A 47,105-nucleotide genomic window follows, 5' to 3' on the forward strand; every position below is an offset into this window, starting at 1 on the left:
CGCTGGCTGACGGCCGAGGGGCTGACGTGCAGGGACTGCGCCGCCGCCTCGAAGCTGCCCTCGCGGACCACCGTGGCGAACGTCCGGAGCTGAGTGGTGTCCAGCATGATGAAGCTGAGCTTAACCATCATCAGAATCCTTAGCTGGGCTGCACCCACTGCGGCCTCGTAGCCTCGGCTGGTGCCCGACATCCTCAGCAGCTCCGTGGCCGGTTCCGCCGTCGCCGGCTTCACCCTCGCCATCGCGCTGATCGCCGCCATCGGCGCGCAGAACGCCTTCGTCCTGCGGCAGGGCCTGCGCCGCGAGCACGTCCTGCCGGTGGTCGCCGTCTGCGCCGGCTCCGACGCGCTGCTCATCACGGTCGGCATCGCCGGCATGCACGGCGCGACGGCGGAGTACCCCACCGCCCTCACCGCCGTCCGCTGGTTCGGCGCCGCGTTCCTGCTCGGGTACGCCGTGCTGGCCGCCCGCCGCGCGCTGCGCCCCGGCGCGCTCTCCCCCGCCGACCGGCCACCGGCCCGGCTCGGCGCGACGCTGCTGGCGTGCCTCGCCTTCACCTACCTCAACCCGCACGTGTACCTGGACACCGTCCTCCTGCTCGGCGGGGTGGCCCGCCAGCATCCGCACCACTGGGTCTTCGGCGCGGGCGCCGCGCTGGCCAGCGTGGTCTGGTTCAGCGCCCTGGGCTTCGCCGCCCACCGGCTCGCGCCCGTCCTGGCCCGCCCGGCGGCCTGGCGGCTCGTCGACGGCGCGGTGGCCATCGTGATGGTCGCGGTCGCGGCGGCCCTGCTGCTCGGCTGAGCGCGCCCGGTTCCCGGCGTGATCGGGGTGTTTTCGGCTACCACCGGGGGCGCGGATCCCGGCGGGCGGGAATGATGGCGGCGTGCGGTTCCTTCACGGCGCGGCTCCCGCGCACGACCTGACCTACAACGACGTCTTCATGGCGCCCGCCCGTTCCGAGGTGGGCTCGCGGCTCGACGTCGACCTGGCCACCACCGACGGTACGGGCACCACCATCCCGCTGGTCGTGTCGAACATGACGGCGGTCTCCGGCCGCCGGATGGCCGAGACGGTCGCCCGGCGCGGCGCGATCGCCGTGATCCCGCAGGACATCCCCATCGAGGTGGTCGCGAACGTCGTCGCCTGGGTCAAGCAGCGGCACCTCGTGCACGACACGGCGATCACGCTGGGCCCGACCGACACCGTCGGCGACGCGATCCACCTGCTGCCGAAGCGGTCGCACGGCGCCGTCGTGGTCATCGACGACGAGAGCCGGCCGGTGGGCGTGGTGACCGAGGCCGACACCCTCAGCGTGGACCGCTTCGCGCAGCTCCGGCACGTGATGTCCACCGAGCTGCACACCGTGCCGGCGGACGCGGATCCGCGTACCGGCTTCGACCGGCTCTCGGCGGGCCGGCGCCGGCTCGCCCCGGTGGTCGACGCCGAGGGGCGCCTGGTCGGGGTCCTGACCCGGCAGGGCGCGCTGCGGGCGACCCTCTACCGGCCGGCGGTCGACGACCGGGGCCGGCTGCGCATCGCCGCCGCCGTGGGCATCAACGGCGACGTGACCGGCAAGGCGGCGGCGCTGCTGGAGGCGGGGGTGGACACGCTGGTCGTGGACACCGCACACGGTCACCAGGAACGGATGATCGCCGCCCTGCGGGCGGTCCGCGCGCTGGACCCGGCGGTCCCGGTCGCGGCGGGCAACGTGGTGACCGCCGAGGGCGTACGCGACCTGGTGCAGGCGGGCGCGGACATCGTCAAGGTCGGCGTCGGCCCGGGCGCGATGTGCACGACCCGGATGATGACCGGGGTGGGCCGGCCGCAGTTCTCCGCCGTGCTCGACTGCGCCGCGGCGGCCCGTCAGCTCGGCCGGCACGTCTGGGCCGACGGCGGCGTACGGCACCCGCGCGACGTGGCGCTGGCGCTGGCCGCCGGCGCGTCGAACGTCATGATCGGCTCCTGGTTCGCCGGCACGTACGAGTCCCCCGGCGACCTCTACACCGATGCCGACGGCCGCCGTTACAAGGAGAGTTTCGGCATGGCCTCCGCGCGGGCGGTCAGCGCGCGCACGGCCGACGACAGCGCGTACGACCGGGCCCGCAAGGCGGTCTTCGAGGAGGGCATCTCCTCCGCCAGGATGTACCTGGACCCGACCCGCCCGGGCGTGGAGGACCTGATCGACGAGATCATCGCGGGGGTGCGCAGCGCCTTCACCTACGCGGGCGCCCGCGACCTCGCCGAGTTCCACGAGCGGGCCCTGGTCGGCGTGCAGAGCACGGCCGGCTACACCGAGGGGATGCCGCTGCCCACCAGCTGGTGACCCGGCCACCGGGCCCTGTTCCGCACGCCGTCACGGCTTCGGCGCCGGAGGTCGTCGGGACTTCGGGAAGAGGCGGTGGATCACGTCGCGGGCCGCCGCCCGGGGGTCGTCGCCGACCTGGGGCGGCAGCGCGCCCGAGAGCCAGAGCGTGGCGAAGCCGTGCACGATCGACCAGGCCGCGAGCGCGTCGCCCTGCGGATCCTTCGCCGTCGGGCGTGTGTCGGACAGCGCGGCGACGCCCGAGTGCAACGCGTCGCCGGATCGTCGGCGGGCCGCCAGCAACTCCGGGTCGTCGGCGCGGTAGAGGTCCGGACGGAACATGACCTCGAAGTGCGCGCGGTGCCGCACCGCGAAGTCGACGTATGCGACGCCCCTGTCGAGCAGGTCGCCGCCGGCGTCGTGCAACGCCTTGGCCAGCAGGTGGAAGCCCTCGGTGGCGAGGGCGGTGAGCAGCCCGGACTTGTCGCCGAAGTGGTGCGCCGGGGCGGCGTGCGAGACGCCCGCCCGGCGGGCCAGGTCGCGCAGGCTCAGTGCCGCCGGGCCCGACTCCTCGATGGCCCGGACGGCCGCCGCGAGCAGGGTGCGACGCAGGTCCCCGTGATGGTAACCACGCGTTCCGGTCATGCCGCGATCTTATCTTGTCATTGACAAGTTCGCACCCGTCGGGGCAATCTTGCCGGCGACAAGTTTCCTTCTCCGGAGGTGTGCAGATGGCATCGCTGATCGCCCTCGTGGCCGGCACCACGCTCGCCCGGCTGGCCGGCGCGGCCGGCGTGAGCGCCCTCGACGGCTGGCATCCCGCGCTGCGGGTGGGACTGGCGCTGATGTTCGTGGTGACCGGCGTGGCGCACTTCGCCCCCAGTCACCGGGCAGACATGATCATGATGGTGCCGCCCGGCCTGCCCCGGGCCGACCTACTGGTCACCCTCACCGGGGTGCTGGAGCTGGTGGGCGCGGTCGGGCTGCTGGTGCCGGCGACCGCCCGCTGGGCCGCGGCCGGACTGGCCCTGCTGATGCTGGCCATGTTCCCGGCGAACGTCTCGGCGGCCCAGCGCGGCCTGACCCTGGCCGGCCGCCCGGTGACCCCCCTCGGCCGGCGGACGGCAGCGCAGATCCTCTTCGTCGCCGTGGCCGTCGGCATTTCGTTTGGCCCCTGACCTTCAGGACGCTAATCTATCGACCATGGAATTGATGACGCTACGGGACGTGCCGATAGCGCGACTGCTCGTGGTCGCCGGGCACGTCACCGGGCAGCGGTGGAACCGCTACCTCGCCGAGACACACGGCCTCACCCAGGCCGGGATGGTCACCCTGATGACCCTCGCCGAGCACGGCGAACTGCCGCACCGCACGGTCGCCGAGCACTGCTTCGTCCGGCCGGCCACGCTGACCGGCATCGTCGACACCCTCGCCCGCGACGGACTCGTCGAGCGGCAACGCGACACGACCGACCGGCGCAGCGTCAAGATCGCGATCACCGCGGCCGGCCGGGCCCGGGTCGAGGCGCTGACCGCCCTGATCCGTTCCGGCGCCCCGCTCACCTCCGTCGACGCCGACCCGGCGAAGGCGGCGGTGATCCGCGAGTTCCTCCTCGAGGTCATCGCCAGCGGCGACCACGGCGCCCCGGAAGGGATCCCGGCATGCTGACCCGACTGCTGCGTACGCACCTCCGCCCCTACCACCGGCCGCTGGCCGCCGTGGTGCTGCTCCAGTTCGTCGGCACCATCGCGTCGCTCTACCTGCCCAGCCTCAACGCCGACATCATCGACCTCGGCGTGGCCCGTGGCGACACCGGCTACATCCTGCGTACGGGCGGCTGGATGCTCGCGGTCAGCGTGGTCCAGATCGTCTGCTCGGTGGCGGCCGTCTACCTCGGCGCGCGCACGGCGATGGCCTTCGGCCGCGACGTCCGGTCGTCGATCTTCAGCCACGTCAACCGCTTCTCCGCCCGCGAGGTCGCCCGCTTCGGCGCGCCCTCCCTGATCACCCGCAACACCAACGACGTGCAGCAGGTGCAGATGCTCGTGCTGATGAGCTGCACCATGCTCGTCTCCGTGCCCATCATGAGCGTCGGTGGCGTGGTGATGGCGCTGCGCGAGGACGTCGGGCTCTCCTGGCTGATGCTGATCAGCGTGCCCGTACTGGCCGTCGCGCTGTGGCTGATCATCCGGCGGATGGTGCCGGGCTTCCGGCTCATGCAGACCCGCATCGACACCGTCAACCGCGTACTGCGCGAGCAGATCACCGGCATCCGGGTGGTACGGGCGTTCGTCCGGGAACCGTACGAGACGGATCGCTTCGCCACGGCGAACGCGGACCTCACCGCGACCGCCCTGCGCATCGGCCGCCTGATGGCGCTGATCTTCCCGGTGGTGATGCTGGTGCTCAACGTCTCCAGCGTCGCGGTGCTCTGGTTCGGCGCCGAGCGGGTGGACGCCGGGGCGATCCAGGTCGGCTCCCTCACCGCCTTCCTCCAGTACCTGATGCAGATCCTGATGGCCGTCATGATGGCCACCTTCATGCTGATGATGGTCCCGCGGGCGGCGGTCTGCGCCGAACGGATCGTCGAGGTGCTCGACACCGACTCCTCCGTGGTGCCCGCCGCCCGACCCGTGACCGAGGTGACGACCCACGGCGAGCTGGAACTGCGCGACGTCGGGTTCCAGTACCCCGGCGCCGCCGAGCCGGTGCTGCGCAACGTGTCGTTCCGGGTGACCCCGGGCACGACGACGGCGGTCATCGGCAGCACCGGCGCGGGAAAGACCACCCTGCTGTCGCTCGTGCCCCGACTGGTCGACGCGACCGCGGGCACGCTGCTGGTCGACGGCGTCGACGTACGGGAGCTGGCGCCGGACGAGCTGTGGCGCCGCATCGGGCTGGTGCCGCAACGGCCGTACCTGTTCAGCGGGACCGTGGCGAGCAACCTGCGCTACGGCAACCCGGAGGCGACCGACGCGGAGCTCTGGGAGGCGCTGGAGATCGCCCAGGCCCGGGACTTCGTCGAGGCGATGCCCGAGGGGCTGGCGGCGCCGATCGCACAGGGCGGCACGAACGTCTCCGGCGGGCAACGGCAACGGCTGGCCATCGCGCGGGCCCTGGTCCGGCGGCCGGAGATCTACCTCTTCGACGACTCGTTCTCCGCGCTCGACCTCGGCACGGACGCGCGGCTGCGGGCGGCGCTGCGCCCCGTCACCGCCGACGCCGCCGTGGTGATCGTGGCGCAGCGGGTCTCCACCATCGTCGGCGCCGACCAGATCGTCGTACTGGAGAACGGCGGCGTGGTGGGGATCGGCCGACACGACGAACTGCTACGCACCTGCCCGACGTACGCCGAGATCGTGGCGTCCCAGAACACGAGCGAGGTCGTCGCGTGAGCTCCGTACCACAGCAGAAGGCGGCCGACGCGCGGACGCCGAAGCGGCTGCCGCCCGGCGGGCAGCGCGGCGGTCCGCACGGCGGCATCGGGATGCCCGCCGAGCGGTCGATGAACTTCGGACCCTCGGCCCGGCGACTGCTGGGCCGGCTGCGCCCGCAGCGCGTCCAGCTCGTCGCGGTGATCGCGCTGGCGGTGGTCAGTGTCGGGCTCAGCGTGCTCGGGCCGAAGGTGCTCGGCTGGGCCACCGACCTGATCTTCACGGGGGTGATCGGCCGGCAGCTGCCGGCGGGCACCACCGCCGACCAGGCGGTGGCCGCCGCGCGGGCGGCCGGTAACGACAACTTCGCCGACATGCTCGCCCGGATGGACGTGGTGCCCGGCGTGGGCATCGACTTCGCCGCGCTGGCGCGGGTGCTGCTGCTGGCGCTCGGGCTCTACCTGGCGGCCAGCCTGCTGATGTGGTGGCAGGGCTGGCTACTCAACGGGGTGGTGCAGCGCACCGTGCTGCGGCTGCGCGCCGACGTGGAGGACAAGCTCAACCGGCTGCCTCTGCCCTACTTCGACCGGCAGCCCCGCGGCGAGCTGCTCAGCCGGGTCACCAACGACATCGACAACATCTCGACCAGCCTCCAGCAGACGCTGAGCCAGCTGCTCACCTCGCTGCTCACCGTGATCGGCGTGCTGGCCATGATGTTCTGGATCTCGCCGCTGCTGGCCCTGGTGGCGCTCGTCGCGGTGCCGGTCTCGGTGATCGTCACCGGCGTCATCGCCAAGCGGTCGCAGCAGCAGTTCATCGCCCAGTGGGCGCACACCGGCGAGCTGAACGGCCAGATCGAGGAGGCGTTCACCGGCCACGAGCTGGTCAAGGTCTTCGGCCGGCAGCGCGAGGTGGAGGCCGCCTTCACCGCGAAGAACGAGGAGCTGTTCCGGGCGAGCTTCGGCGCCCAGTTCATCTCCGGGATCATCATGCCGGCGATGATGTTCGTCGGGAACCTCAGCTACGTGGCGATCGCCGTCGTCGGCGGCCTGCGGGTGGCATCCGGCTCGATGAGCCTCGGCGACGTGCAGGCGTTCATCCAGTACTCCCGGCAGTTCACCCAGCCGCTCACCCAGGTCGCCTCGATGGCGAACCTGCTCCAGTCCGGGGTCGCCTCCGCCGAGCGGGTCTTCGCCGTGCTCGACGCCGAGGAGCAGAGCCCCGACCCGGCCCAGCCGGCGCGCGTACGCGACCCGCACGGCCGGGTCGAGTTCTCCCACGTCTCCTTCCGGTACGCCCCGGACAAGCCGCTGATCGAGGACCTCTCCCTGGTGGCCGAGCCCGGTCACACGGTGGCGATCGTCGGGCCGACCGGGGCCGGCAAGACCACCCTGGTCAACCTGATCATGCGCTTCTACGAGCTGGACGCCGGCCGGATCACGCTCGACGGGGTGGACGTCACCACGATGCGCCGCGACGACCTGCGCGGCCGGATCGGCATGGTGCTCCAGGAGACCTGGCTCTTCGGGGGCACCATCCGCGACAACATCGCGTACGGCCGGCCCGGGGCAAGCGAGGAGGAGATCGTGGCCGCGGCCCGGGCGACGTTCGTGGACCGGTTCGTGCGCAGCCTGCCCGACGGCTACGACACGGTGATCGACGAGGAGGGCAGCAACGTCAGCGCCGGCGAGAAGCAGCTCATCACGATCGCCCGCGCCTTCCTCGCCGAGCCGTCGCTGCTGATCCTGGACGAGGCGACCAGCTCGGTGGACACCCGTACCGAGGTGCTGCTCCAGCGCGCGATGGCGGCGCTGCGGTCGGACCGGACGAGCTTCGTCATCGCGCACCGGCTCTCCACGATCCGCGACGCCGACCTGATCCTGATGATGGAGGACGGCCGGATCGTGGAGCAGGGCACGCACGACGAGCTGCTCGCCGCGCAGGGCGCGTACCACCGGCTGTACCGGTCGCAGTTCACCGCCGCCCTCCAGCCCGACGCCGACCCCCGGCCCGACCCCGAGCCCGTGCCGCTCGAGGGGTCCACACGGTGACCGGGGGGCCGCCGGTGGCACCGGGCGGGCGGCCGGCATCGGGGCCGGGCGGGAGCTCAGTGCGCCGGCAGCAGGGTCGGGGAGCGGTCGGCCACCACCGCGCCGATCAGCCGGAGGGCGTCAGCGGTGGGCATCGGGTCCAGGGCGCGACCGCCGCGCAACCGCAGCGCGACCGCGCCCCCGGCCGCCTCACGGGGGCCGATGACGGCGGCGTACGGGACCCGGGCACGGGCCGCGTCGCGGATGCGGGAGCCCAGCGAGCCGGCCCCGTCGACCTCGACGCGCAGCCCCGCCGCCAGCGCGTCACGGGCGAGCCGGGCCGCCGCGGCGGTCTGGCCCTCCCCGACGGGCAGCACGACCAGCTGCACCGGGGCGTACCAGGCGGGGAAGGCGCCCTCGTGGACCTCGATCAGGTACGCGAAGAGCCGCTCCATGCTGCCCACGAGGCTGCGGTGCACCATCACGGGTCGACGCCGCGCCCCGGACGCGTCGGTGTACGACAGGTCGAACCGCTCCGGCTTGTCGAAGTCGAGCTGGACGGTGGAGAGGGTGAACTCCCGCCCCGCCGCGTCACGCACCTGGATGTCGATCTTGGGACCGTAGAACGCGGCCTCCCCCGGCGCCTCGGTGAACTCCACCCCGTCGAGCGCGGCGCGCAGCAGCTCCTCGGCCCGCGCCCAGCCGGCCTCGTCACCGACGTACCTCTCACCCGGCCCGCGCAGCGACAGCCGGAACCCCGCCGGCCGTACGCCGAGCGCCGCGTGCGCCTCGCGGATCAGCCGGAGGATCCCGGCGACCTCCTCGCCCACCTGCTCCAGGGCGCAGAAGTTGTGCGCGTCGTTGAGCGAGATGGCCCGCACCCGGGACAGGCCGCCGAGCACCCCCGAGCGCTCGGCCCGGTACATGCCGCCCAGCTCGGCGATCCGCAGCGGCAGCTCCCGGTAGGAGCGACCCCGGGCCCGGAACACCAGCGCGTGGTGCGGGCAGAGCGCCGGGCGCAGCACGAACTCGTCGTCGGCGCCCAGGGCCATGGGCGGGAACATGTCGTCGGCGAAGTAGCCGAGATGGCCGGAAAGTTCGAAGAGTTCCCGCTTGCCCAGCGGCGGGGTGACGACGTGCCGGTAGCCGGCCCGGCGTTCCAGCTCGCGGACGTACTCCTCGACGGCGTGCCGGGCGGCGGCGCCCGCCGGCAACCAGAGCGGCAGCCCGGCGCCGGCCAGCGGATCGGAGTCGAACAGCTCCAGCTCCCGGCCGAGCCTGCGGTGGTCGATCATGTGGCGCTCCTTGATCGGGTACGCCCCGCGGGCGACCCGGTCACCGGACGCCGGAAGGCCCCGGGGCGGATCGCCCCGGGGCCTCGTCGACGGTCAGGTCAGTGCGGCACGCCGGGGTCTCCCGGCGTCGTGGTGGACATCGCACTGCGCATACGGCGACGGTACGCCCCCGCCTGGGGCGACCGCAGCGGGTTTTTCCGGTCGGTCCGGCACCCGGACGGCGTTGGCTCGGTTCGGCGCGGGGACGGGCCGCCGGCACGGGACCTGCCGGCGGCCCGCGGCGGCCGGACCGTCAGGAACGGGGGACCCGACGGTCGTGGGGCCGCGCGCCGACAACGGTACGCCGGGCCGCTGCGATCCGCCGACCCTCGCAGTAGGCGCGTCCGTCACCTTCGGCGGGGTCCGCTCGTTGTGTCCGGTGGCCCTGCCGTGTCCGTGGTCACCACGAGCCAGGGCCGTGCCCTGTGACGTCGCACGGCCCGTCAGGCTCGATATCCAGATTCGGCCCCGTCCGGCGAGGTGGCAGTCGTGCCCGAACTACTCACTGAGATCGCGTCGCCGGCCTGGGCGTACCTCGTACTGCTCGCACTGCTGGTCGCGGACGCCTTCGTCCCCGTGATCCCCACCCAGGTCGTGATGATCACCGGTGGGGCCCTCACCGTGTACGGCGGGCTGAACCTGCCGGCGACCATCGCCGTGGGGGCGCTCGGCGTCTTCGTCGGGGACCTGGCCTGCTACCTGCTCGGGCGGAGCGCACCGGACCGCCGGGCACCACGGGACGTCGTGCGGGGCCGGGCCCGACGGGTCGTCAGCCGGGTCACCCAGGGGCTGCGCCGGCCCGGGCCACTCGTGATCCTGCTCTGCCGCTTCGTGCCGGGTGGCCGGATGGCGGCCTGCTTCTCGGCCGGCCGCAGCCGGTACCCGTACCGGCTGTTCCTGCTCTACGAGGGACTGGCGGCGCTCGGCTGGGCCACGTACGGGGGGCTGGTCGGGCACCTCGGCGGGACGGCGCTCACCGAGTCGGCGTGGCGGCTGGCGCTGATCGCCGGGGTGGCGGCGGCCGGCTTCGCGGCGGCGGGCTGGGCCATGACCCTCATCGGCGCCCGGCGGGCCACCGCGGTTCCGGTCGTCGTGACGGCGGGGACGGACGCGCCCGCGGCGGAGTGACCGGTCGCGCCAGCGCCGCCCCGTGCGCTGACCAGGAACGTTCACCGGATCTGTCGGCAGCGCCAGAGGTGGCTACGGACGCCATGTCAGGGGTCAGCGGTTCGGGTGCACCACCAGCCTTCCAACAGCAGGTGTAGGTACCGTTCGGTGAGGTCGGTGGGTTCAGGTGCCTGTTTGGCCGCCCAGGCCATCGCGTTGACCGTCACAAGCAGTTCATCTGCGTTCAGGTCGGACCGGACGTGACCTGACCGCTGGGCACGGTCCAGCAGATCGGCCGCAGCCGTACGGAGCCCCTCGCATGAGGCGTGTAGGCGTGAGTCCGGGTCGTGGAGAGCGCTCATGACCGAGGCGGGCAGTCCGTCGTAGCGGGTCGAGCTGTGGGCCAACTGCCGCAGCCAGGTGATCAGTGCGTCGCGGGGATCAGTGGACAGAAGAAGCTCCGCCGCCTCGGCGCGCAGTGTGTCGAAGCCGTGGCCAAGCAGTGCCTCCAGCAGCGCTTCCCGATTGGGAAAGTGCCGGTACAACGTCCCGATCCCGACGCCGGCGCGTCGAGCGACCTCCCGCAGCGAGGCGTCGGTGCCCTGCTCGGCGAAGGTGGCCCGGGCAGCGGTCAGCAACTGTTCGTAGTTGCGGCGGGCGTCGCTGCGTGTCGAGCCTTCGGTCCGTTCGACCTTCGCGTTCCCCATCCAGGCACCTCCCGACACCGATATTGCTAACCGGAGCGGCGCTCCGTATTATCGGAGCAGCGCTCCGGTCTCCTTTGGAGAGCTTACCTTCCGTGCCCGTCCATAGCTGTCGAGAGGCGCCCCGATGCCCAAGGAACTAGACGAATGGCACGCCCGTTCAGGCGGCTACGTGCAGCGTCCCAACTTCGAGTCGTACGCCGCGAAGTACGCCGACTACTTCGTCATGCAACGCCGTGACGGGATCATCGAACTGCGGATGCACACCGGTGGCGGACCCGCTCAGTTCAGCTTCGCCATGCACAACGCCTGGGGCCAGGCATGGCAGGAGATCGGCAACGATCCCCACAACGAGGTCCTGATCCTCACCGGCACCGGCGACCTGTGGCTCACCACCGAGACCGCTCCCGACGAGGCCGCGAGGACGCTCATGCAGCAGCCACGCCCTAAAGACTTCGCCTACGAGCACACCTACTACGACGCAACCAAACTGCTGGAGAACCTCGTCTTCGGCATCGACATCCCCACCATCGCGGCGATCAACGGCCCAAGCATCGCCCACACCGAGTTCGCGCTGCTCTGCGATATCACCCTGGCCGCCGAGACCACGACCATCATCGACCCGCACCTGCCGACCGGGGTCGCACCCGGCGACGGCCAGCAACTGACCCTGCAGGAACTCATCGGCACCAAGCGGGCCGCCTATCACCTCTACACCGGCAAACCGATCACGGCGCGGCAGGCGCTTGAACTCGGCCTGGTCAACGAGGTGCTGCCCGCCGACCAGCTTCTTCCACGCGCCTGGGACATCGCTCAAACCATCATGAAGAGCCCGAGGACCGCGCGCCGGCTCACCCACGCCATCGTGCAGCGGCCCTGGAAGCGCCGGCTCGTCCACGACCTCGGCTTCGGCATCGCCCACGAGATGTTCGGCATCTCCGCCGACCGGCTTCGCGGATAGCCGATGATCGGCGGCGCCGCGCCGAGGACGAGCCGTGGTACGGGCAGCGTGTCACCAACCCGGTGAACGTACGTGGCCAGCGCACTAGGGGTGGTCCCGGGGACAGATTTCGGTGGGCGGCCCGGATCCGCCTCGGGTTCCTTCCGGGCCAGGCTGAGCCATGCGCGGAACCCGGAACAGTGGACTGCTGGCCCTCGGCGGGATCGCCCTGGCAGCGCTGCTCGCCGTGATCGGCCATGTCGCGGTGAACGAGGACCTGGACCCGTGGACGCTGACCATCAGCGACTTCGCCGTCTCGGACCGGGGCGGCGTCATCGACGTCGCCATGATCGTGCTCGCGGCGGCCACCGCCGTGCTCCTGCCCGCCCTGTGGCGTACCCACGCCCCGCCCGCCACCCGGGCGGGGCGGACGGCCGAGGCGTTGCTGGTCGCCTGGAGCGGCGGGCTGCTGCTGGCCGCAGTCGTACCGACGAACGAGCCCGGCCTGCCCATGGACACCGCCGCGTACGTCCACCGGTACGCCTCGGTGGTCGCCTTCCTGGCGCTGCCCGGCGCCGGCTGGCTGCTCGCCCGACGCCTGCCGGACGCCGCAGCCCGCCGGGTACGCGCCCTCGTCACCGCCAGCCTGGTCCTGGCGGCGGCGATGATCTGGTCCGCCTACCCCGGCGACCGGCTGCTGCTCGGCCTGGTCGAACGGCTGCTCATCCTCACCGAGGTCGCCGTGCTCGTCGTCGTCGCGGTCGCCCTGCTTCGGCGGGTCACTCCAGTTCGTGCAGCATGAGCTGGCGGGCGGCCTCCGTGATGGAGCCGGAGAGGCTCGGGTAGATCGTGATCGTCTGGGCCAGCTCGTTGACCGTGAGGTTGTTCTCCACCGCCATGGTGATCGGCAGGATCAGCTCGCTCGCCTTCGGCGCCACCACCACGCCGCCGATCACCTGACCGCTGGCCGGGCGGCAGAAGAGCTTGACGAAGCCGTCGGCCAGGTCGTCCATCTTGGCGCGGGCGTTGCCGTCCAACGGCAGCATCACCTGCCGGGCCGGCACCTTGCCCGCGTCGACCTCGTCCTGCGAGACGCCCACCGTGGCCAGCTCCGGATCGGTGAACACGTTCGCCGCGACGGTACGCAGCCGCAGCGGCCGGACCGCCTCGCCGAGCGCGTGCCACATCGCGATCCGCCCCTGCATGGCGGCCACGCTGGCCAGCGGCAGCACACCCGTGCAGTCGCCGGCGGCGTAGATGCCCGGCACGTTGGTCCGCGAGACCCGGTCGACGGTGACGTAGCCGCCCTGGGCCAGCGCCACGCCGTACTCGGCCAGGCCCAGGTCGGCGGTGTTGGGGATGGAGCCGACCGCGATCAGCGCGTGGGAGCCGGCCACCAGGCGGCCGTCGGAGAGCTCGACCTCCACCCCGTCGGCGGTACGCCGGACCGCGTCCGCCCGGGAGTTGTTCAGGATGCTCATGCCCCGGTTGCGGAAGACCCGCTCGATCGCCATCGCCGCGTCGGCGTCCTCGTGCGGCATCACCCGGTCGCGGCTGGAGACCAGGGTCACCCGCACACCCATCGCCAGGTAGGCGCTGGCGAACTCCGCGCCGGTGACGCCGGAGCCGACCACGATCAGGTGCTCGGGCAGCTCCGGCAGGTCGTACACCTGGCGCCAGGTCAGGATGCGCTCGCCGTCCGGTACGGCGGTGGGCAGCTGGCGCGGGGTGGCGCCGGTGGCGATCAGCACGGTCGACGCGGCGATCGACTGCTTCTCGCCGCCGTCGGTCGGGGTGACGAGCACCCGGTGGGTGTGGCCGAGGGTGTCCTCGCCGAGGCGGGCGGTGCCCGACACGAAGGTCACCCCGGCCTTGAGCAGCTTGGCGTGGATGTCGGCGGACTGGGCGAGCGCGAGGCGCTTGACCCGCTCGTGCACCGCGCTGGCGTCGACGGTGACGGCCTCCAGCCCGTCGGAGTGCACCCCGAACTCCTCGGTGTCCCGGTAGCCGGTGACCACCTCGGAGCTGGCGATGAAGGTCTTCGACGGTACGCAGTCGGACAGCACGCAGGCCCCGCCGGCGCCCTCGGCCTCCACGACGGTGACGTCAGCGTCCAGCTGAGCGGCGACCAGGGCCGCCTCGTAACCGGCCGGTCCACCACCGATGATCACGATCCGGCTCACAGGGCCATCCTTTCGTTCGCGACTGCGGGGCTCCGCTCCGCTGCGCTCCTCGCGCTCACCTTGCCCGCCCTTCGTCAGTGCTCACAGTGACTTTCTTCTCCCGAACGCGTCCGACACGCACTGTCGTATTCTCCCCCACCCGGCGGGCGGGCTATCGTCATCGCCGTGCGTCATCACGCCGCCTACGGCTCAAACCTCGACCCCGCCCGCATGCGCGCCTACTGTCCGCATTCGCCGATGGTGGGTACCGGCTGGCTGGAAGGCTGGCGACTCACCTTCGCGGGCGAGGACGTGATCGGCTGGGAGGGTGCGGTCAGCACGGTCGTCGAGTCTCCCGGCGACCGGGTCTTCGTGGCGATCTACGACATCCACCCCTACGACGCCGCCCAGCTCGACGAGATCGAGGGGGTCACCGCCGGCACGTACCGCAAGCTGCACGTACGCGTCTCCACCCTCGACGGCGACGTGACCGCGTGGATCTACGTCTTCGACGGCTACGAGGGCGGGCTGCCGACGGCGTGGTACCTCTCGGAGATCGCGAACGCCGCCGAGAAGGCGGGCGCCCCGGACGACTACGTCACCGAGCTGCGGTCCCGCCCCACCGGCACCGCGTCGGCCTAGCCCACCTCGTCGGCCCAGCGCGTCTCCCACGCCGCCCAGTCTGCTCCGGGGCGGGCCGGCGGTTCCAGGCGGCCCCGGCCGGCGTCGTCAATCACACACCGGCGGCCGGTACGACCAGCTCGTACATGTCGGCCCAGCGCGTCTCGCGCAGCCCCACCGACCGGTAGAGCGACAGCGGGGCGGTCGGGTTGGCCAGGTCGACCCCGAGGCCGGCGGACTCCCGGCCCTTCTCCGCGTACCGGGCGAACGCGTGGTTCAGCAGTGCCGCGCCCACCCCGCGACGCCGGTGACCGGGCAGCACGGCGAGGTTCCTGACCCATCCCTCGTTCCGGTCGAGCGCCTGGTCGGACGACCGGAGTACGCCGGCGGGCCGCCCGTCCACCTCGGCGACGAACCACTCGTCCCAGGCCGTGTCGGGCCTGATGAGGGCCCGCCACCGGTCGTAGTCCGACGGCTCGTAGTCCAGGGTGTCGCGGAAGGCGGTGTCGTAGATCCGGTAGAAGTCGCGCAGCTCCGACTCGTCGCCGGGGCGCAGCGGGCGGACCGTCACCCCGGGCGGCGCTGGCGGCGGCTCGCCGGGCACCCCCGCCAGCGACCGGCGCATCAGCTGATAGCGCTTGACGAAGTCGAACCCCGCGTCGGTCAACTCGGCCGCCCAGCGGCGCTCGGGCTCGCAGGCGGGGCACCGCACGGTCAGGGCCGGCAGGCCGCGTTCGGCGGCCCGCCCGGCCACCCGCTCCAACTGCCGGGCCAGCAGCGGCGCCCGCACCGACACGCCCCGCTCCGGGTCGACGAACACGTCGACGGACTCCCGCCCGATCCCGGTCTCGTTGTGCAGGATCGCCCACGCCACCAGCGCGCCGTCCGGGTCGAGCACCACCCAGGAGTCCCGCTCCGGGTCGACGTTCGGCGCGGTCAGCGCCTCCCGCACGTCGTCGGCGTCGAAGTCCGGGTAGCCGATGGCGAAGGTGTCGGCGGCGTGCACCACCGCGAGGATCGCCGGCACGTCGTCCAGGGTGGGGCGGCGGGCGTGCCAGCCGGCGGGGAGAGTCACGGGGGCGATCCTGACAGGCGGGCCGCCGCGCCGCCGCCCATTTTCCGGCCGCCGCGCCGGCCTCAGCCCGCTTCGACCACGTGGACCCGGGTCGCGGCGAGCAGCTCCACCAGCTCAGCGCCGTCCGCCGGCCCGAGAGCCGCGAAGGCCGGCGACGCCAACCGGTTGGTCACCGCCTCGGCCCAGAGCCGCCTGCGTACCAACGGCCCGACCGGTGGGTACGGCGGCGGCCAGCCGCAGGCGACCGCACCCGCCTCCCCATCGGGGCCGGCGAGCACGGCCTCCAGCGGGGTCATCCCGCTGGCCCGGACCGCGAGCAGGTGCGCCCCGGCGAAGTGCTCCCGGAGCAGGCGCAGGCCGACGGCCGCCCGGGCGCCGGCCGTGCGGACCGGCACCGGCAGGGCGCGCCAGGCGGCGAAGAGCGGCATGCCGCTGGCATCCGCGGCGTCGACCGCGCGGCCGAGCAGAGCGGCGAGGCGGCTCACCCCGGTGAGGGAGTCGAGCCGCTCCTCGCCCCACCGGCAGCACTCGGCCAGGGTGGCGGCGGCCACCTCGACAGGCGGGACGACCCGGCGGGCCGCGTCCCAACCGTCGGCGACCGCTTCGGGGGCCAGGAAGCCGAGAGCGGCGGCGACCGTCTCCGCACGGACGTCCCCGAGGGCCCCGGCCCGCCCGGTGACGTAGAACGCCCAGCCGGAGATGCCGAGCAGCCGCGCCCGGCGCAGGGTGGTGGGGCAGCGGGTGAAGACGTCGCCAAGTTCCAGCACGACCGGCTTGCTGGCCGCGGCGACCTGTTCCGGCGTCATCCGTCCGCTCCCCGGTCGACCCGTCCGTCCACAGGGGTCAGTCTGCCGCGTCGCCGTCCTACCCGGCATCCCCCTCTTCGGCGTCGAGCGCCTCCATCGCGGCCTCGACCTCGCCCGCGCGGCGGCGCGCGGCCGTCACCGTCCGTTCCGCCCCGCGCCGCGCCAGCCTCGCCCGGCTGAGGTCCTGCTCGGCGACGGCCCGGCGCCGCTCCAGCTCGGCCAGTTCCGCCTCGACCGCGTCCAGGGCGGCGACGCCGTCGCGCTCGGCCGCCGTCGCGTCGGCCAGCTCCACGTCGGCCCGTTCCTGTTCGGTACGCGCCTTCGTCAGCTCCTTCTCCAGCGCCCGCCGTCGGCGCGCCCGCTCCGCCCGGGCGGCCCGCTCCGCCTGCTCGGCGCGGAACGCAGCCTGGTCGGCCCCGCGCCGCTGCTTCCCGGCCGGCTCGGGCCGGGGCGCCGGCTCCGGCTCCTCCCCACCCGTCACCAGCCGCAGTTGGGGGCGGGGCACCTCCCCGAAGCCGGCGTAGGTGGCGGCCTTCAGCAGCCGGCCGGAGCGGACCTGCTCGGCGACGTCGGTGTCGGCGAGCGCGGCGTTGAGGGTGGCCTCCACCTCGGCCAGCGGCAGCTTCCCGGCCGGTGGGGCGCCCTCGGCCCCGGCCGCCAGCTTGCGCACCTCGGCGACGAGCGCGCCGACCACCGCCCGCCGCTGGGTGGAGAGTTCCCGCAGCCGGGGCCCGCGCAGCTCGCGTTGGGCGGTACGCAACGCCTCGGCGAGCTGGGCCAGGTCGGCGACCAGCTCGGGGCGGCGGACGGCGAGCAGGTTGACCAGCCAGGCGGCCACGGTGGGCCGGCGCAGCCGGGCGATCTCCCGGGCGCCCTTCGGGTCGCCCGCGCGGCGGGCCTCGGCGGCGGCCTCGTCGCGGATCGCGACGAACCGGTCCGGCGAGGTGGTGTAGAGCTGGTGCAGCAGCTCTCGGGACGGGCCGGGCATCGCCGTCAGGCGTCGATCCGGGTGCCCGATTCGAGCCGGCGGTAGTCGACGTCGGACAGGCGCGTGAAGTTGCTGTTCAGCACGTTGAGCCCGTTGTCGTTGAGCAGCCCGTCGTGCAGCGCGTACGCCCGGCGGGGCGCGACCGCCCGGAGGAAGTCCAGCGACTCGGAGAACTTCGTCCACGGGGCGTGTATCGGCAGGAAGAGCGTGTCGACCTGGACGTCCTCGGGGACGAACAGGCTGTCCCCGGGGTGGTAGACGGTGTCGTTCAGCAGGTACGCCAGGTTGTCCACCACCGGGATGTCGGGGTGGATCACGGCGTGTCGGCCGCCGTGGGCGCGTACCGGCACGCCAGCGGCCGTGAACGACTGTCCGGGTCGGACGGGTTCGAGCGCCTCGGCGGCGTCGCCCAGTACGCCGGTCAGCGAGGCCGGGCCGTGGATGACGAACCGGCGCCGGTCGAGCTGCCGGGTGACCGCCTCGACGTCGAGATGGTCGGGGTGCTCGTGGGTGATCAGCACCGCGTCCGCGGCGTCGAGCGCCGCCGCCTCGCTGAACACGCCCGGGTCGATGACCAGCACTCCCCCGTCGTGTTCCACCCGCAGGCAGGAGTGGGCGTACTTGGTGAGCTGCATCGTGACTCCAAGATTATCGAATCGTGACGTCCTGAGCGCAGTCTGCCGGAACCGACGTGGTGCCGCGTCGCGTCTGAGGTATCGCCCCGCACGGGGGCCAAGGACTATGGAGGCGGGATGGACGGACGGCAACGGCGACGTCGGGGCGTACGGCTGACGGCCGCCGCGGTGGTGGCTCTTCTCGCGCTGGCCGGCTGCGGCAGCGGCGCGCGGGACAACGCCGACAGCAGGCCGGCGGCAGCCCCGGTGGATCGGGACCAGGCCGCGGGCGGCGCGGCGGAGCAGGCCGGTGGCGCGGCGGACCAGGACGGCGGCAAGGCCGAGCGGGGCAGCGGCGCCGGCGCGCCGGACCTGCGGGTCGACCAGCGCTCCATCATCTACAAGGGCACCATGCGCGTGCAGGTGGACGATGTGGACGCCGCGGCCCGCAGCGCGATCGCCGCGGTCACGGCGGCCGGCGGTTTCGTCGGTGGCGACCAGCGGCGCAGCGTCGACGCGGACGCGCGGGCCGAGCTGGAGCTGCGGGTGCCGGCGGCGAAGTTCCACGGCGTCGTCGACGAGTTGGCGAAGCTGGGCCGGCAGCAGCGGCGGGAGATCAGCACGGAGGACGTCACCGAGCAGATGGTCGACCTGGACGCGCGGATCACCAGCCAGCGCGCCCGGGTGGAGAGCGCCCGCAAGCTGCTGGCCCGGGCCGACTCGATCGGCGACCTGGTGTCGCTGGAGAACGAGCTGGCCCGCCGGGAGGCGGACCTCGCCTCGCTGGAGGCGAAGAAGGAGCGGCTGGCGGACCTGACGAGCCTGTCGACGATCACCGTGTCGCTGGTCGGCCCGGACGCGAGCACCGCCGACGAGGAGACCGAGGTCGGTTTCCTGGTGGGGCTCAAGGGCGGGTGGAAGGTCTTCCTGACCTCCATGACCATCCTGCTGACGGTGCTGGGCGCGGTGTTGCCGTGGCTGCTGGCGATCGGCGTACCGCTGACGGTGCTGCTGGTGGCGCTGCGCCGGCGGCGGCGTACGGCTCCGCCGCCGACGCCGCCGGCGGGACCGGCCGGACCGCTACCGGCTAACGCGCCGCCGCCAGTGCCCGCAGCGCGGTCTGGACCATGAGCCGTACGCCGACCGGGATGGCGCGTTCGTCCACGTCGAACGAGGCCCGGTGCAGGTCCACGTTCGGGCCGGAACGGCCGACGCCCAGCCGGGCGAGCGCGCCCGGGACGTACTCCAGGTACCAGGAGAAGTCCTCGCCGCCCATGCTCTGCGGGGTCTCGGCGACGCCCTCCGGCCCGAGCGTGGCGGTGGTGGCGCCGGTCAGGACCTGGATGGCCCGGGAGTCGTTGCACACCGGCGGGCGGCCCCGCAGGTATTCCAGGTCGACGGTGGCCCCGGTCGGGGCGATGACGTCGCGGACGACCTGACCCACGATCTTGGGGGCCAGCTCCCAGGTGTCGCGGTCCATCACCCGCAGGGTGCCGGAGGCGGACGCCTCGGAGGGGATGACGTTGTAACGGGTGCCGGCCGAGGCGTGGCCGAAGACCAGCAGCAGCCCGCTGTTGGCCGGCACCCGGCGGCTGACCAGCGCCGGCACCTCGGTGATCAGGCGGCCCAGCGCGTCGACCAGGTCGACGGTCAGGTGCGGCCGGGCGGTGTGCCCGCCGGGACCGGTGAGCCGGACGGTGACGTTGTCGGCGGCGGCGGTGATCGGGCCGACCCGCAGGCCGATCTGCCCGACCGGCAGGTTGGGGTCGCAGTGCAGCGCGAAGATCTGCACGACGTCGTCCAGGCCGCCGGCCTCGATGACCTCCAGCGAGCCGCAGGGCAGGATCTCCTCGGCGGGCTGGAAGATCAGCCGGACCCGGCCGGGCAGCTCGCCCTGGTCGGCGAGCTGGGCCAGCAGCATGCCGACGCCGAGCATGACGGTGGTGTGCACGTCGTGGCCGCAGGCGTGGCAGACGCCGTCCACGGTGGAGCGGTACGGCACGTCCTTCGAGTCGGTCAGCGGCAGGGCGTCGATGTCGGCGCGCAGCGCGACCACCGGGCCGTCGGGGCGGCCGTCGATGTCGCAGATGACCCCGTTGCCCTTGGGCAGCAGCCGCGGCCGCAGCCCGGCCAGGGTGAGTTCCCGGGCGATCAGGGCGGCCGTCTCGAACTCCTCGCCGGAGAGTTCCGGGTGCGAGTGGAGATGGCGACGGGTGGCGATCAGCCCGGGCACGCGGAGGGCGAGCAGGTGGTCCAGCTCGAACGGCAGGGGCTGGGACCCGGCCGGCGCCTCCGGCCAGGACGACAGCAGCTGGTTGCCGGTGGGCAGCGTCAACGCACTCGTCACGTCGAATTCTCGTTCGCTAGAGATGGATGGATCATCAGGAACAGCAGACAGCCTAGACCTCCGACGGTGACGCTGCGCAACCTCGTTCCGGTAGCGGTCGGACCGCGCAGAGTCACGTATGCCCTGCTCGGAGCGCTCGCAGATCTGCGGGACAGCAGGTAGATCACGGTCGAATGCCGTCATCCGCTCCCCACCTCCTACAACGCGTAACCGGCCCGGCGCTCGAAAATCGACGTCGACCCCGAGGGCTCGTTGTTCCGAATTGTCGCATTAGTCGGTCCGGTGAACTGCCACTCCGACAATTACCCGACCCGCACCGGACCGCAGGACCCCGAGACGGTCACACACCCCGTTGCGGACCAACCGCACACCGTGTGCGTCCAGGTCCACCCGGTCGGGTTACCCCCGGGCCCGACCGGCACACCCCATCACCGCCGGGTCGCGCCGCCCACACCCGCGCCGAGCCCTCCGGCGACGTCGCCGGGATCCGCTCCGCGCTGCCGTCCGTGACCAGCAGGCCGGTCGCCCCCGGCTCGTGGCCTGTTGCCGCTCCTGGTCGTACCCGCAGGCGCCGTCACCCGCACCGACGTCGCCCCGCTCGGCGAGGGCCGCACCGCCGACCGCAGCAGCGCCTCCTCCGACTGTAGCGCCCCACCCGCACGGCCGCGACCAGCGAAAACGCGCCATGGGCCGGCCGTTACCGCACATGGACCGTCCGGTTACGGCGCAGGGGTGAAGAGCCGTCGGACCGACGGTCGCAGCGGAGCGCACACGGGTGCCGCAGACCCTCGCGACGGCGGACGGCGACGGCCGCCCGGCCCCGGCACGGCGGGGCTCGGACGGCCGTCGGCGAGCGCGGTCAGAACCGGTCGGACGGGCGGTACAGCCCCCACACCTGGCGCAGGGTGCCGCAGACCTCGCCCACCGTGGCGCGGGCGCGCAGCGCCTCCTTCATCGGGTAGAGCACGTTCTCGCTGCCCTCGGCGGCGGCCCGCAGCGCGGCCAGCCCCCGCTCGACCGCCCCGGCGTCGCGCTCCGCACGCAGCCGGGCCAGCCGCTCGGCCTGCGCCGCCTCGATCGTCGGATCGACCCGCAGCGGCTCGTACGGCTCCTCCTCGTCGACGGTGAACCGGTTGAGGCCCACCACCACCCGCTCGCCGGAGTCGATCTCCTGCGCGATCCGGTAGGCGGACTGCTCGATCTCCCGCTTCTGGAAGCCCGCCTCGATGGCGTCGACCGCCGAACCGTGGTCGAAGACGCGGTCCATCAGCTCGTTCGCCGCCGCCTCAATCTCGGCGGTCATCGCCTCCACCACGTACGAGCCGGCGAACGGGTCCACGGTGGCGGTCAGGTCCGTCTCGTACGCCAGCACCTGCTGGGTACGCAGCGCCAGCCGGGCCGCCTTCTCGGTGGGCAGCGCGATCGCCTCGTCGAAGCTGTTGGTGTGCAGCGACTGGGTGCCGCCGAGCACCGCGCCGAGGCCCTGCACCGCCACCCGGACCAGGTTGACCTCCGGCTGCTGGGCGGTGAGCTGCACGCCCGCGGTCTGGGTGTGGAAGCGCAGCATCATCGACTTCGGGTCCTTGGCGCCGAAGTCGTCGCGCATCAGGCGGGCCCAGATCCGGCGGGCGGCCCGGAACTTGGCCACCTCCTCCAGCAGGGTGGTCCTGGCCACGAAGAAGAACGACAGCCGGGGCGCGAAGTCGTCCACGGCCAGCCCGGCCGCCAGCGCGGCGCGGACGTACTCGACGCCGTTGGCGAGCGTGAACGCGATCTCCTGCGCGGGCGACGCGCCGGCCTCGGCCATGTGGTAGCCGGAAATGGAGATCGTGTTCCACTTCGGCACCTCCTTGCGGCAGTAGCCGAAGGTGTCTGCGACCAGCCGCAGCGAGGGCTTCGGCGGGAAGATGTACGTCCCGCGGGCGATGTACTCCTTGAGGATGTCGTTCTGGATCGTGCCGTTGAGTGCCGAGCCGGCGACGCCGTTCTCCTCGGCGACGAGCTGGTAGAGCAGGAGCAGCACCGAGCCCGGCGCGTTGATGGTCATCGAGGTCGAGACCTTGTCGAGCGGGATGCCGTCGAACAGCAGCCGCATGTCGTCGATCGAGTCGATGGCCACCCCGACCTTGCCCACCTCGCCGTGCGCGATCGGGTCGTCGGAGTCGTAGCCCATCTGCGTCGGCAGGTCGAAGGCCACGGAGAGGCCCATCGTCCCGGCCCGCAACAACTGGTGGTAACGCGCGTTGGACTCGGTGGCGGTGCCGAAGCCCGCGTACTGGCGCATCGTCCAGGGGCGGGAGGTGTACATCGTCGGGTAGACCCCGCGCGTGTACGGGAACTCGCCCGGGCCGCCGAGCCGGGAGTCCAGTTCCTCCGGGAGGTCCGCCGCCGTGTAGACGCCCTTGATCGGAAAACCGGACTCGCTTGACCGCGGTTCGCTCATTAGCGGATGGTAGGACGCGCGACGGCGTCGGCGGGTGAGGGATACCGCACACCGGCCGGCGGGCATCGACGAGAGGTGAACGTTCGGGTACGTACTGTCCAGTTCGGTAAACGTCCGCCGCGTCGGGTTTCGCATCGGGCGTCGGAACCAGCAAGATAGGGGGGTTGTGTCCCAGCCCCCCTCGATTTCCCCCGGTGGCTTTTCTGTGACTCAGATCCCGACGTGGAGCGGCGGACCAGTGAGTCCCCCCAACGGACGCGCGACCCCCGGCACGACCATCGGCGACCGCTACTCGCTGCGTTCGGCGGTGGGCAACGGCGGTATGGGCACGGTCTGGCGTGCCACGGACACACTCCTGCGGCGGGACGTGGCCGTCAAGGAGGTCGTCCTGCCCCCGGGGCTCGCCCCGAGCGACCGTGACGCGATGTACGAGCGCACCCTGCGCGAGGCCCGCGCCGCGGCGGCGATCCAGCACCCGGCCGTCGTCCAGGTCTACGACGTGGTCACCGAGGCCGGCCGGCCGTGGATCGTGATGGAGCTGCTCGACGCCCGCAGCCTCGCCGACATGGTGATCGAGGACGGTCCGGTCGCGCAGCGGGTGGTCGCCAAGATCGGCATCGCCCTGCTCGGCGCGCTGGAGGTGGCGCACGCGATCGGCGTGCTGCACCGCGACGTCAAGCCGGCCAACGTGCTGATCTGCGGCGACGGGCGCTGCGTGCTGACCGACTTCGGCGTGGCCCGGATGCCCACCGACGTGCAGCTCACCACCCCCGGGATGGTGCTCGGCTCGCCGCACTTCATCTCTCCCGAGCGGGCGATGGGCCAGGAGTTCGGCCCGCCGAGCGACCTCTTCTCGCTGGGCGTCACGCTCTACACGGCGGTGGAGGGGCGGCCCCCGTTCGACAAGGGTGACCCGATCGAGACCATGCACGCCGTGGTCGAGGACCCGCCCGCCCCGCCGCAGCGCAGCGGGCCGCTGGCCCGGGTGCTGATGGGTCTGTTGGAGAAGGACCCGGCCCGCCGCCTCGACGTGCACACCGCCCGGGCCATGCTCCGCGAGCTGCTCGCCGGCCCGCTGACCAGCAACGCCGCCGCGGTGAACTCGGTGACCGACCCCTACTCCGTGGTGCCGGTGCAGCGGCCCGTACCGACCCCGCCGGCCGCGCAGCCGGAGCAGCCGAAGCCGAGTGGGCAGATCGGCGGTCGGGCCATGCTCAATCCGGGTGAGTCGCTCACCGACCGGCTGGCGGCGCTGCGCCGCGGCGAGCGCCCCGCGCAGGCCGCCCTTCCCGCCAGCCCCGCCGCGATGGACGACACCAGCGCCGACGCCCTGGCCGGGCCGCTGCACACCCCCACCGGCGCGATGCCGGCACCGAGCGGTGCCACGCCGGCCGGCCGCACCTACGGCGGCGCCGAGGCGACCCAGCGGATGGCGTCCGGCGGCTCGGACGCCACCCAGCAGCTGCGGACCAACGCCGCCGGCCTGGTCGGCTTCAGCGGCCCGCCGGAGGCGACCCAGCGCATGGGGGCGGGCACGCCCACCTTCGGCGCACCGCCGCCCGAGGCCACCCAGCGGATGGGCGCCGGAACGCCCGTCTTCGGCGCACCGCCGCCCGAGGCGACCCAGCAACTCGGCGGCACCTACGGCGGCGGCCAGTGGTCGGTGCCGGGCACCGGGCAGCCGTGGGCGACCCCGGCCACCGCGCCCGCCACGAGCGGCTCGGGTGGCGGGTTCGCCGGCCGCGTGGGCGCCGCCGGCAACCAGCTCGTCGGCACGGTCAAGGGCTGGCCGCGCAAGGTGCAGCTCGCCGCCGCCGGTGGCCTCGCCGCGCTGCTGCTGATCGGGGCGGTCGTCCTGTTCACCGGCGGCGACGACCCGGCGCCGACCGTCCCGCAGGCCGCCCCGACCTCGCAGGCCCCGGCCCCCGGCGTGCCCGAGATGAAGGAGCACACCGGCAAGGGCATACGCGTCATGGTGCCGCAGGGCTGGGAGGTCAAGAGCGCCGGCAACTGGGTGGACTACGTCGACCCGGCGGACGACGGCCGCAAGGTCCGGATCCTGGTGGAGGACTTCCGCACCACCTCGATCCGCTGGGCGGAGGTCGCCGAGGACGGCCTGAAGACCCGCTCCAAATCCTGCGTCAAGCCCTACGCCCAGATCGCCATGAACGAGGTGGAATGGGTCGGCAAGCCGGCGGCCGAGTTCGAGTACACCTGCGGGGAGGGCGAGGCCAAGCGGCACGGCGTGTGGCGCGGCGTGGTCCACGAGGGCAAGGTCTACTCGTTCTACCTCACCTCGACGGACACGAAGTTCGCCGAGAGCAAGCCGATCTTCGACGAGATGGTGAAGTCGTTCCAGCTCACCGACGCCGGCTGAGCCCGGGGGAAGCGCGGTGGTGATCCGCCGGCGTGCTATCAAGAGACATGCCGGCGGAAACCACTGACATCGATGACATTAGCGAGCGGGCGCGGCGCTGGCTCGCCGACGATCCCGACCCGACCAGCCGGGAGGAGTTGCGGGCGGTGCTCGACCGCCTGCCGGCGAGCGCCTCGGAGCTGGCCGACCGGTTCGCCGGTCCGCTGACCTTCGGCACCGCCGGGTTGCGCGGTCCGCTGCGCGCCGGTCCGAACGGGATGAACCTCGCGGTGGTCACCCAGGCCGCCGCCGGCCTGGTCGGCTGGCTCGCCACCCAGGGCGGCTCCGGTCCGCTGGTGATCGGGTACGACGCCCGGCACGGTTCCCGCCAGTTCGCCGAGCGCACCGCCCAGGTCGCCACCGGTGCGGGACGCCCGGCGCTGCTGCTGCCCCGTCCGCTGCCCACCCCCGTGCTCGCCTACGCGGTACGCCACCTCGGGGCGGTCGCCGGGGTGATGGTTACCGCCAGCCACAACCCGCCGCAGGACAACGGCTACAAGGTCTACCTCGGCGCGGAACTGGGCGGGGCGCTCGGCGCGGGCGCCCAGATCGTGCCGCCGGCCGACGCCGGCATCGAGGCCGCGATCCGGTCGGTCGGGCCGCTCGCCGAGGTGCCGCTCGGGCCGGCCGGGCAGGTGCTCGGCGACGACCTGGTGGCCTCCTACGTGGAGCGGGCCACCGCCGTCATCGACCCGGACGGCTCACGCGACCTGTCGGTGGCGTACACGCCGCTGCACGGGGTGGGCGCGGCGGTGCTCACCGCGGCGTTCGCCCGCGCGGGCTTCCCCGTGCCCGGTGTGGTGCCCGAGCAGGCCGAGCCGGACCCGGAGTTCCCGACCGTCTCCTTCCCCAACCCGGAGGAGCCGGGGGCGGTGGACCGGCTGGTCGCGCTGGCCGAGGCGACCGGTGCGGACATCGCCATCGCCAACGACCCGGACGCGGACCGCTGCGCGGTGGCCGTCCGGGACAGCGGTCCGGCGGCGAGCACGGGCGGTGAGGTCGCCGGTCCGACCGCGCCGGACGCGAACCCGCCCGGCTGGCGGATGCTGCGCGGCGACGAGGTGGGGGTGCTGCTGGCCGACCACCTCATGCGGCGCGGCGTGACCGGCCTCTACGCCACCACGATCGTGTCGTCGTCCCTGCTGCGGGCGATGTGTGCCGCCCGGGGCCTGCCGTACGACGAGACGCTGACCGGGTTCAAGTGGATCGTGCGGGCCGGCGGCGGGACCGAGCCGCTGGTGTTCGGCTACGAGGAGGCGCTCGGCTACTGCGTCGCCCCCGGGCACGTACGCGACAAGGACGGCATCACCGCCGCGCTGACCGTCGCCGAACTGGCCGCCGGGCTCAAGGCGCAGGGGCGAACCCTGACCGACCGGCTCGACGAGTTGGCCGCCGAGTTCGGCGTGCACCACACGGACCAGCTCTCGGTGCGGGTGGACGACCTGCGGCTGATCGCCGACGCGATGGCCCGGATCCGGGCCGCCACCCCGACCACACTGCTCGGGCAGCCGGTCACCGAGGCGCAGGACCTGCTCCCCGAGGCGGACGTGGTGATCCTGCGTACCGGAGCCGCCCGGGTGGTGATCCGCCCCTCGGGCACCGAGCCGAAGCTCAAGGCGTACCTGGAGGTGGTGGAGCCGGTGGCGGACGGCGACGTCACCGCGGCCCGCACCCGCGCCACGGACGCGGTGGCGGCCCTCCGCAAGGAGATCGCCACGGCCCTGAACCTCTGACCCACCCTGCCCACCCCCACGCCCGGTGCGGCAAGGCCCGGTGATCAAGAAGTTTGCGTCAGGAGACGCGCCTCTCCAGGACGCAAACTTCTTGATCGACAAGGGCCGGCGACGGGGACCGGCGACGGGGGTGGGGGTTGGGGGGTCCGGTTGGGGTGGTTAGCGGCGGGGGCCCAGGGCGGCGTCCACGGCGCGGCCCAGGGCGGCCACGACGAGGCCGACCGAGGGGCGGACCACCGAGTCGTCCAGGCTGACGGTGCCGGAGAAGCCGGCGCCGCCGGCGATCTCCTCCAGCCGCTGCCGCGCCTCCAGGGCCGCGTCGCCGCTCAGGCCGAGCGCCGGCTCCATCCGCAGGACCGCGACCAGGGTGGCCAGGGCCGCCGTCCGCTCGTCGGGCAGCTCACCGCTGGCCAGCGCCTCGGCGAGCCGGCGCCGGGTGTCCGCCTCGACGGCGGGGTCGAGGGTCGGGTAGCGGTGCACGTGGATGAAGCCCAGCTCGGTCTCGTCGACGTCGCGCACCACGCCCTGGGCGCACAGGTCGCCGAGGATCTTGTCGCGCAGGCCGTGCCGCAGCCGCTGCACCCAGGACGAGGGGCTGTGCGGCGTGTCGGCGGCCATGCGGGTGAGGACCCCGTCGACGAGCGGCTCGCCGGTGGGCGTCGGGTCGACCACCGCCAGGGACCCCTCGGAGTACGCGATCCGCCCGGCCAGGGCCAGTTCGATCAGCACCGCGGCGGCCATCCCCAGGTCGAGGCTGATCCGCGGCATGGTCGCCTTGCCGGTCTCGTCGTCGTACGCGAGGAGAAGCAGCTCTTCGGCGAGCGCAACACCAGTCATGGCCGGAGACGGTAGCGGCTGCGCGCATCCCGCGCACGGACTCGCGCACGGATTCCCACGCAGCCGCGCGGCGGATGTCAGAAGCGGGGCATCCCACCGAACTGGCGGTCGCCGGCGTCACCGAGCCCGGGCACGATGAACATCCGGTCGTTGAGGCCCTCGTCGATCGAGGCGGTGACCAGGCGCAGCGGCAGGCCGGAGCGCGTCAGGCGCTCGATGCCGACAGGCGCGGCGAGCACGCAGAGCACGGTGATGTCGGTGCAGCCCCGGTCGGCCAGCAGTCGGCAGCAGTGCTCCAGCGAGCCGCCGGTGGCGAGCATCGGGTCGAGCACCAGCACCGGCAGGCCGCTCAGGTCGCGCGGCAGCGACTCCATGTAGGCGCGCGGCTCGTACGTCTCCTCGTCGCGGGCCAGGCCGACGAAGCCCATCGACGACTCCGGCAGCAGGCCGAGCGCGGCGTCGGCCATGCCCAACCCGGCCCGCAGCACCGGCACGAGCAGCGGCGGATTGGCCAGCCGGGTGCCCTCGGTGCCGGTGACCGGGGTCTGCACCGGGTACTTCTCGACGGGGAACGAGCGCGCGGCCTCGTACACCAGCATGGTGGTGAGTTCGTGCAGCGCCGCCCGGAACGAGGAGGAGTCGGTGCGCGCGTCCCGCATGGCGGTCAGCCGCGACTGGGCGAGCGGATGGTCAATGACGTGTACGTCCACGATCGCTCAACCTACCGGTCCAGCCCCGCCGGCACCGCGCGTGCGCCCGGGCGAGCGACGTCGCTCACCACCGCGTCGACGACGACGCCGTGACCAAGATCACTGTCCGCCCGGGTGCGTAGACTCCGGGGCATGACGGCGACAGCGACGTCGGCCCGGTCGGAGCTCTCCGAGTTGGGACGATCCGAGACCGCTCTGCGGACCTTCCTGCACGGCCTGCCCGGCGTGGACCAGGTCGGCGCGGAGCAGCGGGCGGCACAGCTCGGCACCCGCTCCATCAAGACCACCGCCAAGGCCCAGGCCATCGACCTGGCGATCCGGATGGTGGACCTGACCACCCTCGAAGGGGCGGACACCCCGGGCAAGGTGCGGGCCCTCGCGGCCAAGGCGCTGCGCCCCGACCCGGCCGACCCGACCTGCCCGCACGTCGGCGCGGTCTGCGTCTACCCGTCGATGGTGCCGCACGTGGCCGAGGTGCTCGCCGGCTCAGGTGTGCATCTGGCCAGCGTGGCGACCGCCTTCCCGTCGGGCCAGGCCCCGCTGGAGGTCAAGCTCGCCGACACCCGGGCCGCCGTGGCGGCCGGCGCCGACGAGATCGACATGGTGATCAACCGGGGCGCGTTCCTGGCCGGGCGCTACTCCGAGGTCTACGACGAGATCGTGGCCACCAAGGAGGCCTGCGGGGACGCCCACCTGAAGGTCATCCTGGAGACCGGCGAGCTGGCCACGTACGACAACGTGCGGCGCGCCTCCTGGCTGGCGATGCTGGCCGGCGGCGACTTCATCAAGACCTCCACCGGCAAGGTCCCGGTCGCGGCCACGCCGCCGGTGACGCTGGTGATGCTGGAGGCCGTCCGCGACTTCCGGGCCGCCACCGGCCGGCAGGTCGGCGTGAAGCCGGCCGGCGGCATCAAGACCACCAAGGACGCCATCAAGTACCTGGTGATGGTGAACGAGACCGTCGGCGCGGACTGGCTCGACCCGGACTGGTTCCGGTTCGGCGCCTCCAGCCTGCTGAACGACCTGCTCATGCAGCGCACCAAGCTGACGACCGGCACCTACTCCGGTCCCGACTACTTCACCCTGGACTGAGAGCCGATGTTCGAATACGCACCCGCCCCCGAGTCCCGCTCGGTGGTGGACCTCAAGGCCTCCTACGGGCTCTTCGTCGACGGTGAGTTCGTCGACCCCGGCGACGGCGGCACGTTCAAGACCGTCAACCCGGCCTCCGAGGAGGTGCTCGCCGAGGTCGCCGAGGCCGGCGCCCAGGACGTGGACCGCGCCGTCCGCGCCGCCCGCCAGGCGTACGAGAAGGTCTGGGGCCCGATGCCGGGCCGGGACCGGGCGAAGTACCTGTTCCGGATCGCCCGGATCATCCAGGAGCGCTCGCGCGAGCTGGCCGTGCTGGAGTCGCTCGACAACGGCAAGCCGATCAAGGAGTCCCGCGACGTCGACCTGCCCCTGGTCGCCGCGCACTTCTTCTACTACGCGGGCTGGGCCGACAAGCTCCCGCACGCGGGCTTCGGCGCGGACCCGAAGCCGCTGGGCGTGGCCGCGCAGGTCATCCCGTGGAACTTCCCGCTGCTGATGCTGGCCTGGAAGATCGCCCCCGCCCTTGCGGCGGGCAACACGGTGGTGCTGAAGCCGGCCGAGACGACCCCGCTGACCGCGCTGCTCTTCGCCGAGATCTGCCAGCAGGCCGACCTGCCCGCCGGCGTGGTCAACATCGTCACGGGCGCCGGCGACACCGGTCGCGCGCTGGTCGAGCACCCGGGCGTGGACAAGGTGGCCTTCACGGGTTCGACCGAGGTGGGCCGGGCCATCGCCCGCGCCGTGGCCGGCACCCGCAAGAAGCTCACCCTGGAGCTGGGCGGCAAGGCGGCCAACATCGTCTTCGACGACGCCCCGGTCGACCAGGCGGTCGAGGGCATCGTCAACGGCATCTTCTTCAACCAGGGGCACGTCTGCTGCGCCGGCTCCCGGCTGCTGATCCAGGAGAACGTCGCCGACCGGGTGCTGGAGTCGCTGAAGCGGCGGATGGCCCAGCTGCGCGTGGGCGACCCGCTGGACAAGAACACCGACATCGGGGCGATCAACTCCGCCGCGCAGCTCGCGCGCATCCGGGAGCTGTCCGACGCCGGGTCCGCCGAGGGCGCCGAGCGCTGGTCGCCGCCGTGCGAGCTGCCGGAGCGCGGCTTCTGGTTCGCGCCGACGATCTTCACCGGGGTCACCCAGGCGCACCGGATCGCCCGCGAGGAGATCTTCGGCCCGGTGCTGTCCGTCCTGACGTTCCGCACCCCGGCCGAGGCCGTCGAGAAGGCCAACAACACGCCGTACGGGCTGTCGGCCGGGATCTGGACGGACAAGGGCTCCCGGATCCTGTGGATGGCCGACCGGCTGCGCGCCGGCGTGGTCTGGGCCAACACGTTCAACAAGTTCGACCCCACCTCGCCGTTCGGCGGCTACAAGGAGTCGGGCTACGGTCGCGAGGGCGGCCGGCACGGGCTGGAGGCGTACCTCAATGTCTGAGCGGGTCGCGGTACGCAAGACGTACAAGCTCTTCATCGGCGGGAAGTTCCCGCGCAGCGAGTCGGGACGGTCGTATCTCGTGCAGGACGCCAACGTTTCCCTCGCCTCCCGCAAGGACGCGCGGGACGCCGTGGTCGCCGCCCGCGCCGCCGTGAAGGGCTGGGCCGGGGCGACCGCGTACAACCGGGGTCAGATCCTCTACCGGGTCGCCGAGATGCTGGAGGGCCGGCGCGAGCAGTTCGTCGCCCTCGGCGTGCCCGGCGACGAGGTCGACGCGGCCGTGGACCGCTGGGTCTGGTACGCCGGCTGGTCCGACAAGCTCCCCCAGGTGTACGGCGGCGCCAACCCCGTCGCCGGGCCCTACTTCAACCTGTCGGCGCCCGAGCCGACCGGCGTGGTGGCCGTGGTGGCCCCCGAGTCTCCGGCGCTGCTCGGCCTGGTCAGTGTGATCGCCCCGGCGATCGTCACCGGCAACACCGTGGTGGTGGCGACCTCGCCGACGCAGCCCCTGGCGGCGGTGACCCTGGCGGAGGTGCTCGCCACCTCCGACCTGCCCGGCGGCGTGGTCAACCTGCTCACCGGCCGGATCACCGAGACCGTGCCGGCGTTGGCCGCCCACATGGACGTCAACGCCATCGACCTGACCGGCGTGACCGACGCCGAACTGGCGGTGGAGCTGGAGGTCAAGGCGGCGCAGAACCTCAAGCGGGTGCTCCGGCCGGCGCCGGCCGACCACGACTGGTCCGCCGACCCGGGCATCACCCGGATGACCACGCTGCTGGAGACGAAGACGGTCTGGCACCCCAAGGGGGTGTGAGACCGTCGGTCCTGGGGCTTCCGGGCAGCCCCGCCCGACCGGGACGACCAACTCATCAGGAGTAGGGCATGGGCCTCATCCACATCGAACTGTTCGCCACCCTGGACCTCGTCGGGCAAGCGCCCGGCGGCCCCGACGAGGACCCGGCGGGGTTCCCGTTCGGCGGCTGGCAGGCGCCCCTGCTGGACGAGGTCGGCGGGGCGCAGGTCGCCGCCGCGTACGAGGGCACGGACGCCCTCCTGCTCGGCCGGCGGACGTACGACATCTTCGCCGCCCACTGGCCGCACCAGGAGGGTGGCCAGGACGACGGGATCGCCAGGCTCTTCAACAGCGTCCCGAAGTACGTGGCCTCCCGCGGCCGGCCCGACCTCTCGTGGGCCGGGTCCAGCCAGCTCGGCCCGGATCTGGCCGCCGCGGTGCGCGAGGTCCGTGACCGGCACGAGCACGTGAAGGTCGTCGGGAGCCTCAACCTGGTGCAGACCCTCCTGCGCGAGAAGCTCTTCGACCGGCTCGACCTCTGGGTGCACCCGATCGTGCTCGGCGTCGGGAAGAAGGTGTTCGACGGTGGGGCGGTGCCCACCAACGTCACCCTCCTCGAACCGCCGGTGGCCAGCCCGAGGGGCACCGTCTACCTGCGCTACGGGCTCGCCGACGGCACACCCGGGACGGGGGACATGAGCGCACCCGAGCGCGGTGCCGGACGCTGACACGTGAGGTTTCTACTACGGGGGGTAGGATTGCGGCGTGACTCGGCTCGGTGATCTTGAACGTGCGGTGATGGACGTCTTGTGGGACACGGTCCCCGGCGCGGCGGGCGGGATCACCGTACGCGAGGTGGCCGACGCGCTGGACGGGCGCGAGCTGGCGTACACGACGGTGATGACCGTCCTGGACCGGCTCGCCGGCAAGGGCATGGTGCAGCGCGAGCGGGAGGGGCGGGCCTGGCGCTACCGGGCCGCCGCCAGCCGTGAGGCGTACATCGCCCAGCTCATGCTCGACGCCCTCGACCTCGGCGGCAGCCGGGACGCCGCCCTGGTGCGCTTCGCGCGCTCGGTGACCGGCACCGAGGCCGAGGTGCTGCGCGCCGCCCTCGGGGCCGAGGCCGGGGAGATCGGGCACGACGGGGACGCGCTGACCGGCCGGATCGAGGCGCCGACGGTCGACGGGGCCGGCCGACCGCCCCGGGCCGACAGGGCAGCGGACCGGTAGGGCCACGGTCGTGGCGTACGCCCTGCACTTCGCCGCGTCGATGCTCGCCTGCTGGCTGACCGCGCAGGTGCTGATCCGCTCCACCTGGACGTGGCGCAGCCCCCGGGTCGCGATCATCTGCTGGCAGGCGGTCGGGCTGGCCCTCGGGCTCTCCGCGATGGGCGTGCCGATGGCGTTGGGCCTGGAGGCCTACGACCGCTCGACCGGCAGCGCGCTGGTCGCTCTCGCCACCGACCTGAGCCACGGCACCCTGCCCGTCGGGGTGGGCGCGCCGCACCTGGCCGCCGTCGGGGTGGGCTTCGGCATCGGCGGGGTCCTGCTGGCCACGACCGTCCGCAGCGTCTACGGCACCGTACGCGCCCAGCGCCGGCACCGGGACCTGCTCGCCCTGGTCGCCCGCCGGGACCCGACGGTGCCCGGCGCGCTGGTGCTCGACCACCCGAGCGCCGCGGCGTACTGCCTGCCGGGGATGCGGCCCCGGGTCGTGGTCAGCGCGGGCACCCTCGACCTGCTGGACAGCGCCGAGTTGGCGGCCGTGCTCGCCCACGAGCGGGCGCACGCCCAGGAACGGCACGACCTGGTGCTGCTGCCGTTCACCGCGCTCAGCCAGGCGCTGCCCTGGTTCGCCTGGGTCCGCGAGGCGCACGACCGGGTCGCCCTGCTGGTCGAGATGCGGGCCGACGACAAGGCCCGGGAGGCGCACGCCGACGCCCCGCTGGCCGGCGCGCTGCGCCGGTTCGCCGAGGCGGGCAGCCGGGCCACCCCGGCGGGCACCCTCGGGCTGGGCGACCGGCACCTCGACGTACGGGTGCAGCGCCTCATGGTCGCCGACCGGCCGCCCCGGCTGCTCGGCGGCGCCGCGCTGGCCGTGGCGACCTCCGTGGTCGCCCTGCCGATCTCCCTCTTCCTGAGCTGACCCGGGCGGCCCGCCCTTCCCGGTAGGCTGCCCCTCCGCGCGGGACGCGGCCCGCCCTCTCCGGTCCCGGAGTTACCGCCGCATGGAGCACGTCGGGCCATGCTGGGGGCGAGTGGCGACGCTGGCGGCGACCGGCGACGCCCGGCGCGCCGCTCGTCGGCGATTCGCCCGCCATCCCTCCCCCACGACTACTACGAGCCGTCGTAGGATCAACTACGACCGTCCATAGTAGTGACGCGTAGGCAATCTACATGTAGGCTCCCTACGACTTGTGCGCCAACCGTACGGAGAGCCGGCCATGGACACCCTGCTCCTCGCCCGCCTGCAGTTCGCCACCACCACCTCGATCCACTTCCTCTTCGTGGTGGTGACCCTGGGCCTGGTGACCCTGCTGGTCGGCCTCCAGACCGCCTGGGTAATCACCAACAAACCGGTCTACGAGCGGCTGACCCGTTTCTGGGGCCAGCTCTACGTGATCAACTACGTACTCGGCATCGCCACCGGGATCGTCATGGAGTTCCAGTTCGGGCTGAACTGGAGCGGGCTGTCGCGCTACGTCGGCAACGTCTTCGGCGCGCCCCTGGCCATCGAGACGCTGGTCGCCTTCTTCCTGGAGTCGACGTTCCTCGGCATGTGGATCTTCGGCTGGCACCGGCTGCGCCGGGGCGTACACCTCGCCCTGATCTGGGGTGTCGCGATCACCGCGTACGCCTCGGCGTTCTGGATCATGGTGGCGAACGCCTGGTTGCAGAACCCGGTCGGCCACGAGGTACGCGACGGCGTCGCCCACCTCACCGACTTCCCCGCGCTGCTGGACAACCCCACCTTCCGCATGGCGTTCGGGCACGTCGTCACGGCGGCGCTGCTGGTCGGCGGGATGCTGATGGCAGCGGTCAGCGCGTGGCACCTGCACCGGCGCACCCCCGACCACGCGCTGCACCGCAAGGGGTTGCGGATCGGCCTGATCACCTCGGCGGTGGCGATCTTCTTCGTACAGGGCTTCGGCTTCGCCCAGTTCTTCGCGATCGAGGACGTGCAGCCCACCAAGTTCAGCGACGACGGCGGCGACGCCCCGCTGATCGCGGAATGGACCGCCCGGTTCGGCCCCGGTGACTACACGCCGCCGGTCCTCGCCGACGTCGGCCTCGGTTTCATGATCCTGATCGGGTTCACGCTCGCCCTGCTCTGGCTGCTGCTCCCGCTGTTGTGGCGGGACTGGATCATCCGGCTGCGCGTACCGCTGCGGATCCTCCAGTTCACCCTGCCGCTGCCGTTCGTCGCGGTCATCCTCGGCTGGATCGCCCGCGAGGTCGGCCGGCAGCCCTGGGCCGTGTACGGGCTGCTGCCCGTGGAGCAGGCGGTGTCGCCGGTCAACCCCTGGCTGATGCTCACCTCGCTGATCGGCTTCAGCCTGCTGCTCGGCGCCCTCGCCGTCACCAACTGGGTGCTGCTGGCCCGGCACGCCGCCCGGGGCGCGGACGACCCGGCCCTAGGCCGGCAACCGGACCAGCCGCCGGCCGACCCCCACCCCGAGCCCGCCTTCGCCTGAGGAGCCGACCGTGGAACTCGCCTGGTACGCCCTGCTCGGGCTCTTCTTCGCCGTCTACCTGGTGCTCGGCGGCTACGACTACGGCGTCGGCCTGCTACTCGCCCGGGACACCGACCCCGCCCGCCGGCGCGCCGCGCTCAACGCCGTCGGCCCGTTCTTCCTGGGCAACGAGGTCTGGCTGGTGGCCGCCGTCGGCATCCTGTTCGGCGCCTTCCCCGTGCTGGAGGGGGAACTGCTCGCCGGCTTCTACCCGGCGGTGCTCGGCGCGTCGACCGGGGTCGTCCTGGTGACCGCCGGCGTGCAGCTGCGCAGCCGCCCCGCCGGGCAGCGCGCCCGCGCCCGGTGGGACCGGATCGTGGTCGTCGGCAGCGTGCTCGCCGCGCTCGGCTGGGGAGCCGTGCTGGCCGGGCTGCTCCAGGGCGTACCGCTGCGCGCCGACGGCCACGTCGCCGGGGTGACCCACCTCTTCACCCCGTTCGTGGCCGCCGCCGGGATCGCCGTCGTCGCGCTGGTCGCGCTGCACGGTGCGACCTTTCTCACGCTCCGGCTGCCCGCCGCCGACGCCGCGCCGGTCGGGCGACTGGCCGCCCGGCTCGTCCCGGTGGCGCTGGCCGCCGTCGGCGCGGCCACCGTCCTGGGCCTGCTCTCCGCCGACGTACGCGCCGCCGCACAACAGCCGGTGGTGGCCGTACTGCTGCTGTCGTTGCTGGTCACGGCGTTGCTGACGGCCCGGGCCGCGCTCGCCCGGCGGCGGCCGGGGCTGGCCTTCGCCGCCACCTGCGCGTCCCTGGCGTTGCCGGTGGCGCTGGCCGGCGCGACCATCTGGCCCTACGCGCTGGTCTCCACGGTCGACCCGGGCGCGTCGCTGACGGTGGCCGACGTGGCGGCCAGCACACCCACGCTGCGGCTGTTGAGCTGGGTCACGCTGCCGCTCCTGCCGGCCCTACTAGGCTTTCAGGCGATGTGCTGGTGGGTGTTCCGGGGACGGACCGACGGCAGGGCACCGGTGTACTGGTGAACCGCCGTCCCTTCGACCCGCGTCTGCTGCGTCGGGTCCCGGGGGCTCGACGCGACCTCGCCGTGCTCGCACTGCTCGGCGTGCTGGCCGCAGGGCTGGTCGTGGCGCAGGCCACGACCCTGGCCGCGCTGCTGGCGACCGCGTTCGACGGGCGGTTGAACCGGCCCGCGCTAGCCGGCTTCGCCGCCGCGGTGGCCGCGCGCTCGCTGCTGGTCTGGGCGCAGGGCACGGTGTCGACGCGGGTCGCGGCGACGGTCAAGGCGGCGCTGCGGGCGGACCTGCTCGCGTCGGTCGGGCGGCACGGCCCCGGCTGGGTCGCCGGGCAGCGCGCCGGCCAGCTCGCCACGCTGACCGGGCGCGGGCTCGACGCGCTCGACGCCTACTTCACCGGCTACCTGCCGCAGCTGGTGCTCAGCGTCACCGTGCCGCTCGCCGTACTGGCCCGGATCTTCGTCGCCGACTGGAGCTCGGCGCTGATCATCGCGGTCACCCTGCCGCTGATCCCGATCTTCGGCGCGCTGCTCGGCTGGCAGGCGCAGGCCGCCACCGAGCGCCAGTGGCGGCGGCTGTCCCTGCTCGGCGGGCACTTCCTCGACATGGTCGCCGGGCTGCCCACGCTGCGCGCGTTCGGCCGGGCCCGGGCGCAGACCGACGTGGTCCGCCGGATGGCCGACGGTCACCGGGTGGCGACCATGAAGACGCTGCGGATCGCGTTCCTGTCCGCCCTCGTCCTGGAACTGGTGGCCACCCTCTCGGTGGCGCTGGTCGCCGTGCCGGTGGGCGTACGGCTGCTCGGCGGCGGGCTGACCCTCCAGACCGCGCTGCTGGTGCTGCTGCTCACCCCCGAGGCGTACCTGCCGCTGCGGGCGGCCGGCGCCCGCTTCCACGCCAGCATGGAGGGGCTCACCGCGCTGGACGAGGCGCTCACCCTGTCGGCCGCCGCGCCCGCGCCGGCGAGCGGCGGGAGCGCGACCGTCCCCGACGGCCGCGGCGAGATCCGGTTCGAGGCGGTGACCGTGGCGTACGAACGGACCACCGCCCTGCGCGACGTCACGCTGACCATCCGGCCGGGCGAACGCGTCGCCGTGATCGGCCCCAGCGGCGCCGGCAAGAGCACCCTGCTCGGTCTGCTGCTCGGCTTCGTCACCCCGACCGCCGGCCGGGTCACCGTGGGCGGGGTCGACCTCGCCGACGCCGACGGTGACGGCTGGCGCCGCCAGGTGGCCTGGGTTCCGCAGCGGGCCCACCTCTTCGCCGCCTCGCTGGCCGACAACATCCGGCTCGGCGCCCCGCAGACGCCGGACGCCGCGCTCGCCACGGCGGTCCACGACGCGGCCCTCGACGACGTGGTCGCCGGGCTGCCCGACGGGCTCGCCACCGTCCTCGGCGAACGCGGGCACGGCCTGTCCAGCGGGCAACGGCAGCGGGTCGCGCTGGCCCGCGCCTTCCTGCGGGACGCGCCCGTGGTGCTGCTCGACGAGCCGACCGCCCGGCTGGACACCGCCGCCGAGGCGGTCGTGCTCGACGCCACCCGCCGGCTGGTGACCGGGCGGACGGCGCTGCTGGTGGCACACCGGCCGGCGCTGCTCGCCGACGCGGACCGGATCCTGCGGATCGAGGACGGCCGGGTCACGGAGCTGACGCCCACGGCGGCCGGGAAAGCGACCCGATGACCGCCGAACGGCCCCCGGCCGATGTCCGGCCCGCCCACGCACCAGGTGCCGCCGACGACGGCCGGCCCGCCGACGCACCGGGTGCCGCCGCCGACGCCCGGCCCGCCGCCGATGTCCGGGCCGGCGCGCCGCCCACCCGTGCCCCCGGCGCCGCCGACAGCGCCCGGAGCGCCGACGACGCTCAGCCCGCTCCGGGGCGGGCCGGCTCCGCCGAGCGGGCCGTGCTGCGGCTGGCCCGGCCGTACCTGAACCGGCTGCTCGGCGCGGGGCTGCTCGCCGCCGCCACCGAGTTCGCCGCTCTCGCCCTGATGGCCACCGCGACCTGGCTGCTGATGAGCGCCGCCGAGCGACCCCCGCTGGACCGCCTCACCGTGGCGATCGTGGCGGTCCGGGCGCTGGCGATCAGCCGGGGCGTGCTCCGCTACACCGAACGGCTCGCCGGGCACGACGCCGTGCTGCGGCTGGTCACCGACGTCCGGGCCCGGGTCTTCGGCGCCCTCGCCGCCCGCTCGGCGGCACGGCAGCGCTCCGGCGACGCGTTGAGCCGGCTCGTCTCCGACGTGGAGGCGGTGCAGGACCTGCTGCTGCGGGTGCTGGTGCCGGCCTCGGCGGCGGCGCTGGTCAGCGTGGTCGCGGTCGGTGGGGCGGCGCTGATGTCGCCGGCCGCCGCCGGGGTGCTCGCGGTCGGGCTGCTGGTCGCCGGGGTCGCGCTGCCCGCACTGGCCACCGCGCTGACGCGCCGCGCCGCCGCCGAGCTGGCACCGCTGCGCGGCGCCCTCGCCACCGACGCGGTCGACCTCACCCACGGCGCCGCCGACCTGGCCGCGTTCGGCGCCACCGGGCACGCGCTGGCGACCGCCGACGCGCGGGCCCGCCGGCTGGCCCGGTTGGAGCGGCGGCTCGCCGCCACCGGCTTCGCCGTCGACGCCGCCGGGGTGCTGGTGGCCGGGCTGACCGCCGGCGCGGTGGTGCTCGCCGCGCTCGCCGACGGCGTGGACGGTGTGCTGGTCGGCGTCCTGGCGGTCGGCACGCTCGCCGCCGTGGAGATCGCGCTGGCGCTGGTCGGGGCCGCCCGGCAGTGGACCCAGCTCCGGGCCGGCCTGACCAGGGTCGCCGCCCTGCTGGAGGCCCCGACCGGGCCGGCCGCACCGGACGGCGCGGAGGTCGGCCCCGGGCCGTACGACGTGCGGTTCGAGGAGGTGAGCGTCCGGTACCGGGAAGGCGCCCCGCCGGCCCTGGACGGGTTCAGCCTCGACCTGCCGCCCGGTCGACGGGTGGCGGTGGTCGGGCCCAGCGGCGCCGGCAAGAGCACCCTGGCCGCCGTACTGACCGGCGCGGTGCGGCCCACCCACGGGCGGGTCACCCTCGACGGGCGGGAGCTGTCGGCGTACCGGGCCGAGGAGCTGCCCCGCGCGGTCGGCGGGCTGCTCGCCGAGGCGTACGTCTTCCACGCCTCCGTGCGGGAGAACCTGCTGCTCGGGCGGCCCGGCGCCGACGAGGAGGAACTGGCGGCGGCGACCGCGGCGGCCGGGCTGCTGGACTGGGTACGCGAGCAGCCCGACGGCTGGGACACCGTGGTCGGCGAGGAGGGCGGTCAGCTCTCCGGCGGCCAGCGGCAGCGGCTCGCGCTGGCCCGGGCGCTGCTCGCCGCGCCGGGTGTGCTGGTGCTCGACGAGCCGACCGAGGGGCTCGATCCCGCCGCCGCCGACGCCGTGCTCGCCTCCGCGCTGGCGGCCACCCCGGCCGGGCACTCCGTCCTGTTGATCAGCCACCGGCTCAACGGGCTCGCCGAGCTGGACGAGATCGTGGTCCTGGACGCCGGTCGGGTGGCCCAGCGCGGCCGGCACGCCGAGCTGGTCGCCGCCCCGGGCTGGTACCGGGACCAGTGGCTGATCCAGGAGGCGGCCGAACGCGGGTACCTGGCGCTGCGCCCCTGACCGCCGTTCCGCCCGCCGGCTCCGGGTCGGGCCAGGGTTGTCCCCGACGACGCCCGACGGCGGCCCGTGGCAGGGTGAGGTCATGCGGGGCGAGAACGACACGACGGCGGTGGAGGAACGGCTGCGGGAGCTGGCCGCGCACCTGCGGGGGCCGCGCCGGTTGAAGGCCGACCTGCTGACCGAGGCGCGGCACGGGCTGCTGGACGCCGTCGACGCGTACCGCGGGGACGGGCTGCCCGCGACGGAGGCGCAGCGGCGGGCGGTGGCCGAGTTCGGTTCGCCGGCGCAACTCGCCCCGGCCTACCAGGCGGAGCTGGCGGCCGGTGCACTGCGCGGGCTGTCGCTGCGGGTCATCGCGCTCGCCACGGTCGCGTTCGTCGCCGGTGACCTCACCTGGCAGGGGTCGAGCTGGGGCGGCTCCCCGCCGCCGGCGGCCTACCAACTGCTGTCGGCGTCGGTGGGCTGGATCTGGGCGGCGGCGTTCGTGCTGGCGGCGCTCGCGCTGCTGCTGGCACGCCGGTCGGCGCTGCGCGGCGGTGCCGCGGACCGGGCGGTGGGGGCGGGCCTCACGGGGATCGTCGCCCTCGGCGCGCTGACCGGCTCCGCGCTCTTCGCGTGGTCGGTCGGCCTCTGGGACGCCGCGCTCACCTGGCCACCCATGATCATCGGCGTGGTGGTGGCCGCCGCCGGATATCTCTGGCTCGGCCGGGCCGCCCGCACCTGGCTCCTCGCCGCCCGCTGAACCCCGGTCGCTGCATCCCGGCTGCGGATCCTGCCGCCGTGCCGGCCACGGCCGCGCCCTCTCCCGGCAACCGAAGGAGCCGGTGCCGGCCTGTGCTTGGGCCCGCCTGCCCCGGTGCCGGCCTGTGCCGGTCAGGCCGGCGCGGTGGGCGGGGGGTCGACGTCGAGGAACCGGCCGACGGTGGCGCGGAACTCGTGCCACCCGGACCGCTCGCCGGCCAGTGCCCGCCGGCCTTCGTCGGTGAGTTGGTACGTCCGCCGTTCCCGCCCGTTGACGGTGCTCCAGGTGCTGGCCACGTGCCCGGCCCGCTCGAGCCGGCGCAGCGCCGGGTAGATGGTGCCGGTCGGCAGGTCGAGCTGGCCGTCGCTGCGTTCGCGCAGCGCATCGATGATCGCGTAGCCGTGCAGCGGACCCTGTTCGAGCACCGCGAGCAGCAGGGCGTCGAGATGTCCGTGCAGCGCCTGGGCCTTCATGTGTAGCAAAGCTACATGTCAGCGGTCCGTGCCGCCACCGGGGTGCGGGCACCGGTCTCCCGGAGACGCCCACTAGGGTATGTGCCCAGAGTCACTCGTCGGCGGCGGACGCCGGCGGGTGGGCAACCCGAAGCACACGGAGGTCAGCGTGGCCCGCCAGTCGCCCCAACGGCCCGACGCCGACGAGCCCGAGCTCGACGACGCCGACGCCCCGGCCGAGTCCGGCACCGCAACCGTCTCGGCCGAGGACGCCCGCGCCCTCTGGGACGAGCTGCGGATCGACCCGGTGGAGATCGCGCTGCCCGCCGGCACCGGCTACACGCTGCGGGCGTACCGGCCGGCGCGGGAGCTGACCCCGACCGACGTGACCGAGCGCGACCAGGACGACCCCTTCCTGGCCCGCCGCCAGGCCGCCGAGGAGGAGGACGAGGACGACGAGACCCTCGTCATCCTCGACGAGGAGGTCGCCCAGGAGTTCGCCGAGAGCGACGAGGAGGAGGCCAAGGGCCGCCGCCGCGACGCGACCGACGACAAGGACGCCGAGGCCGACTCCGAGGACGAGACCGACGACGAGGACGAGGACGACGCTGGCGACGAGGAGGTGCCGGTCTTCCTCAGCCACCGCGGACGACTGCTGCTCTTCAAGACGCCCGAGTCGCTGGTCAGTTTCATCCGCTCCGGCGCACCCAACGACCTGTCTCAACTGGACAGCTGGAATGAACTGTCCGAACGGGTGGAACCGGCCGACATCGCGCCGCTCGACGAGGACATCTACGAACTCGACCTGGTGGTGGAGAACCTCCGCGGCGGGCACGACACCTGGGACCCGACGCTGCTCATCGAGGCCGGCGAGGTAGCCCGCGACCTGGCGTACGCGCTGCGGCTGCCCGCGGTCCTGGACATGCTCTCCGCCGGCTCCAGCCTCGACGACCTGGACGAGGCGCTGCGCGCCACGGTCGACGGCGGCGTGGGCGGGTTCTTCGGTCGGCGCCGGCTGAAGAAAATCGGGGCACAAACCGCAAGTCTGGGTTGGCGCACCATTGTCGGGAAGATCTCTGCGGTCGTGGACTGGCGCGACTGACCCTTTGCGGGGAGCATCAGTCTCTGGCAGTGAAAGCCTTGTGTCCCGGGAGGAGGACGACGCCGTGGCGCTCGTGCGCGTGTACTGCGGTCTGGCCTCGGCGGATCCGGCCGACCGACCGGTCTCGGCCGGTTCGACGCTGACGTCCGCTGTGGTCGACGACGCAGGCCGTCTGCTGCATGTCTGCGAGATCGGCGACGACCCGGCTGGCTACGCCCAGCTGGTCTCGCTGCTCGTGGAGCGGTCGGGCGGGCCGAGCGGTGCGGCCATCGCCGCCGACAGCGACGACCACACGGTCACGTCGCTGCTCAGCGCGGCCGGTCGTCCTCTGGCGATCGCCGACGACGACTCCGTCGACGACTTCGCGGAGCGCTTCGCCGACGACGACTCGCTGGAGGAGATGCAGTCGCCGCCGGCCGAGCGGCGCGCCGTCGGCCTGGCCCGCGCCCTGCAGGCCGGTGCCCTCTCCGCCGTCACGCTCCCCGCTCCCCGGGACCTCGCCGGCTACAAGCAGGTTCTCGCCGCGCACGCCGCCCTGGCCAGTGGCCGGCACTCCGCCGCCGTCGCGCTGCGGGAGGTGCTCCGCGAGCTCTACCCGGCCGCCCTGCGCGCCTACCCGGACCCGGCCGAGCCGGTCTCGCTGGCCGTGTTGGACGCGTTGCCCGAGCCCGGCATGCTGAACGGTGCCGTGGGGCGCGGCGACGCCCCGGCACCCGCCGAGACTGTCGCGGCACGGCTCGCCGCCGACGGGGTCGCCGACGCCGACGAGCTCAACTCGGCGGTGACCGCCCTGCGGGTGGCCGTCAGCGAGACGCCCCGGCGCGCCACCGTCAACCGCGCCCTCACCTCCGCCGCGGCGGACACCGTACGGCAGGCGGTCGCCTCCGTCCGAGCCTGCGACGCGGGCTGCCGCGCCCTGGTCGGCGCGCTCAACGACCGGGTCGGCACGCCCGCCACGCCGGCACCGGTTCGCCGCGGCGCGACCCGCCACGGCGAACCGCTCGCCGACGCCCCCGGGCTCACCCCCACCGGCGGTGCCCTGCCCGGCCTCACCCCGACCGGCAGCGGCCCGCGTTCGCTGCGGCCCACGGAGCCCGAGCCCGCGCCGGGCGGTGGCCGCCGGAGCCGGCCCGAACCCGTCTCCGGCGCGACGCCGCCACCGGCCCCCCGGCCGCTCGGCCCGCCGCCGGTCGCCCCGGCACCCGTCACTCCGCCCCCGGTCGCGCCGATGCCGGTGACGCCGGCTGCGGTCGCCGGTCCCCCGGTCTCCGCGCCCCCCTCGCGACCGGGTTCGCTGCCGAGCCGGATCGACGGCCCGACCAACCGCCCGGTCTCCGCGCCGCCGCCCCCGCCGCCGGGCATCACCCCCATCGCGCCGGCACAGCGGAGCACGGTGCCGCCGGCCGAGGCGGGGGAGCCGTTCCGCCCCACCCTGACCACCGCGGCGATCCAGAACGCGCGCGCCGAGCGCCAGCGCACCGTGATCCCGCCGCGCCCGAAGACCAACGGCGAGCGGCCCACGCCCACGGGCGGCTTCAGCGCCACCGACCTCAGCGTTCCCGTGCCCACGCCCCGGCCGGGCCATGAATCCCCGGCACCGGCGGAGCCCGCTCCCCCCGGCTCCCGGGCCAACTGGCCGCTGGTCAACAACCCGGAGGACCCGGGCGACAGTTCCGCCAAGAACCCGGTCGTCGGTTCCTACGGCGGGCGCGGCGTCGACGCCCCGACCGACCCGGGTGCGGAGCGCCGCGTCACCCCGCCCTGGCTGGCCGACGACCTGCCCCAGGAGCCCCCGGTGCTGCGGTTGGTCGAGCCGCCGCCGCTGGCCGACCGCGCGCTGCGCGGCGGGACGGGCCCGGCCGCCGACGGCCAGCCCGAGACGCCCCCGCTGCGGTTGGTCGACCGGGAGGAGGCCGCACGCAGTGGCCGGCCGGCACCCCGTGACGAACGGCCGGCGGCCGAGTACCGGCCGGCGCCCCGCGACGAGCGGCCCGCCGCCCGCGACGAGCAGCCCGCAGTCCGTGACGAACGGCCCGCGCCTCGTGCCGAGCGGCCGGCGGCCGAGTACCGGCCGGCGCCCCCGGTCGAGCGTCGCCCGCCACCCGTGTCCGACGAGGGCGACGGCGACCTGCTGATCTTCGCCCAGGCCAAGTCCGCCTGGTTCGTGGGGCACGACGACGACTCCGACCTGACCTGGTCCACCACCGCGGACACCGGCTGGCAGGCGGCCGAACAGGCCGCCCGCCCGGCGGTCGGTGCCGAGACGCCCGCCGGCCTGCCCAAGCGGGTCCCCCAGGCCAACCTCGTCCCCGGCTCCCCGTTGCGGGACGAACGGCCACTGCGCATCGTCCGCGACGCGGCGAGCCTCGCCGAGAACACCACCGGCTACTTCCGCGGCTGGCGCCGGGGGCAGGAGATCGGCGGTTTCGCGGTCGGCGGTCGGCCCGGCCGGGAGGCCGCCGGCGGCTGGGACTTCACCCGCGACACGGGCGACCGCGACGACGACCGGGAATACGAGTACCGCTCCGCCGGCTACCGCTCCTGACCGCCGGAAAACCGCCTCCCACCTGCGTGTTCCTGCCCACACCCGGATAATTTGACGCCGTGTCGCGGCGGCCGGGAGCATACCGGCGGAACAGCCGGCGGCAGGGGTCGCCGGTTGGGAAGGCGACTCATGGCGACAACGGCAACCGGCACCCGCGCGTTGACCCGCCGTGGCCTACTGGCCGCGACGGCGGGCGCGCTCCTGCTCAGCGCCTGCGGGCGGGGCGAGGCGGGTCAGGGCGATCCCGTCAGGACGGTCGGGCCGGGCGGTCAGGAGCTGCTGATCGGGGTCAGCCTGGAGCTGACCGGCCCCGGCGCCGCACTCGGCGTGCTCCAGCAGCGGGCGCTGGAGATCACCCTGGAGTCACTCAACGCCAAGGGCGTGCCGATCGGCAACCTCCGCCGCACCGTACGGCTGGAGGTGCGCGACAACGCCGGCGATCCCGCGACGGCGGCCCGGCAGGCCACCGCGCTGGCCCGCGACACCGGCGTGCACGCCCTGCTCGGTGGGACCATGGCCGAGACCTCGATGGCCCTGGTCGGGGTGGCCCAGAAGGAGCGGGTGCCGTTCCTCTCGCTCGCCTTCGGCGACGGGATCGTGCTGCCGCTGGCGCAGCGGACGTACGTCTACAAGATGACCCCGGACGCCGCCGACATGGCCCGACGGCTCGCCCGGCTCATCGCCTCGCAGCGGCTCTCCCGGGTGGCGCTGCTGGCCGCGGAGGGGCTGCACGGCGACTCGGGCGTACGGGCGATGAGAGGGGCCCTGCGTACGGCCGGGGTGGCGCTCGCCTCCACCTCCCGGCTGCCCCGCACCGGCGAGGACCTCCGTGGGGCGGCCCGCGCCGCCACGGGCTCCCGCCCCGACGCGGTGGTGGTCTGGGCGACCGCCCCGGACTCGGCCGCCGCCGTCGGGGCGCTGCGTGCGGCCGGCTACGACGGTCCGGTGTTCCTCGACGCGGGCGCGGTCGCCGAGCAGACCCTGGAGGGCGGGAACGCGACCCTCATGGAAGGTGCGTACGCCGTCCACCCGACGTCGCTGGGCGGGGCGATGCTCGCCAACACCACCATGTCGGCGTTGCACCGCAAGGAGTTCGTCTACCGCTACGTCCAGCTGCACGGCGGGTTCAGCGGCTTCGCCCCGTACGCGTCCGACGCGGTGCAGCTGATCGCCGAGGCGGCGCGGCTGTCCACCAGCGTCGACCGTGGACGGATCCGGGCCTTCCTGCAGAACCAGGTCACCGAGGGGATGGCGGGGATGTACTCCTTCACCCCAATCCGGCACGGCGGCATGGACCAGGGCTCGCTGGGGATCTACACCGTCAGCGCGGGTGCCTGGAACCGGGTGTCCTGACCCCCGCGCCGTCCCGCCGCCCGGGTGCCCCGACGACACGCCCAGGCTGGTCCGGAGCGTCCGCCGCAGGGGCGTGCCCGGCCGGTGTGCGGACGCGCCGCCGCCGTGCTGCGGGCAGCGACGAGCGCCCGATGGCGGGCAAGGCCGTCACCGGGCGCGGTCGCGTCGCTCAGGCCGGCGCCACGGCGCGCGAGCGCCGCATGGTCAGCACGTACTCGACCAGCGAGATCAGCACGTGCTTCGTCGACTCCCGGTTACGGGCGTCGCAGGCCACCACCGGCACGTCGCCGGAGATCGCGAGCGCGTCCCGGACGTCCTGCGGGTCGTGGTACTGCATCCCGTCGAAGCAGTTGATGGCCACCAGGTACGGCAGCCGCCGGTGCTCGAAGAAGTCGATCGCCGCGAAGCAGTCGGCCAGCCGGCGGGTGTCCACCAGCACGACCGCGCCGATCGCGCCACGGACCAACTCGTCCCACATGAACCAGAACCGCGTCTGCCCGGGCGTACCGAACAGGTACAGGATCAGGTCACGGTCGATCGAGATGCGGCCGAAGTCCATCGCCACCGTGGTCGTCGTCTTGCCCGGCACCTGCCGGGTGTCGTCGACGCCCACGCCGGCGGAGATCATGATGGCCTCGGTGGTCAGCGGCGTGATCTCCGAGACCGAGCCGACCAGCGTCGTCTTGCCGACGCCGAATCCCCCGGCGATAACGATCTTCT

At 73.8% G+C, this 47,105-nt stretch carries 42 protein-coding genes (1 of these 42 only partly in view); 27 read left to right on the forward strand and 15 right to left on the reverse strand.

Going from position 1 to position 47,105, the window contains the following annotated elements; genetic code table 11:
• Positions 1 to 107, reverse strand: the 5' portion of a protein-coding gene (locus tag ACGFIG_RS07215) for a LysR family transcriptional regulator ArgP (RefSeq protein ID WP_393001355.1). 784 nt of this gene lie to the left of the window's left edge; only the first 107 of its 891 coding nucleotides appear in the window; its start codon is at positions 105 to 107; its stop codon lies off the left edge, out of view.
• A 97-nt stretch (positions 108 to 204) separates the two neighbouring features.
• On the opposite strand from ACGFIG_RS07215, the gene ACGFIG_RS07220 reads away from it, so the two are divergent.
• Positions 205 to 801, forward strand: a complete 597-nt coding sequence (locus ACGFIG_RS07220; RefSeq protein ID WP_393001357.1) for a LysE/ArgO family amino acid transporter — start codon at positions 205 to 207, stop codon at positions 799 to 801.
• A gap of 82 nt (positions 802 to 883) precedes the next feature.
• Positions 884 to 2,323 carry a GuaB1 family IMP dehydrogenase-related protein gene (locus ACGFIG_RS07225; protein WP_393000137.1) on the forward strand — a complete coding sequence of 480 codons (1,440 nt, stop codon included), beginning with the start codon at positions 884 to 886 and terminating at the stop codon, positions 2,321 to 2,323.
• A 30-nt stretch (positions 2,324 to 2,353) separates the two neighbouring features.
• Here the strand turns inward: ACGFIG_RS07225 and ACGFIG_RS07230 are convergent, their stop codons facing one another.
• Complete coding sequence (locus ACGFIG_RS07230; RefSeq protein ID WP_393000139.1) at positions 2,354 to 2,947, reverse strand: TetR/AcrR family transcriptional regulator; 594 nt, start codon at positions 2,945 to 2,947, stop codon at positions 2,354 to 2,356.
• Between the two features lie 86 nt (positions 2,948 to 3,033).
• Here ACGFIG_RS07230 and ACGFIG_RS07235 point away from each other — a divergent pair, with 86 nt between their 5' ends.
• From ACGFIG_RS07235 to ACGFIG_RS07250, 4 genes are all read left to right on the forward strand, one after another.
• Positions 3,034 to 3,480 carry a DoxX family membrane protein gene (locus ACGFIG_RS07235; protein WP_393000141.1) on the forward strand — a complete coding sequence of 149 codons (447 nt, stop codon included), beginning with the start codon at positions 3,034 to 3,036 and terminating at the stop codon, positions 3,478 to 3,480.
• A gap of 25 nt (positions 3,481 to 3,505) precedes the next feature.
• Complete coding sequence (locus tag ACGFIG_RS07240; protein ID WP_393000143.1) at positions 3,506 to 3,970, forward strand: MarR family winged helix-turn-helix transcriptional regulator; 465 nt, start codon at positions 3,506 to 3,508, stop codon at positions 3,968 to 3,970.
• Positions 3,964 to 5,697 (forward strand): ABC transporter ATP-binding protein, encoded by a 1,734-nt coding sequence (locus tag ACGFIG_RS07245; RefSeq protein WP_393000145.1) that lies wholly within the window; start codon positions 3,964 to 3,966, stop codon positions 5,695 to 5,697. The genes ACGFIG_RS07240 and ACGFIG_RS07245 overlap by 7 nt, the downstream gene beginning before the upstream one ends.
• A gap of 92 nt (positions 5,698 to 5,789) precedes the next feature.
• Entirely contained in the window at positions 5,790 to 7,727 is a 1,938-nt protein-coding gene (locus ACGFIG_RS07250) for an ABC transporter ATP-binding protein (RefSeq protein WP_393001359.1), read from the forward strand.
• A gap of 56 nt (positions 7,728 to 7,783) precedes the next feature.
• Here the strand turns inward: ACGFIG_RS07250 and thrS are convergent, their stop codons facing one another.
• A complete protein-coding gene (thrS, locus tag ACGFIG_RS07255) occupies positions 7,784 to 9,001 on the reverse strand; it encodes a threonine--tRNA ligase (protein WP_393000147.1) in 1,218 nt (405 codons plus the stop codon).
• 528 nt (positions 9,002 to 9,529) lie between these two features.
• Here thrS and ACGFIG_RS07260 point away from each other — a divergent pair.
• The gene (locus ACGFIG_RS07260; RefSeq protein ID WP_393000149.1) at positions 9,530 to 10,168 is read left to right on the forward strand and encodes a DedA family protein; all 639 of its coding nucleotides are present in this window, start codon (positions 9,530 to 9,532) and stop codon (positions 10,166 to 10,168) included.
• A gap of 86 nt (positions 10,169 to 10,254) precedes the next feature.
• Here ACGFIG_RS07260 and ACGFIG_RS07265 read toward each other — a convergent pair whose 3' ends face one another.
• On the reverse strand, positions 10,255 to 10,854 hold the full coding sequence (locus ACGFIG_RS07265; RefSeq protein WP_393000151.1) for a TetR/AcrR family transcriptional regulator: 600 nt from the start codon (positions 10,852 to 10,854) through the stop codon (positions 10,255 to 10,257).
• 124 nt (positions 10,855 to 10,978) lie between these two features.
• On the opposite strand from ACGFIG_RS07265, the gene ACGFIG_RS07270 reads away from it, so the two are divergent.
• Both ACGFIG_RS07270 and ACGFIG_RS07275 read left to right on the forward strand, forming a co-directional pair.
• The gene (locus tag ACGFIG_RS07270; protein WP_393000153.1) at positions 10,979 to 11,812 is read left to right on the forward strand and encodes an enoyl-CoA hydratase/isomerase family protein; all 834 of its coding nucleotides are present in this window, start codon (positions 10,979 to 10,981) and stop codon (positions 11,810 to 11,812) included.
• A gap of 160 nt (positions 11,813 to 11,972) precedes the next feature.
• Positions 11,973 to 12,593 (forward strand): DUF998 domain-containing protein, encoded by a 621-nt coding sequence (locus ACGFIG_RS07275; protein ID WP_393000155.1) that lies wholly within the window; start codon positions 11,973 to 11,975, stop codon positions 12,591 to 12,593.
• On the opposite strand, the gene ACGFIG_RS07280 is transcribed toward ACGFIG_RS07275, so the two are convergent.
• A complete protein-coding gene (locus tag ACGFIG_RS07280; RefSeq protein ID WP_393000157.1) occupies positions 12,571 to 13,974 on the reverse strand; it encodes an NAD(P)H-quinone dehydrogenase in 1,404 nt (467 codons plus the stop codon). The two genes, ACGFIG_RS07275 and ACGFIG_RS07280, sit on opposite strands and share 23 nt — an antisense overlap.
• Before the next feature lie 165 nt (positions 13,975 to 14,139).
• Here ACGFIG_RS07280 and ACGFIG_RS07285 point away from each other — a divergent pair, with 165 nt between their 5' ends.
• Entirely contained in the window at positions 14,140 to 14,595 is a 456-nt protein-coding gene (locus tag ACGFIG_RS07285) for a gamma-glutamylcyclotransferase (RefSeq protein WP_393000159.1), read from the forward strand.
• Between the two features lie 91 nt (positions 14,596 to 14,686).
• Here the strand turns inward: ACGFIG_RS07285 and ACGFIG_RS07290 are convergent, their stop codons facing one another.
• From ACGFIG_RS07290 to ACGFIG_RS07305, 4 genes are all read right to left on the reverse strand, one after another.
• Entirely contained in the window at positions 14,687 to 15,649 is a 963-nt protein-coding gene (locus tag ACGFIG_RS07290; protein ID WP_393000161.1) for a GNAT family N-acetyltransferase, read from the reverse strand.
• 62 nt (positions 15,650 to 15,711) lie between these two features.
• On the reverse strand, positions 15,712 to 16,455 hold the full coding sequence (locus ACGFIG_RS07295; RefSeq protein ID WP_393000163.1) for a hypothetical protein: 744 nt from the start codon (positions 16,453 to 16,455) through the stop codon (positions 15,712 to 15,714).
• Between the two features lie 58 nt (positions 16,456 to 16,513).
• Positions 16,514 to 17,443, reverse strand: coding sequence for a hypothetical protein (locus tag ACGFIG_RS07300; RefSeq protein WP_393000165.1), 930 nt, complete (start codon positions 17,441 to 17,443; stop codon positions 16,514 to 16,516).
• 5 nt (positions 17,444 to 17,448) lie between these two features.
• Positions 17,449 to 18,078, reverse strand: a complete 630-nt coding sequence (locus tag ACGFIG_RS07305; protein WP_393000167.1) for an MBL fold metallo-hydrolase — start codon at positions 18,076 to 18,078, stop codon at positions 17,449 to 17,451.
• Between the two features lie 117 nt (positions 18,079 to 18,195).
• Between ACGFIG_RS07305 and ACGFIG_RS07310 the strand changes: the two genes are divergently transcribed.
• Positions 18,196 to 19,188 (forward strand): DUF4349 domain-containing protein, encoded by a 993-nt coding sequence (locus ACGFIG_RS07310; RefSeq protein ID WP_393000169.1) that lies wholly within the window; start codon positions 18,196 to 18,198, stop codon positions 19,186 to 19,188.
• Here the strand turns inward: ACGFIG_RS07310 and ACGFIG_RS07315 are convergent.
• Positions 19,145 to 20,404: an amidohydrolase gene (locus tag ACGFIG_RS07315; RefSeq protein WP_393000171.1), complete on the reverse strand. Its 1,260-nt coding sequence runs from the start codon at positions 20,402 to 20,404 to the stop codon at positions 19,145 to 19,147. The two genes, ACGFIG_RS07310 and ACGFIG_RS07315, sit on opposite strands and share 44 nt — an antisense overlap.
• Before the next feature lie 859 nt (positions 20,405 to 21,263).
• Positions 21,264 to 22,847 (reverse strand): methylmalonyl-CoA mutase, encoded by a 1,584-nt coding sequence (locus ACGFIG_RS07320; protein WP_393000173.1) that lies wholly within the window; start codon positions 22,845 to 22,847, stop codon positions 21,264 to 21,266.
• 205 nt (positions 22,848 to 23,052) lie between these two features.
• Here ACGFIG_RS07320 and ACGFIG_RS07325 point away from each other — a divergent pair, with 205 nt between their 5' ends.
• Positions 23,053 to 25,224 carry a protein kinase gene (locus tag ACGFIG_RS07325; protein ID WP_393000175.1) on the forward strand — a complete coding sequence of 724 codons (2,172 nt, stop codon included), beginning with the start codon at positions 23,053 to 23,055 and terminating at the stop codon, positions 25,222 to 25,224.
• Positions 25,225 to 25,271: 47 nt separating this feature from the next.
• Positions 25,272 to 26,996 (forward strand): phospho-sugar mutase, encoded by a 1,725-nt coding sequence (locus ACGFIG_RS07330; RefSeq protein ID WP_393000177.1) that lies wholly within the window; start codon positions 25,272 to 25,274, stop codon positions 26,994 to 26,996.
• 159 nt (positions 26,997 to 27,155) lie between these two features.
• Here the strand turns inward: ACGFIG_RS07330 and ACGFIG_RS07335 are convergent, their stop codons facing one another.
• Both ACGFIG_RS07335 and upp read right to left on the reverse strand, forming a co-directional pair.
• Complete coding sequence (locus tag ACGFIG_RS07335; protein ID WP_393000179.1) at positions 27,156 to 27,833, reverse strand: GPP34 family phosphoprotein; 678 nt, start codon at positions 27,831 to 27,833, stop codon at positions 27,156 to 27,158.
• Between the two features lie 77 nt (positions 27,834 to 27,910).
• On the reverse strand, positions 27,911 to 28,543 hold the full coding sequence (gene upp, locus ACGFIG_RS07340; protein WP_393000181.1) for a uracil phosphoribosyltransferase: 633 nt from the start codon (positions 28,541 to 28,543) through the stop codon (positions 27,911 to 27,913).
• Positions 28,544 to 28,675: 132 nt separating this feature from the next.
• Between upp and deoC the strand changes: the two genes are divergently transcribed.
• The 11 genes from deoC (at position 28,676) to ACGFIG_RS07395 (ending at position 40,933) form a co-directional block, all read left to right on the forward strand.
• Positions 28,676 to 29,635, forward strand: coding sequence for a deoxyribose-phosphate aldolase (gene deoC, locus ACGFIG_RS07345; RefSeq protein ID WP_393000183.1), 960 nt, complete (start codon positions 28,676 to 28,678; stop codon positions 29,633 to 29,635).
• 6 nt (positions 29,636 to 29,641) lie between these two features.
• Entirely contained in the window at positions 29,642 to 31,072 is a 1,431-nt protein-coding gene (locus tag ACGFIG_RS07350; RefSeq protein ID WP_393000185.1) for an aldehyde dehydrogenase family protein, read from the forward strand.
• Positions 31,065 to 31,889, forward strand: a complete 825-nt coding sequence (locus tag ACGFIG_RS07355; protein ID WP_393000187.1) for an aldehyde dehydrogenase family protein — start codon at positions 31,065 to 31,067, stop codon at positions 31,887 to 31,889. Before ACGFIG_RS07350 ends, ACGFIG_RS07355 begins: the two co-directional genes overlap by 8 nt.
• A 68-nt stretch (positions 31,890 to 31,957) precedes the next feature.
• Positions 31,958 to 32,596 (forward strand): dihydrofolate reductase family protein, encoded by a 639-nt coding sequence (locus tag ACGFIG_RS07360; protein ID WP_393000189.1) that lies wholly within the window; start codon positions 31,958 to 31,960, stop codon positions 32,594 to 32,596.
• Positions 32,597 to 32,633: 37 nt separating this feature from the next.
• Positions 32,634 to 33,098, forward strand: a complete 465-nt coding sequence (locus tag ACGFIG_RS07365) for a BlaI/MecI/CopY family transcriptional regulator (RefSeq protein ID WP_393000191.1) — start codon at positions 32,634 to 32,636, stop codon at positions 33,096 to 33,098.
• 10 nt (positions 33,099 to 33,108) lie between these two features.
• Positions 33,109 to 34,014 (forward strand): M56 family metallopeptidase, encoded by a 906-nt coding sequence (locus ACGFIG_RS07370; protein WP_393000193.1) that lies wholly within the window; start codon positions 33,109 to 33,111, stop codon positions 34,012 to 34,014.
• A gap of 298 nt (positions 34,015 to 34,312) precedes the next feature.
• Positions 34,313 to 35,563 (forward strand): cytochrome ubiquinol oxidase subunit I, encoded by a 1,251-nt coding sequence (locus ACGFIG_RS07375; protein ID WP_393000195.1) that lies wholly within the window; start codon positions 34,313 to 34,315, stop codon positions 35,561 to 35,563.
• 10 nt (positions 35,564 to 35,573) lie between these two features.
• Positions 35,574 to 36,581, forward strand: a complete 1,008-nt coding sequence (locus tag ACGFIG_RS07380; protein ID WP_393000197.1) for a cytochrome d ubiquinol oxidase subunit II — start codon at positions 35,574 to 35,576, stop codon at positions 36,579 to 36,581.
• The gene (gene cydD / locus ACGFIG_RS07385) at positions 36,578 to 38,254 is read left to right on the forward strand and encodes a thiol reductant ABC exporter subunit CydD (protein ID WP_393000199.1); all 1,677 of its coding nucleotides are present in this window, start codon (positions 36,578 to 36,580) and stop codon (positions 38,252 to 38,254) included. The genes ACGFIG_RS07380 and cydD overlap by 4 nt, the downstream gene beginning before the upstream one ends.
• Positions 38,251 to 40,191, forward strand: a complete 1,941-nt coding sequence (gene cydC, locus ACGFIG_RS07390; RefSeq protein WP_393000202.1) for a thiol reductant ABC exporter subunit CydC — start codon at positions 38,251 to 38,253, stop codon at positions 40,189 to 40,191. Before cydD ends, cydC begins: the two co-directional genes overlap by 4 nt.
• Before the next feature lie 82 nt (positions 40,192 to 40,273).
• Positions 40,274 to 40,933 (forward strand): permease prefix domain 1-containing protein, encoded by a 660-nt coding sequence (locus tag ACGFIG_RS07395; RefSeq protein WP_393000204.1) that lies wholly within the window; start codon positions 40,274 to 40,276, stop codon positions 40,931 to 40,933.
• Between the two features lie 131 nt (positions 40,934 to 41,064).
• On the opposite strand, the gene ACGFIG_RS07400 is transcribed toward ACGFIG_RS07395, so the two are convergent.
• The gene (locus tag ACGFIG_RS07400; RefSeq protein ID WP_393000206.1) at positions 41,065 to 41,406 is read right to left on the reverse strand and encodes a PadR family transcriptional regulator; all 342 of its coding nucleotides are present in this window, start codon (positions 41,404 to 41,406) and stop codon (positions 41,065 to 41,067) included.
• Positions 41,407 to 41,524: 118 nt separating this feature from the next.
• Here ACGFIG_RS07400 and ACGFIG_RS07405 point away from each other — a divergent pair, with 118 nt between their 5' ends.
• From ACGFIG_RS07405 to ACGFIG_RS07415, 3 genes are all read left to right on the forward strand, one after another.
• On the forward strand, positions 41,525 to 42,487 hold the full coding sequence (locus ACGFIG_RS07405) for a DNA primase (RefSeq protein WP_393000208.1): 963 nt from the start codon (positions 41,525 to 41,527) through the stop codon (positions 42,485 to 42,487).
• A 40-nt stretch (positions 42,488 to 42,527) separates the two neighbouring features.
• On the forward strand, positions 42,528 to 45,032 hold the full coding sequence (locus ACGFIG_RS07410) for a transposase (RefSeq protein WP_393000210.1): 2,505 nt from the start codon (positions 42,528 to 42,530) through the stop codon (positions 45,030 to 45,032).
• Between the two features lie 129 nt (positions 45,033 to 45,161).
• On the forward strand, positions 45,162 to 46,385 hold the full coding sequence (locus tag ACGFIG_RS07415) for an ABC transporter substrate-binding protein (protein WP_393000212.1): 1,224 nt from the start codon (positions 45,162 to 45,164) through the stop codon (positions 46,383 to 46,385).
• Positions 46,386 to 46,554: 169 nt separating this feature from the next.
• Here the strand turns inward: ACGFIG_RS07415 and ACGFIG_RS07420 are convergent.
• The coding region (locus ACGFIG_RS07420; protein ID WP_393000214.1) for an ATP/GTP-binding protein at positions 46,555 to 47,105 on the reverse strand (551 nt) is incomplete at its 5' end.

Origin of the sequence: Micromonospora sp. NPDC049048 (assembly GCF_043197615.1) — a bacterium.
Lineage (GTDB): Bacteria > Actinomycetota > Actinomycetes > Mycobacteriales > Micromonosporaceae > Micromonospora.

Coding starts and splice junctions, on each gene's coding strand:
- ACGFIG_RS07230 (WP_393000139.1), bottom strand. CDS start 2,947: ATGACCGGAACGCGTGGTTACCATCACGGGGACCTGCGTCGCACCCTG.
- ACGFIG_RS07235 (WP_393000141.1), top strand. CDS start 3,034: ATGGCATCGCTGATCGCCCTCGTGGCCGGCACCACGCTCGCCCGGCTG.
- ACGFIG_RS07240 (WP_393000143.1), top strand. CDS start 3,506: ATGGAATTGATGACGCTACGGGACGTGCCGATAGCGCGACTGCTCGTG.
- ACGFIG_RS07245 (WP_393000145.1), top strand. CDS start 3,964: ATGCTGACCCGACTGCTGCGTACGCACCTCCGCCCCTACCACCGGCCG.
- ACGFIG_RS07250 (WP_393001359.1), top strand. CDS start 5,790: ATGCCCGCCGAGCGGTCGATGAACTTCGGACCCTCGGCCCGGCGACTG.
- thrS (WP_393000147.1), bottom strand. CDS start 9,001: ATGATCGACCACCGCAGGCTCGGCCGGGAGCTGGAGCTGTTCGACTCC.
- ACGFIG_RS07265 (WP_393000151.1), bottom strand. CDS start 10,854: ATGGGGAACGCGAAGGTCGAACGGACCGAAGGCTCGACACGCAGCGAC.
- ACGFIG_RS07270 (WP_393000153.1), top strand. CDS start 10,979: ATGCCCAAGGAACTAGACGAATGGCACGCCCGTTCAGGCGGCTACGTG.
- ACGFIG_RS07275 (WP_393000155.1), top strand. CDS start 11,973: ATGCGCGGAACCCGGAACAGTGGACTGCTGGCCCTCGGCGGGATCGCC.
- ACGFIG_RS07295 (WP_393000163.1), bottom strand. CDS start 16,455: ATGACGCCGGAACAGGTCGCCGCGGCCAGCAAGCCGGTCGTGCTGGAA.
- ACGFIG_RS07300 (WP_393000165.1), bottom strand. CDS start 17,443: ATGCCCGGCCCGTCCCGAGAGCTGCTGCACCAGCTCTACACCACCTCG.
- ACGFIG_RS07305 (WP_393000167.1), bottom strand. CDS start 18,078: ATGCAGCTCACCAAGTACGCCCACTCCTGCCTGCGGGTGGAACACGAC.
- ACGFIG_RS07310 (WP_393000169.1), top strand. CDS start 18,196: ATGGACGGACGGCAACGGCGACGTCGGGGCGTACGGCTGACGGCCGCC.
- ACGFIG_RS07320 (WP_393000173.1), bottom strand. CDS start 22,847: ATGAGCGAACCGCGGTCAAGCGAGTCCGGTTTTCCGATCAAGGGCGTC.
- ACGFIG_RS07330 (WP_393000177.1), top strand. CDS start 25,272: ATGCCGGCGGAAACCACTGACATCGATGACATTAGCGAGCGGGCGCGG.
- ACGFIG_RS07335 (WP_393000179.1), bottom strand. CDS start 27,833: ATGACTGGTGTTGCGCTCGCCGAAGAGCTGCTTCTCCTCGCGTACGAC.
- deoC (WP_393000183.1), top strand. CDS start 28,676: ATGACGGCGACAGCGACGTCGGCCCGGTCGGAGCTCTCCGAGTTGGGA.
- ACGFIG_RS07350 (WP_393000185.1), top strand. CDS start 29,642: ATGTTCGAATACGCACCCGCCCCCGAGTCCCGCTCGGTGGTGGACCTC.
- ACGFIG_RS07355 (WP_393000187.1), top strand. CDS start 31,065: ATGTCTGAGCGGGTCGCGGTACGCAAGACGTACAAGCTCTTCATCGGC.
- ACGFIG_RS07360 (WP_393000189.1), top strand. CDS start 31,958: ATGGGCCTCATCCACATCGAACTGTTCGCCACCCTGGACCTCGTCGGG.
- ACGFIG_RS07375 (WP_393000195.1), top strand. CDS start 34,313: ATGGACACCCTGCTCCTCGCCCGCCTGCAGTTCGCCACCACCACCTCG.
- cydC (WP_393000202.1), top strand. CDS start 38,251: ATGACCGCCGAACGGCCCCCGGCCGATGTCCGGCCCGCCCACGCACCA.
- ACGFIG_RS07395 (WP_393000204.1), top strand. CDS start 40,274: ATGCGGGGCGAGAACGACACGACGGCGGTGGAGGAACGGCTGCGGGAG.
- ACGFIG_RS07400 (WP_393000206.1), bottom strand. CDS start 41,406: ATGAAGGCCCAGGCGCTGCACGGACATCTCGACGCCCTGCTGCTCGCG.
- ACGFIG_RS07415 (WP_393000212.1), top strand. CDS start 45,162: ATGGCGACAACGGCAACCGGCACCCGCGCGTTGACCCGCCGTGGCCTA.